This is a genomic window from Thiobacter sp. AK1 (genome assembly GCF_039822265.1).
GTDB classification, from domain to species: domain Bacteria; phylum Pseudomonadota; class Gammaproteobacteria; order Burkholderiales; family Thiobacteraceae; genus Thiobacter; species Thiobacter aerophilum.
The window spans coordinates 1-43,357 of record NZ_JBAJEX010000012.1; the positions used below are offsets into that span (position 1 = coordinate 1).

Below are 43,357 nucleotides of genomic sequence, written 5' to 3' on the forward strand. Positions count from 1 at the left end.
GACCGACCGTCCTGCTAAGCCCAGCGATCCCAGCACCCCGCAGGGCAGCCCATCCGTAGGCCGCGTTTGTCGGAAAACTTGGTTGTATCCGTCAAGTTGTGCAAAGAGGCGGTCATGACCGAGGTTGTCCGTCTCGTAGCGGGCATCCAGGATCAGTTAGGGATAGGCCTTGTCCAGGGGCCGGCTGGCGAAGCGGGCCAGGGATTCGTCCAGTGTCTTGTTGATCTGGCTGATGGTGGAGGCAGAGAAGCTGTGGCCGCACAGCCCCTCGGTGATGGCCTTGACCTTGCGGGTGGACACCCCTGGACGTACATCTCCTCCAGGGCGGCGACCAGGGCCTTCTCGCTGCGATGGTAGCGCTCGAAGAGCGCGGTGGAGAACTCGCCGTTGCAGTCCCTCGGCACGCATCGTTCGAGTTTGCCGATGCGGGTGATGAGGCTGCGGCCGTAGTAGCCCGCCCGGTAGCCGTTGCGGTTGGCGCTCCGCTCCCCGGGCGCGGCACCCATGAATTCAGTCATCTCGCCTTGGAGAACGGTCTGCAGCGCCTCCCGCATCAGACCCTTGAGCAGGTCCCGTTCGCCCGCCACCAGTTCCGCCAGCGACACTTTCGTCTTATGCTTCTTCATGGTCATGGTTTGCTCTCCTTTGGGTTCAAGGTCGTTCTCGCACATCAACCTCTTACCATGACCACCCAACACGTTTCCAGATCGAAACGCTTTTGCACATAAATCGGGACACGCCCTCCGCCCATAATTGAGTTAGCTTATTGGCTACGGGAAGCTGCCATGCCCACACCCCGCGTCGAAATCCGCTACTGCCCGAAATGCCGCTGGCTGCTACGGGCTGCTTGGCTAGCCCAGGAATTGCTCACCACGTTCGAGGGCGCGCTGGGAGAAGTCGCGCTCGTGCCTGCCGGGAATGGCTTATTCCAGGTGTGGCTGGATGGGGAGCTCATCTTTTCCCGCGCCGAGGCGGGGCGCTTTCCCGAGGCCAAGGAGCTCAAGCAGTTGGTGCGCGATCGCATTGCCCCGGACAAGGATCTGGGCCATAGCGACCGCAACTGACCGGCAACCCAGGATCAGGCGGCGTCGCGCTGGCGCTGAATGTTGCTCGCGGCAGGCGGCTGTAGGCGACGCAGGATGCCGCCCAGGAGCGCCACGTCGCGGGCGAGGCGCGTTTCCATGGCGGCGAGTTCTTCGAGGCGTTCTTGCAGGTTGTCGATGTTGTCGTGGATCTTGCGGATGTTCTCGATGCGCCTTTCGATAGCGATCTTGTAGTCGGTGATCTGGCTGGTCAGGGGCCCTAGCGCATTGCGCAGCCAGGCTTCGCTTTCCTGACGTGCCCGCTCGAACAGGGCGCGCGCCTCGGCGGCGATGTTGAGAAAAAAACGCCGCACCAGGAAGTGCTTCTCCGTCAGGATGTTGATTGGATCGCGGCAGAAAGCCTCGGTGCGCCGCCCCAGTTCCTGGAACGCGGCCTGGTAAGCATCCAGGTCCAGCACGGGGGCCTCGCGCCGTTCCAGTCCATGCTGCACGTGAAAGCGGACATAGGCGCTGTCCACCAGCCCCTTGATTTGGCGGCCATGTTTGTGGATATGCTGAAACTGCTGGGCGGTGTGGCGGATCAGGGACTGCATGCCGCGGGTAAGGCCCGCGGTGGTCCAGCTGCCCTTGATGGAGTCGTGGGCCTTCTGCAGGATGCCGTCCAGGCGTTCCAGGCTTAGGTTGTTGAGGAGGATGCGTCCCTGCTGGGTGATCACCGTCCGCGTGACGTTGAAGGCCCGGATGGTCTCCTCGTAGGTCAGCTTGTCCTCGTGCAGTCTGTTGAGCATCTTCTGGATCACTTCCTTGTTCTTGCCGGACAGGGAAGCCAGTTCCTTCTGCTCGTGCCGCACTGCGCAGAGTTGCTGATAGACGCTCTTGTAGGAGGCGAGCACCAGGGCGCCGATCTCCCGGGTGACCGCCTTGCGTAGGATTTCCTGGCGCAGCGGAATCACCTCGCGGGCGAGCATCGTCTCCAATGCGCCGATGCCGCTCTGCAAAAGTAGCGCCTCGTCCCCGCGAATCTTCGCCAGTAGTGCCTTCTGGGCCGACAAGGCGAGCACGTTGGCGGGCGATACACCCAATTGCAAGGCGGTCGCCTGCCTCTGGCGTTCGATCGAGGCCTGCACCTTCTCCCAGGACTTGAGCTCGTCCCACAGGGTATCCACCTTGTTCAATATAACGATGCTGTGGGCGGCGTGGGGCTGGACGTGCTTTTGCCAGATCTCCATGTCGGAGCGTGTCACGCCGGTGTCGGTGGCGAGCAAGAACAGCACCGCATGGGCGCCCGGGATCATGCTCAAAGTGAGTTCGGGTTCGGAACCCAGGGCATTGAGGCCGGGTGTATCTAGAATCGCCAGCCCGCTCTTGAGTAGCGGATGCGGGTAGTTGATCAACGCGTGGCGCCACTTGGGGATTTCCACCCAGCCACTGTCGCGCAGCATGTCCGCCTGCATGGGGTCCTGATCGTCCCATAGACCCATGGTGCGGGCCTCCACTTGGGACACCCGCTTGGTTTCGGTGAGGGTCTGCAACACCTCCACCATTTGCTGGGGGGAATCGAGGTCGAGGCGGCTTTGTACCCATTCCACCGGCTTTTTCTTGAGCTGGCGGATGGTCTCTTCGCGGTAGCGGGTCTCGATCGGCAGCAGGCGCAGATAGGGCGGCTCGGACGGGTCGTAAAAGATTTCCGTGGGGCACATGGTGGTGCGACCGGCGTCTGAGGGCAGCAAGCGCTGTTTGAAGTCGGCGAAGAAGAGGGCGTTGATGAGTTCGGTCTTGCCCCGGGAAAACTCGGCGACGAAGGCGAGCGTGATGTGGTCGTGGCGCAGGCTCTCGATCAGGTCGTACAGGCGCAGGGACTGTTCCGCATCCACCTCGCCGCGCGCTTCCAGCCACGCCTGATAGGCGTCGATGGCGGCCAGGATGTCCTCGCGCCAACGCTGGTAGTGTGCGATCTGTCGTTCCACGAGGGTGTTCATTTCGCTCCCAGCAACGTCTCCGGTGCGACGCGACTGCCGAAAATTTCCACCACCTTGCGCCGCCCCTGGGCGCCGGTCTTCAATCTCACCTCACGCTGCGGCACCTGGAAGACTTCCGCCAGGAAGGCGATGAGGCGCGCATTGGCCTTGTTGTCCACGGCGGGCGCGGCTACGCGCAGCTTGAGTGCTCCGCCATAGAGACCCGCCACCTCCGTGCGCGGGGCATTGGGCTCTACCCGCACGGTCAGGATGAGCGCGCCCCGCGCGTCGTATCGGTACCAGAGTGCCCCGCTCACAAGCCAAAGCCACCCATGCCCGCGTGGATCATCTCCTTCGCCGCCTGCTCTAGCCAAGCCACTGGTAGCATGAGCACTAGCTGGCAGACGATCAGGATTACCATGGGCGACAGGTCCACGTTGGCGATGGGTGGAATGACGCGCCTCACCTGTCGGGTGAACGGCCGGGATAAGGCCTCCAGCACGGCCATGAAGGGGCTGAAGGGATTCACCAGGCTCACCACGAACAACATCACCTGCACCAGCATGAGCAGATACAAGCTCATGCGCAAAAGCTCCACCGCCGCCCACAGGCCAAAGCCCAGGTACATGAGGCCAGAACCCCGCGCGAGGGGCAGGCCGGACAAGGCTTCCACTGCGAGAGCCAACAGCCACTGCATGAACCAGGCCGCCACCAGGGTCGCCAGATCGAGGCCCCACAGCCCCGGGATCACGCGCCGTAACGGCAGCACGAGGAAATTGGTGGCCGTCACCACGAAGGGCGTAAGCGGGTTGCCTTGGGGCACCCGCAGAAGCTGCAGGTAAAACCTGAGCAGCAACAGCGCGATGAACGCGGTGACGACGGTGTCCAGCAAAAAGATAACGGCTTGGCTGAGCATGGCTTTAGGCCCGTGACGAAGATGACCAAACTGTCATGGCGCGGCGCCGTCCCGACCCAGCTCATCGCCCAGCTCCCGGGCGCGCAAAGCCGCGGCGCGCACTGCCTCGACGATGCGCGGCTTGACGCCGGCGGCCTCCAGGGCGGCCAGCGCCCGCTCTGTGGTGCCGCCCTTGGAGGTCACCCGCTCCCGCAGGGTGACCACGTCCTCGCGTGAGGCGCTGGCCAGACGCGCCGCACCCGCGAAGGTGGCGAGGCTTAAGCGGCGGGCCTGGCTTGCTGAAAGCCCCAGGGCGATGGCCGCTTCCTCCAGCGCTTCCATGAAATAGAAGACGTAGGCGGGGCCGCTGCCGGAGACGGCGGTGATGACGTCCATGTCCGCTTCCGCGCCGACCCACACGACTTCGCCCACCGCCGCGAGCACCGCCTCGGCGCGGCGGCGTTCCTCCTCGCTCACCTCCGGCAGGGCATACAGACCCGTGATGCCAGCCTGAACCATGGCGGGGGTATTGGGCATGGCTCGCACCAGGCGCCGGTAGCCGCCTAGCCAGCGCGAGAGATCCGCGGCGCGCACACCGGCGGCGATGGACAGCACGAGCTGTTGTGTGAGATGGGGCGCAAGGCCAGCGGCCACACTACGGAGCTGCTGCGGTTTCACCGCCAAGAGCACCAGATCACACGCGAGGATGTCGGCGTCGGCAGTGGCCTTCACCAGCAGCCCGTAACGTTCGGCGAGGCGCTGTGCCGTTTCTGCATCAGGTTCCACTACACGTAGCGTGCCCGCCGCGAAACCCTTGCTAAGCAGGCCGCCGATGAGGGCATTGGCCATGTTGCCGCCGCCGATGAAGGTAATGTTCATGCTATCGAAACCTCTGGATAGTCTGGGTCAAACCCACGCACAATGCACGAAGCAAATGCTTGCCCCAGCGCCCGCGGGTACTTGTGGGGCGATCAGTGAGTCCGCTTGACCCGCTCCCCGAAAATCGCCGATCCCACACGCACGATAGTAGCCCCCTCCAGGATAGCGGCTTCCAGGTCGCCCGACATGCCCATGGACAGCGTGTCGAGGGGGAGCCCCTCGGCCACCAGCGCCTCCTTAAGCTCCTTTAGCAGGCGAAAGCGGCGCCGTTGCAGGTTGACATTGTCGCTGGGCTCGGGGATGGTCATGAGTCCCCGCAGGCGCAGCCGCGGCAGGCTGGCGACGAGGCGCGCCAGCGGTGCGGCTTCCGCCGGCGCCACGCCACTCTTGCTGGCCTCTCCGCTCACGTTCACCTGCAGGCAGACGTTGAGGGGCGGCATGCTATTGGGACGCTGATCGGACAGGCGCTGCGCGATTCTTTCCCGGTCCACGCTGTGGACCCAGGCGAAGTGTTCGGCGATGGGGCGCGTCTTGTTGCTCTGGATCGGACCGATGAAGTGCCATTCGATGGGCAGGTCAGTCAGCGCGGCCATCTTGTGGAGCGCTTCTTGCACATAGCTTTCGCCAAAGGCACGCTGTCCGCAGCCGAAGGCGGCGCGGATGACGTCCGGCCCGAAGGTCTTGGAAACGGCGAGCAGGGTGATGCTGGCAGGGTCGCGCCCACACTGCGTGGCCGCACGGGCGATGCGCGCCTGCACGGCTTGCAATGCGTTCTGGATTGTCGTCATAATGGTCCGCCGAGCACTCAAGAAACGGCCGAAGCGGCCGTTAATCCTTGGCCGAAGCGCCGCGCCTGCAACCGTTTCGCGCACTTACCCCGCGGGGATTATAAATGGAAATCGCAGATCTGCTTGCCTTCACCGTCAAGAACAAAGCTTCCGACCTCCATCTTTCCGCGGGTCTGCCGCCCTTGATCCGGGTCAATGGTGACATCCGCCGCATCAATGTGGAGCCATTGGACCACAGAGGCGTCCACAGCATGATCTACGACATCATGAACGATGCGCAGCGCAAGTTCTACGAGGAAAACCTGGAGGTCGATTTCTCCTTCGAGGTGCCCAACCTTGCGCGCTTCCGCGTCAATGCCTATGTCCAGCAACGTGGCGCGGCGGCGGCGTTCCGAACCATTCCCTCCAAGGTGCTCACCCTGGAGCAGCTCGCTGCGCCTGCCATCTTCAAGGATCTCTGTCACCACCCCAATGGCATCGTGCTGGTGACGGGGCCCACCGGTTCCGGCAAATCCACCACGCTGGCGGCCATGATCAACGAGATCAACGAGACCGAGTATGGGCACATCCTCACCATCGAGGATCCCATCGAATTCGTGCACGAGTCGAAGAAGTGCCTGATCAACCAGCGCGAGGTGGGACCGCATACGCTCTCCTTCAACAACGCGCTGCGTTCCGCCCTGCGCGAAGACCCGGACGTGATCCTGGTGGGTGAGTTGCGCGATCTGGAGACCATCCGCCTCGCGCTCACCGCCGCGGAAACCGGCCACCTGGTGTTCGGCACCCTGCATACCAGTTCCGCCCCGAAGACCATCGACCGCATCATCGATGTGTTTCCAGCAGCGGAAAAAGACATGGTGCGTGCCATGCTCTCGGAATCGCTGCGCGCGGTGATCGCCCAGACCCTGCTCAAGACCAAGGATGGCAGCGGCCGGGTGGCCGCGCATGAAATCATGATTGGCACGCCCGCCATCCGCAACCTGATCCGGGAAAACAAGGTGGCGCAGATGTATTCCACCATCCAGACCGGTCAGGCAGTGGGCATGCAGACCATGGAGCAATGTCTGACCGACCTGGTGCGCCGCAATATCGTCTCCGAAGCCGAGGCGCAGAAAGCGGCGCGCAAGGACACGAAGTTCTGAGCGAGGCGGCGTAGCGGCATCATTCACCCGGGAGCCTGTCATGGAGCGCGAACAAGCCACCAAGTTCATGCACGACCTATTGCGCCTGATGGTGAGCAAGAAGGCGTCCGACCTGTTCATCACCGCTGGCTTTCCGCCCGCCCTCAAGATCGACGGCCGGGTGACGCCCGTCTCCAACCAGACCCTCACGCCGCAGCATACGGTGGAGCTGGCGCGGGCCATCATGAACGACAAGCAGGCCTACGAATTCGAATCCACCAAGGAATGCAACTTCGCCATTTCACCGCCCGACATCGGTCGCTTCCGGGTCAACGCCTTCGTGCAGCAGGGGCGCACCGGCCTGGTGCTGCGCACCATCAATTCCACGATTCCCACCTTCGAGGAACTGGGCTTGCCCGAGGTGCTCAAGGACATCGCCATGACCAAGCGCGGCCTGGTGATCTTCGTCGGTGGCACGGGCTCCGGCAAGTCCACTTCCCTCGCCGCCATGGTGGGCTACCGCAACGAAAACAGCCAGGGGCACATCATCACCATCGAGGACCCCATCGAGTACGTGCACGACCACAAGAAGTGCATCATTACCCAACGCGAGGTGGGTGTGGACACCGACGACTGGTTCTCGGCCCTGAAGAACACCTTGCGCCAGGCGCCGGATGTGATCCTGATCGGCGAGATCCGGGACCGCGAGACCATGGAGTACGCCATCCAGTTCGCGGAGACCGGCCACCTCTGCCTGTCCACCTTGCACGCCAACAGCGCCAACCAGGCGTTAGACCGCATCATCAACTTCTTCCCCGAGGAGAAGCGCGACCAGCTCTTGATGGATTTGTCGCTCAACCTCAAGGCCTTCGTTTCGCAGCGGCTGATTCCGCGCCGCCAAGGCAAGGGACGCATCGCCGCCGTGGAAATCATGCTCAACTCGCCGCTCATCTCCGACCTCATCTTCAAGGGCCAGGTGCACGAGATCAAGGAAGTCATGGCCAAGTCGCGCGAGATCGGCATGCAGACCTTCGACCAGCATTTGTTCGAGCTGTACGAAGCGGGACTGATCAGCTACGAAGACGCCCTGCGCAATGCCGATTCCGTCAACGATCTGCGCCTGCAGATCAAGCTGCACGGCCAGGAGGCGAAGGATCGCGACATCATGTCCGGCATCGATCACCTGGACATCATTTGAGCCTCACCGCTGCCGCCGGTGGCTGCCTGCCACCATCGGGAATTCGTACAGCCGGCACGCCAGCGGGCCGTTGTAGAGCGGCGTCCGACGTGCGGGCTTGAGCCGCATCAGCCCCGGTAGCCGCGTATCTGCCGTGAAGATGAAGACGCGCCAGCCGGCGAAGCGTTGCTTGAGCACGCTGCCCAGCCGGGGATAGAACTCGGCCAGCGTGGCCAGATCGCCGATGCGTTCGCCATAAGGTGGATTGGTCACCAACACGCCTTCAGCGGCGGGCGCTTCAAGTTCCAGGACGTCCTTTCGTTCGAGCGCCACCACTGGAGCAAGCCCCGCCTCGGCGAAGTTGCGCCGTGCGTGGCGAACGGCAGCGGCGTCGCTGTCCGAGCCCCAGAGGGGGAGCTGCTGTCTCGGCCGACATTCCGCCTCGGCTTCGCGGCGCAGCCTGGCCCAGGCTTGCGCATCGAAATTTTCGAGGCGCTCGAACGCGAAACCGCGACCGAGGCCAGGCGCGATGTGAAGCGCCATCAGGGCCGCCTCCATGAGGAAGGTGCCGCTGCCACACATGGGGTCGAGCAGAGGCACGCCGGGCTGCCAGCCGGTAAGGTGCAGAATGCCGGCCGCCAGGTTTTCCTTGAGGGGCGCCTCGCCCTTGGACTTGCGCCAGCCACGCTTGAAGAGGGCCTCCCCCGAGGTGTCCAGGTAGAGGGTCAGATGCGTGGCATCGAGAAAGGCGGCAAGTCGCACCGCGGGTCGGGCGGTGTCCACGTTGGGTCGCCGACCCCGGGTGTCACGGAACCGATCGCACACCGCGTCCTTGATGCGTAGCGTGACGAAGTTGAGGCTTTTCAACGGACACCGGCGGGCCACCGTGGACACGGCAAAGGTCTGGTCCACGTCGAAGTAAGAGGGCCAGTCCACGGCACGGGCGAGGCGATACACCTCTTCCTCGCTTTGATATGGGCCATGGGCGATGCGCCAGAGCACACGGCTGGCGAGCCGGCTCCAGAGATTCACGCGATAGCACAGGGGCCAGTCGCCCTGAAAGCCGACGCCGCTCTCCACGGGGCTCACCTGGGCGGCACCCAAGCGCGTGAGTTCCGCGGCCAGCGCGCTTTCCAACCCACGCGGGCAGGGCGCGAAGAAATGCTCGCTCAAAATGGTTTCACCACCACTAGGATCACCACCGCGATCAGGATCAGTACTGGAAATTCGTTGAACCAGCGAAACCAGACATGGCTGCGGGTGTTGCGATCGGCGCGGAAATCGGCGAGCAGCTTGCCACACCAGAGATGATAGGCGATCAGCACCGTGACCAGGGCCAGCTTGGCGTACAGCCAGCCACCGCCGATGCCATAACCCAGCCACAGCCACAGCCCCAGAAGCACCGTGATGACGCCGCCCGGCGTCATGATGCCGTAGTAGAGCTTGCGTTCCATGACCTTGAAGCGCTCGATGGAGGGGCGGTCTTCGCTCATGGCGTGATAGACGAACAGCCGCGGCAGGTAGAATAGCCCCGCGAACCAGGTAACCATGAAGATGATGTGGAACGACTTGACCCAGAGCATGTCGGAGTTCCGAGCAAAAACCGGATCATAACCAAGAAGCGGCCATGGATGCGAAAGCCTTTTTGCGGCGCCACAACGGCAAGTTGGTCCCCCTGCTGCTGCTGGGGCTCATCGCCTATCTCTGGTTCCGTCCGCCCGCCTGGGTGCAGGATCTGGACGGCACGCCCGCCCCGGTGCGCTATACGACGCTAGATGGCCGCTCAGTAAGCCTGGAAGACCTACGCGGCAAAGTAGTGCTGGTGAATTTCTGGGCCACCTGGTGTCCCTATTGTCGGCATGAAATGCCGGCGATGGAACGTTTTTACCGCGACTGGCGGGGGCGCGGTTTCGAGATCATCGCCTTCAGCCTGGACGAGGCGCCGGGCGCGGTGAGGGCTTTCATGCGGGAAAACGGCTATAGCTTCCCCGCCGCCATGGCCGATGTTGCCATCCAACAGGCCTTCGGTGGAGTCAGCCGTCTGCCCACCTCGTACATCCTCGACCGGCAGGGCCGATTGCGCCACAAGGTGCATGGCCAGGTGCACTACGCGAGATTGGAAGGGTTGGTGGCGCCCCTGCTCGCAGAGTGAGGCCACATGCTGGCATTGGCCGGCCTGTTTGCCGCTTCGTTCTTTTCCGCCACCCTGCTGCCGGGTCACTCGGAGGCGGCGCTGTTCGTCTATCTGCGTTTTCACCCCGAGGCTTGGGCGACGGCGCTCGCGGTGGCGACCCTGGGCAACACCTTGGGCGGCATGACCTCCTATGTCATCGGCCGCATGCTTCCCGGCCGAATGGAGGGGCGCGCCCTCGCCCAGGTGCGACGCTTTGGCATCGCGGCCCTGCTTCTAGCCTGGCTGCCAGTGCTGGGCGATGCCCTGCCGCTGGCAGCGGGCTGGCTGCGGCTCAATCCTTGGCTTTCCGCCCTGTTCATGGCCGTGGGCAAGCTCGCGCGTTACCTATTCGTGGCCGCGCTCGCCGTAGCCTGACCAGCATGCCGCAGGTCGCTTTGGGGCGGGGTGCTAAAATGCGCTTTTGCCGAACCTCGCCATGACCACCCGCCTGCGGGAAATCCCCTACAACTACACCTCCTTCTCCGACCGGGAGATCGTCATCCGCTTCCTGGGCGAGGAGATGTGGCAGGTGCTCGACGCCCTGCGCAGCGAGCGCCGCACCGGTCGCTCCGCGCGCATGCTGTTCGAGGTGCTGGGTGATCTCTGGGTGGTGTCGCGCAATCCTTATCTCCAGGACGATCTGCTCGCCGATTCCCGGCGCCGGGCGGCGCTCATCGGCGCCTTGCGGCATCGTCTTAACGAAATCGAGGCGCGCCGTCAGGGTAACCCCCAGGTGGCGCGCCTGCTCGCCGCCGCGGCGCGCGCGGTGGATGCCTTCGAGGCGGAGTTCGAGCACACCCGCTTGTTGCGGGCGCGCGTGCTGAAGACCCTGGCGGCGCACACTCGCCGGGACAACATCGCCTTTGATGGCATGAGTCGCGTCTCCCACGTCACGGATGCCACCGACTGGCGCGTGGAATACCCCTTCGTGGTGATCAGCCCGGATAGCGAGGAAGAGATCGCGCCCCTGGTGCGGGCGCTGATCGAACTGGGACTCACCATCATCCCCCGCGGCGGTGGCACCGGCTATACGGGTGGTGCGGTGCCCCTTACCAAGCTGTCGGCGGTGATCAACACGGAAAAGCTCGACACCCTGGGGCCGGTGGAGCAGGCCCGCCTGCCGGGGGTGGACCATCCGGTACCGGTGATCCATTGCGGCGCGGGCGTGGTGACGCGGCGCGTGATGGAGGCGGCGGAGGCGGCAGGGTTGGTGTTCGCGGTGGACCCCACCTCGGCCGATGCGTCCTGCATTGGCGGCAACGTGGCCATGAACGCCGGCGGCAAGAAGGCCGTGCTGTGGGGTACCGCCATCGACAACCTGGTTTCCTGGCGCATGGTGGATCCACGTGGCCAGTGGCTCACCGTAGAACGCCTAGACCACAACCTGGGCAAGATCCACGAGGTGCAACGCGCCCGCTTCCGCATCCTGCGCTACGCCCATGATGGCCGCAGCGTGGAGAGTGAGGAAGTGCTGGAGATTCCGGGCCACGCCTTCCGCAAAAGTGGCCTGGGCAAGGACGTCACGGACAAATTTCTCGCCGGTCTGCCAGGCATCCAAAAGGAAGGCTGCGATGGCATCATCACCTCGGCCACTTTCATCCTGCACCGCATGCCGGCCTTCGGGCGCACCGTGTGTCTCGAATTCTTCGGCCAGGTGCACGAGGCGGTGCCGGCGATCGTCGAGATCAAGGCCTATCTCGACGCCCACGGCAAGGCGCGGCTAGCGGGGCTGGAACATCTCGATGCCCGCTACGTAAAGGCGGTGGGTTATGCCACCAAGGCCAACCGGCCGCAGCGGCCCAACATGGTTCTGCTCGCCGACATTGTCTCCGACGACGAGCAAGCGGTAGGCGAGGCGGCTTCCCACATCGTCCGGCTCGCCAATGCACGGGGTGGCGAGGGCTTCATCGCGGTCACGCCTGAGGCGCGACGCACTTTCTGGCTCGACCGCGCGCGCACGGCGGCGATCGCCGCCCACACCAACGCCTTCAAGATCAACGAAGACGTGGTGATTCCCCTGCCGCGGCTGGCTGATTACAGCGATGGCATCGAACGTATCAACATCGAGCTGTCCATCGGTAACAAACTCATCTTGCTTGACGAACTGGAGCACTTCTTCCGCGGCGAGCTACCCATGAGCCGCGACGAGGATGCCTTCGCCGATCCGGAACTCACCGAGCTGCGGCGCGCCCGGGCGCTGGAATTGCTGGCAGAAGTGCGGCGGCGCTGGGAGTGGCTGCTGGCCCAGCTGGATGCGCCGCTTGCCGCCTACGTGGAAGTCTTCGGGCCGGTGACGAGCCACGCCTCCACGGTCTTCCGCGCGCTGCAGGACCATAGCCTGCGCGTGTCGTGGAAGCGGGAAGTGCGCGCGCCCCTACATGATCTATTCACCGGCCGGGGCTATCGGCTGATCCTGGACCGTTGCGACGAAATCCATCGCCAGGTGCTCAGGCGCCGCGTGTTCGTCGCCTTGCACATGCACGCCGGTGACGGCAACGTCCACACCAACATTCCTGTCAATTCCGACGACTACGAAATGTTGGCCCTCGCCAACCAGGCGGTGGAGCGCATCATGAAGCTGGCCACAAACCTGGGTGGGGTCATTTCGGGTGAGCACGGCATCGGCATCACCAAGCTGCAATTCCTTGATCCCGCAAGCATCGAGGCCTTCGCGGCCTACAAGCGACGCGTCGATCCGGACGGGCATTTCAACCAGGGTAAGCTACTACCAGGCGCGGACCTGCGCAACGCCTACACCCCCAGCTTCAATCTGTTGGAGGTGGAGTCGCTCATCATGGAGCAGTCGGAAATCGGGCGCATCGCCGACTCCATCAAGGATTGCCTGCGCTGCGGCAAGTGTAAGCCGGTGTGCAATACCCACGTCCCGCGCGCCAACCTGCTTTACAGTCCGCGCAACAAGATTCTCGCCACTTCGCTATTGATCGAGGCCTTCCTGTACGAGGAGCAGACGCGTCGCGGCGTGTCGCTGCGTCATTTCGACGAGTTCAACGACGTGGGCGATCACTGCACCATTTGCCACAAGTGCGCCAATCCCTGCCCGGTCGACATCGACTTCGGCGATGTGTCCATCGCCATGCGCAACTTCCTGCGCAATCAGGGACAGAAGCGCTTCAATGCCGGCACCTGGGCGTCGATGCTGTTTCTCAACGCCACCGATCCGGCCACCATCAAGCTTTTGCGCACATTCATGGTGGAATGGGGCTACCGGGCACAGCGCCTCGCAGCACGGCTGGCGCGCAGGCTTGCGCTGGTGAACGCTCGCACCACACCGCCCGTCACCGTGGGACGCCCACCCCTGAAGGCCCAGGTCATTCACTTCGTGAACAAGCCCATGCCAGGGGGGCTGCCAAAGAAAACGGCACGCGCCCTGCTCGGGCTGGAGGATCCCGCCATCGTGCCGGTGATTCGTGACCCGGCGCGCGCGCAGGAGGAGCAGGAGGCGGTATTCTATTTTCCAGGCTGCGGCTCGGAACGGCTGTTTTCCCAGGTGGGCCTCGCCACCCAGGCCATGCTCTGGCACGTGGGTGCCATCACCGTACTGCCGCCGGGCTATCTGTGCTGCGGCTACCCCCAGACTTCCGCCGGTTTCGAGGATCGTGGCCAGGCCATCAGCACGCAGAACCAGGTGCTGTTCCACCGCGTGGCGAACACCCTCAACTATCTGGACATCCGCACGGTCGTCGTGTCCTGTGGCACCTGCATGGACCAGCTGCTCAAGTACCAGTTCGAAAAGATCTTCCCGGGCTGCCGGCTGCTGGACATCCACGAATACCTGATGGAGAAGGGCGTCAAGCTCGACGGTATCGCCGGTCGGCATTACCTCTACCACGATCCTTGCCACACGCCCATGAAGACCCATGCGCCCCTCAAGGTGGCGCAAAATCTCCTCGCCGCCGACGTGCGCCTGTCGGACCGCTGCTGTGGCGAGGCCGGCACGCTGGCGGTGACGCGTCCAGACATCGCCACCCAGGTCCGGTTCCGCAAGCAAGAGGAACTCATTCAGGGCCGCGATGCCATCCGGCGCGAGACGCCCGATGCGCCCATCAAGGTGCTTACCGCCTGCCCTTCCTGTCTCCAGGGCCTGGCCCGCTATGAGGACGACACGGAGCTCAGAGCCGACTACATCGTGGTGGAACTCGCCCGCCATCTCCTGGGCGAGAACTGGCTGCAGGACTACATCGCCCGCGCCAATGCGGGAGGCATCGAACGGGTGCTGTTGTGACTTGTCCCTTCTGCGCCGGTGCCGGGGGCGAGCTGGTCTGGCAGGATGCGTGGGCGCGTGTGGTGCTTGCGCAGGAGGCGGGCTATCCCGGCTTCTGCCGGGTGATCTGGCAGGCCCACGTGAAGGAGATGAGCGATCTCGCAGCCGATGAGCGGCGGCATCTCATGGACGTGGTGTTTGCGGTGGAAACGGTCTTGCGCAGGCTGATCAAGCCGGCCAAGATCAACCTGGCCAGCCTCGGCAACCAGGTGCCCCATCTACACTGGCACGTGATTCCCCGCTTCCTCGACGATCCCCATTACCCGATGGCGGTGTGGGCGCCGCCGCTGCGACCGGCTCCGGTCCGTTTGCCGCCGGCGCCGAGAGCGCTGCGCCAGGCCCTTGAAGACATCCTGCAAAGTTCCTAGGATAGCGTCATTGCCCTCGGGCAGAACCGATCCCATGCTCCATGCAGGCAGCGCCGGCGCCATGCAGGCCACCCGACCTCACATCTCCGATGCCCCAACCTGTCGCCAGTGGTTAGAGGGACTGCCGCTCACCAACGTGCCAGCCGCCCACGCGGAAATGCTGGTGCAGATGGAATTGGTGAACCATTACGCGATGAGCGGGGTGGAGCGGCTGAAGGTGATGGAGATCCTGCGTGAACCCATTCTTTACTTACAGGCCGAGCAGGGCCGCAAATACGCCGGCAAACCCCTGCCCTTCGACAACACCGAGCTTTCCCTGTGGCGCAAGGTGCTTTCTCTCTGGCAGGGCCTGGCTAAAGGTTATCAGCTCTGTCTAGAAAGTCTGCAGGCGGGGGAACCGGAACTTCAGGCCTATCTCGGCTTCGTCTGCCAGCGTCTTGTCCACGCCCACGGCTGCCAGATCTTGGAGCACCACTATGCTTATCAGCCGGTGCCGGAACGGCTGTGGCGCGAGCTCAACCAGACCTACGCCCTCGCGGAAGAGGAAGGTGTGGCGCGTCAGGCGGTGAAAGATACACTCAATCCCTTGATGGATATTTCTTCCGTGGAGGCGGCCTATGTCGCGGTGCTGCTTACTGCCTTGGCCGATCCCTACCACCTCACGGCACGCCAGCTCGCCCAAGTGAGTCGCTGGCTGTCCAAGTGGGCGGCGCGTGTGGCCGTGGTGAAGGAACCGCCCGCGCCCCTGTATCCGGAACTCAAGCTCGCACCGGTGACGGTGGATCTCGCCCGCGCGCAAGGGCCTTCATTGCGCCAGGACGCGGGCCTGGCGGAAACCGGCCGCTATCTGGACACCAATCAGCTCGCTGTCACCCTGCTCAAACGCATTCGCCACCTGCGCAAGGGCGCTAGCCCCGCGGAGCTGGACGTGGGCGAAGACTGTGTGCAGCCGGCCTGCGAAGCCTTCCTAACCCAGCTCTACCAGCAGTGGTGCGAGCCTCTGCCCATCCGGACCTACGAGCGGCGTGCCGGTCAGCTCAAGGCCCAGGTCACTTTCACGGTGCCGGCTATCCACTACTACTGCAACGGCGAGAAACCCCTGCGTCAGCCGGGCGAGGCACCCGAGCTGTCCTGGCAGGCCATGCAGGATTTGCAGGTGTTTGGCCACGTGTCTCACCACAGTGCGCGTCTTCAGGCTTCCCAGCGCGGCTATGCGCTGGAGACCTGGGCCATCGTCGATGAGTCTGCCCTGGGTTTCCGCCTCGCGGCGGAGGGTATGCACGCAGCGCGTATCCACCAGAACCAGCTGGTGGCGGTGCGCCCGCCCGACGCCCGCAGCTTCGTGCTGGGGGAGGTGCGCTGGCTGCGCTACCGTCCGGACGGCACCCTGCAGATGGGCGTGCGCACCTTTCCGGGAATCCCGGTGGCGGTGGGCGTGCGACCGCCGGTGCTCATCTCCACCTTGCCGTCCAAGTATCAGCCGGCCTTCCTGTTGCCGGAGATTCCCACGCTCAAGGTGCCGCCCACGCTGGTGCTGCCCAACGGCTGGTACAGCCCCAACCGCCCGCTGGAAGTGCTGTTCGAGGACAAGCTCACGGTAAAGCTCACCGGCCTCATGAGCCACGGTTCGGACTTCGACCGCGTTACCTTCAGTGTGGCGTGACGGCCGCTGGCAGATTCTTGCGGGCGATCACGCGGCTGGCCGGGAAGCAGGCCGAGAAGGTACTGCCCTTGCCCACTTCGCTCTGGATTTCCAGGCGGCCCTGGTGGCGCGTGAGCACGTGCTTGACGATGGACAGTCCCAACCCGGTGCCCCCCGTCTCCCGTGAACGGCTGCGATCCACCCGGTAGAAACGTTCGGTCAGCCGCGGGATGTGTTGGGGTTCGATGCCGATGCCGGAATCTCGTACCGAAAAGCACACGCCTTCCGCCGCGGTTTCCCAACGCAGCACCACCTCGCCGCCCGTCGGCGTATAGCGCACGGCATTGCTGATCAGATTGCCAAAGGCGCTCTCCAGCTCGGATTCACTGCCCATGAGCCAGGCATCGGTCGTGACCTCGGCACGCACTTGGTGGCGGCCGCGGGAGAGGCTTTGGGCTTCCGCAAGCAGCCGCTTAATGAGGCCTGGGACGTCCACCGGCGCTTCCTGCAAGGGATTGGCGGCGCTCTCCAGGCGCGACAAGGTGAGCAAATCATCCACCAGCCGCTGCATGCGCCGCGTCTGGTCTAGCATGGTCTCCAGATAATGCCGGCGCTGTTCGGCGGACAGATCAGCGTGATCCAGCAGGGTTTCCAGAAAACCGCCGACCACGGTGAGGGGCGTGCGCAGCTCGTGGGAGACATTGGCCACGAAATCTCGGCGCACCGTTTCCAGCTGCTCGACGCGGCTGATGTCCCGGGCAATGAGGAGCTTCTGCTTGGCGCCGAAGGGCACCAGTTGGATGGACAGGGTGAGCTCGGGATTGCGTGTGGATTTGAGGATCAACGGCTCGCTGTAGTTGTGGGCGGCGAGATACTCGTGGAACTGGGTCTGACGCAAGAGATAGGTGATGGGACGCCCGGCATCCGTCTCCAGGTTCAGTCCCAGTTGCCGGGCCGCCACGGGATTGAACCACTCGATCTCGTCAAGCTCGTCTAAGATCACCACACCATCTGGCATTGCCTCGCCGGCCCGGCGGAAGCGGGCCAGGGCCTCCGAGAGCTGATGCCGGCTCTTGGACTGACGGCGCACGATCTGGTAGAGCTGGGCGAACAGATCGCCCCAGCTGCCGCCTGCCTGAGGGACGGTGGCGAGCTGGGGATCCTTCAGCCAGTGTGCCAGCTTATTGAGCTGGACCAGGTGGTAGATGAGCTGGCCGAAGCAGGCCGCCACCAGGAAGAAGGCCGCCGCCGTGCCCCCGACCAACGGCCAGAGCAGCAGCGCGGCCAGGGCGTAAAGCAAGGGTGCCCTTAAGGCACGCGACCAGAAGTCGGACATGGGTGGGTGCGCATAGGTGGCCGTCTGGCCATTATCGCACGCGGGCGCGGGCTTCAGGGCGACTGGGAGAAGCGGTAGCCGGCCCCGCGCACGGTCTGAATGAGGGCATCGTGGCCGGTGGGTTCCAAGGCCCGACGCAGGCGCCTTATGTGCACGTCCACGGTGCGCTCCTCCACGAACACATGACTGCCCCAGACCTGATCCAGAAGCTGGGCTCGGGAGTGCACTCGTTCTGGATGGGTCATCAGGAAATGCAGCAGGCGAAACTCGGTCGGTCCCAGCTCCAGGGGGGTGCCGTTGCCGCTCACGCGGTGGCTAGCGGGGTCCAGGCGCAATCCACCCACTTCCACCGGTTCGTCGGTCATCTGGGGTGCACGCCGGCGCAGCACCGCCTTGATACGGGCCAACAATTCGCGGGGCGAGAAGGGCTTGGTCACGTAATCGTCCGCGCCCGTTTCCAACCCACGCACCCGGTCTGCTTCTTCGCCCCGGGCGGTGAGCATGATCACCGGTATGTCGCGAGTATGGCGCTCGGCCTTCAGGCGACGGGCGAATTCGATACCCGACTGGCCAGGCAGCATCCAATCCAGCAGGATCAGATCCGGCATGGCCGTGCGCATGAGCCGGTTGGCCGTTTCCGCGCTGTCTGCCTGCACCACCGTGTGGCCGGCTTGCCTGAGATTGAAGCTCACCAATTCCTGGATCGCGGGTTCGTCTTCGACGATCAGTATCGTCGCGGGCATGATGTCCTCCTACTTCCGAGCGACGCCATAGTATGACGCCAATGTGACGAAGCCATGACAAGCCCGGTTCTCGTCAAGGTCGGCAGCCATTGCACCACGGCCCAATCCTCAATGCCAAGCTGAGTGCCGCCACTCTTTATCCTGCCAGGGGCCGGCGCTCAAAGCGCTCGCGCCCAGCTCCGCCTCGATCTTCCCTGCTTCCACGAGACGGTGCGACGGCTTGCCCGGCTCGCGCAATTGGCCCGCGGACACACCCCGTCTTTTGACACCACGGCTGCGACCGACTAGGATCGAGGACATGAAACTCCTCTTTATGTGTCTTACCCTGCTGCTGCCGCTTGCCACACGGGCCATGGACGTGTCGTTGTTTGCGCTGCCCAATGGCACGGAAGTGGCGGTACGCCCCTTTCCTGCGACGGGCGACCGGCTTTTGCTTTGGTTCCCCTGCGACGAAGGGCAGAGCACGGCAGAAGCGAAGGCCGCCGCGGCATTGTTGCCCCAGGGCATCGAGACCTGGCTGCCTGACATGCTGGGTGCGCATTTCCTGCCCATGGCCCCGTCCAGCATGGACCAGCTGCCAGCCGAGGAAATCGCTGCCCTAATCGAACTGGCGCAGCAGACGGGCAAACGTGTCTATCTGCTGACGGCCGGGCGGGGGGCGCTTCCCGTGTTACGTGGGCTGGCGCGGTGGCGCAGCACGGCGGCGGGGCGGGAGGTGCAAGGTGTGGTGCTGGTCTATCCGGAACTCTACGCCGGTACACCCGCGCCCGGCACCGAGGCCCGCTATGAACCGGTGGTGCATGAAACCGTGAGCCGCATCGTCATTCTCCAGGGGGCGCGTTCCCCCGGACGCTGGTGGCTTTCCCACCTGGTGCAGGTGCTTCAGGCGGCCGGCAGCCGAGTGAAGGCTACCCTGCTGCCGGGGGTGCGCGGCTATTTCTTCCTGCGCGAGGAACAGACCCCGGAAGAAGCCGCCATGGCTGCGCGCCTGCCGGACCTGGTGCGCGACGCCCTGGATAGGATCGATAGCATGAAACAGGAAAACCAACCATGATGCCCCGTCTCGTGTCGGCGTTCGCGCTGTTCTTGCTGACCTCGTTCTCCGCCGCCTGCGCTCAAGAACTCAAGCCCTACGCGGGCAGCGCTACGCCACCGCTTCGCCTAAAGGACCTGGCGGGTAAGGTGCACGATCTCACTGACTACCGGGGTGAGGTGGTGATGGTGCAGTTCTGGGCTACTTACTGCGCCCCGTGTGTGAAGGAAATGCCTTCCATGCAGCGCCTGGCGGCCAAGCTCGCTGGCAAGCCTTTTCGTATCCTGGCGGTGAACATGGGCGAAAGCGAGGCCGAGGTGCGCGCCTTCCTCACGAAAGTCAACGTGGACTTCACCGTCCTCATGGATGAGGAGGGCCAGGCCATCGCCGCCTGGAAGGTATTCGCCGTGCCTTCCACCTTCATCGTTGACCGCGCCGGGCGCATCCGCCATACGCTCCAAGGCGGCACCGAATGGGACGCTCCCCAATACGTGGAAACGCTCACGGCGCTCATCGGGGCGCAGCCATGACCCCGGTGCCGGGGGAACGCTTCTGTCTCTACGACACGGCGCAACTGACTGCCGTGCTGGATGGCATGGCGTGGCAGGCGGCGGGCCTACTCACCGGCCGCCAGGATGTGATCGTAGTGGGCATCCTGCGCCGCGGCGCGCCCCTGGCCGATCAGCTCTTCGAGCGGCTGGCGCGGGATTTTGGCGTGCCCGGCCTTTCTCGGCTCGATCTCGCTATCAAACGCTATGCCGACGACCTCACCCTGCTACACCCGGAAACTCGCCTCACAGAGAATCCTGCCCACGCCGAGCTCGATCTCGCCGGCCGCAGCCTGATCGTGGTGGACGACGTGATGTACAAGGGCTATTCCATGTTGCGCGCGGTGGAATATCTCGTCGGCAAGGGCGCCGGCGAGATCCGTACCGCCGTGCTGGTGGACCGCGGCGCGGCGAAGCTGCCGGTGCGCACCGACATCGTGGGGGTGACACTCGAAGTGGCGCCCAGCGACATCATCGAGTGCAACGTGCCACCCTACGAGCCGGTGCTCAAGATCGATCTGCTGCGTCCCCGCCGCTGACGCACTTTGGGGGTGATGGACAGGGCCCCCGCACGCAGCCTAGCACGGAGAAACAGCGCGCCCAGATCAGGATCACGATGGGCAGGCTTGCGGCCAGCAGGCGTTCGAAGGGTCTGAGGGGCTCGCCGTGCCACCAACGCACGGCCGCTCCCACCGACTCCAGGAACCAGACCAGAAAGCCGAATGCGGCCAGGTATTTAAGCATGCGTATCAGCATGGTGGCAGCTTTGGGCGTTTTGCCGCTATAGTCAAGATCATGCTGATGCGCCTCATTTTGCTGCTCTCCCTTTTGTTGCCCCTGCCGGCGGCGGCCGCGCCGCGCGTGGTGGTGCTGGGGGTGGATGGGGCCATTTCCCCGGCCAGCGCCGACTATGTCGTGCGGGGCATCAAGCACGCGGAAGAAGTGGGGGCAGAAGCCGTGGTATTGCGTCTGGATACCCCGGGTGGGCTGGATTCGGCCATGCGCGACATCATTCGCAAGATGCTCGCCTCGCGGGTGCCCGTCATTGTCTGGGTGGGGCCGGCAGGGGCGCGCGCCGCGAGTGCCGGAACCTATATTCTCTACGCCGCCCACGTGGCTGCCATGGCGCCCGCCACCAACCTGGGGGCCGCCACGCCGGTGGCCATCGGTGGGGCCCAACCGCCTGGTCAACCAGGTAAGGAGAAAGACGCGAAGCCCGTGGAATCCTCACCCATGGCCAAGAAGCAGGTGCACGATGCCGCCGCCTACATCCGTGGTCTGGCGCAACTGCGGGGACGCAATGCCGAGTGGGCGGAGCGCGCGGTGCGCGAGGCGGTGAGCCTGTCCGCCGAGGAAGCGCTTAAGGAGAAGGTGATTGACCTGATAGCCACTGACCTGCCTGCGCTGCTTGCCGCCGTGGATGGGCGCACGGTCAAGCTGGGGCAAGACGAGCGGCGTCTTGCCATTCGCGGTGCGCTGCTGGATACCCGCGAGCCCGATTGGCGCACCCGGTTTTTGGCCGTGATCACGGATCCGGGGGTGGCCTACATTCTGCTGCTCATCGGCATGTATGGCCTGTTTTTCGAGTTTTCCAATCCGGGCTTGGGCGTGGCGGGCGTGGCCGGCGCCATCTGCCTGCTGCTGGCCCTGTTTGCCTTCCAGCTTCTACCCATCAGCTATGCGGGTCTGGCTCTAATTCTATTGGGTGTGGGTCTAATCATCGCGGAGGTGTTCGTACCCAGTTTCGGCGTGCTCGGGCTGGGGGGCATCGTCGCCTTCGTCGCCGGCTCGGTGATGCTCATGGACCGCGAGGTGACCGGCTCGGCAGTCCCCTTGAGTCTCATCGTCGCCTTCACCGTGGCCACGGCTGCCTTCATCCTGGTCGTTGGGCGCATGGCACTGTCCTCGCGCCGCAAGCCGGTGGTCACTGGTCGGGAGGAACTCGTCGGCGCCGAAGGCGAGGTGGTGGAGGTTGAGGATGGCATTACCTGGGTGCGCGTGCATGGCGAACTATGGCAGGCGCGCAGCGATCGGCCCCTCGCGCCCAGACAGCGGGTGAGGGTGCGTGCGGTGGAAGGCCTCACGCTGCAGGTGCAAAGCATCTGAACACCAATCTGAGGAGACAAACCATGATGGAACTCATCTTCGGCTCTGGCTGGCTTTTGATCCTGGTCATTGCCTTTCTCGTGTCGGCCCTCAAGGTGCTGCGGGAATACGAGCGGGGCGTGGTCTTCATGCTCGGTCGTTTCTGGAAAGTGAAGGGGCCGGGGCTGGTGATTGTGATCCCTGGTATCCAGCAGATGGTGCGCGTGGATCTGCGCACCATCGTCATGGACGTGCCCAGTCAGGACGTGATCTCCCGTGACAACGTGTCGGTGAAGGTGAATGCGGTGGTCTATTTCCGGGTGGTAGACCCGGCCAAGGCCATCATCCAGGTGGAGGACTATCTCTCGGCGACCAGCCAGCTCGCCCAGACCACCCTGCGCGCGGTGTTGGGCAAGCACGAGCTGGACGACATGCTGGCAGAAAGGGAACGCCTCAATTTGGACATTCAGACCGTGCTGGACCAGCAGACCGATGCCTGGGGCATCAAGGTGTCCAACGTGGAGATCAAGCATGTGGACATCGACGAATCCATGGTGCGCGCCATCGCCAAGCAGGCGGAAGCGGAGCGGGAGCGGCGTGCCAAGGTAATCCATGCCGAAGGCGAACTGCAGGCCTCGGAGAAACTCGCCCAGGCGGCGGAAGTGCTGGCGCGGCAGCCGGCCGCCATCCAGCTGCGTTATCTGGAAACCCTCACCACCATCGCCGCGGACAAGAATTCCACCATCGTCTTTCCCCTGCCCATCGAGCTTTTGAATGCGCTCCTGGGTAAAAAACCTTGAAGTTAGGCGACCCAAAATATTTTGATCGCCGCCGTAGCCTCAGGCTGCTATAGGTCAGATCAGGGCGGACTTTTCGCCCCTTGCGGAAAGGAGTTTGCCATGCTGAGCTTCGACGCACCCAACTGGACCGCTACCGATCCCCTCCACCGTGACCAGCAGCCCAGTCGCCGTTTGCACGAGCCGGCGCAAATTCTGTTCGACGTGGATCCCATCACCGGCACCGCACTCACCGATCTCGCGGGACTGCCCTACCTAGTCGATGGCAATGTGGTGATCTACTTCGAAACGGAAGAAAGCCGGCAGCTGTTTTGCGACATGCCCACCGATCACCCCCTCAAGCTCGTTGACAATCCTCTCGAGGAAGGGGAGGCCGAGGGCTGATCAGCGCGTCTCGAACACCCAGCGCAGCAGGGCGTCCTGGAAAGGACGAGCGCGCGCCGCGTCCGGGTAGTTGACGAGGCATACCACGATCACATCGCGCCCGGCAGCGGTGCGTAGGTAGCCGGCCAGGGCGCGCACATCGTGGAGGGAGCCGGATTTCAGGCGTGCTTGACCGGCAAGGGGCTCGCCTACATGGCGTCGTCGCAGGGTGCCGTCCAGGCCCACCAGAGGAAGCGAGGCGGCGAATTCCGGATACCAGAGCGAGCGCTGGGCACGTTCGAGGAGAAGCGCCAGGTGGCGGGCGCTGATGCGGGTGCTGCGGTCAAGCCCGGACCCATTGCCCAGCGCGAGTTCCAGGAAATCCAAACCGCGGCTCGCAAGCACCGCGAGGCTTGCCTGCTCGGCTTTTTTAAGGGTCGCCGGCGGGCCCAAAAGCTCCGCGCCCAGGCTGAGATAGAGCTGGCGCGCCATCACGTTGTTGCTGAACTTGTTGATGTCCCGCACCACCTCCGTAAGCGGCGGCGACTCGAAGCGCGCAATGAGGTGCGCAGCCCCGGGTACCGTGCCTTCCGTGACCTTGCCGCGCCAGCGTCCACCCAGCTCGCTCCATAGGGCGCGGAACAGGGTTTCCCACTGAGTGTTGCCATCGAACAGAGCCAGGTGCCACGCTTGCTCGCCGCAGGCCAGGGGATAGGGGCCTTCGATGCTGACCGTGATCCTGCCGCGGCCACGCTCCACCCGGGTGGCCAGCCCGTTTTCCCAGTCACCGCAGGGACCGGCCACTGGCGTGAGTCGGTTGACCAGTTTCACGCCGGGGGCGTCCACGTCGAGCGCGAGGCGCAGCGTGTCCCCTTGGGGCAGCACGGTCAGCCGCCGGCTGCGGAAATCGATTAGCAGGGCGTCCGGGCCTGCGTTATAGGGCTTGAGGGGCTGGCCGTCGAAGGCGCCGGGGTCATCCGGCGCAAGATCGAAAAAGCTGCGATCGAGGACGAGATCACCGTCCACTTCCCGCAGACCTCGCCCCCGTAGTTCCCGCAGCCACAGCCAGAGGGTCTCCAGGGTGATGCGGGGATCGCCGTAACCCTTGATATACAGGTTGCCCCTGAGGCGTCCGTCGATGGGCGGGCGATCGCCATAAATTTCCGTGTGCCAGCGGTAGGCGGGGGTGAGAGCTTCCAGGGCGGTGAAGGTGGTCACCAGTTTGATCACCGAGGCCGGATTCATGGGGCGGTCGCCGTTGAGGGCGAGCAGGGGCGTGGTTTCGGCAGGGTCTTGCACCCACACGGCCACGGCATTCTCGGGAATGCGTGCCTCCTCGAGAGCGGCGGCGAGGGGGGCGGGTAGCTGGGCGGCCGCCTCCCCGATGCAGGCAAGCAGGCAGAGGGCAGCCAAACCCTGGACATAGAGCGCGCGCAGCAAGGGGGCGTAACCCTGCAGGTTGACGCTGCGTGAAGTAAGCCGCCTCGCTGCCAGCAGGACGGCGCTAACGATGCCCCGTGAGATCGCGGACATACCAGTCCATGGCGATGCGCAGGCCGTCGTGGATGGTGTGGGTGGGTTGATAGTGGAGCAGGGTGCGGGCCTTGGAAATGTCGGCCAGGGAATGGCGGACATCGCCGGGGCGGAAGTCCCGGTAGACGGGCCGCGCCTCGCGCAGGTGGGGGAAGCGTGGCGCGAGCTCGTCGCGCACAGCCGCGTAGAGCTGATTGAGGCTGGTGCGCTCGCCCACCGCGACGTTGTACACCTGGTTGATGGCCGCCGCTTCTTCCGTGGTGGCGGCGAGGAGATTGGCCTGGATGGTGTTCTCGATGTAGCAGAAGTCACGGCTGGTCTCGCCATCGCCGTTGATGTACACCGGTTCGTTTTTGATCATCGAGGCGATCCATTTGGGAATTACCGCAGCGTAGGCGCCTTCTGGATCCTGGCGCGGGCCGAAGATGTTGAAGTAGCGCAGACCAATGCTGGGCAGACCATAGCAGCGGGCGAACACATCGGCATAGAGTTCGTTTACATACTTGGTCACCGCGTAGGGCGACAGGGGCTTGCCGATCTGGTCCTCTACCTTGGGTAGGCCCGGGTGGTCGCCGTAGGTGGAGCTGGAAGCGGCATAGACGAAGCGCTTGACGCCGGCATCGCGCGCCGCCACCAGCATGTTTACGAAGCCGTCGATGTTGGCGGCATGGGTGAGCAGCGGATCCTCGATGGAACGCGGCACCGATCCCAGCGCCGCCTGGTGCAGCACGTAGTCCACGCCCCGGCAGGCGTTGCGGCAGGTATCCAGATCGCGGATGTCGCCCTCGATGAAATGGAAGCGCTGCCACTGTTCCGGCGTGACCAGCGCCTGAACCTGCGTGAGATTGCGCCGGTGGCCGGTGGCGAAATTGTCCAGTCCCACCACGCGCTGCTCGAGCTTCAGCAGGGCTTCCAGCAGGTTGGAGCCGATGAAGCCCGCCACGCCGGTGACGAGCCACACACGGGGCTTGCGCGCCAGCCGGGCGCGCACGGCTTGGTAGTGCGGCGCGTCCATCATCACAGCCGCCAGAAGCGTGCAAAGTTGGCGCGCGCCGCCTCGGGGTCGAATACGCCCTTGACGTCGATCAGGGCGCCCCGGCCGTTCACCTTGACCCGATAGTCGGCCAGCGGACGTTCGCCGAACTCTTTGTGCGCCACGGCCACTACGATGGCATCGGCGATGGGGAGCGCTTCCCAGGGCTTAAGGGTCACACCGTATTCGTGCACCGCGTCCTTGGGATCGGCAATGGGGTCGTGCACGTGGACCTCCACGCCATAGCTTTCCAGCTCGCGAATCACGTCGATCACGCGCGAGTTGCGCAGATCGGGACAGTTTTCCTTGAAGGTCAGTCCCAGCACCAGCACTTTGGCTCCCTTGATCTGGCTGCCGGCAGCGATCATTTCTTTCACCGTCTGCTCGGCCACATACTTGCCCATGCCGTCGTTGATGCGCCGGCCGGCGAGGATCACCTGCGGGTGGTAGCCCAGCATGTCCGCCTTGTAGGTGAGGTAGTAGGGATCAACGCCGATGCAGTGGCCACCCACCAAACCCGGGCGGAAAGGCAGAAAGTTCCACTTGGTGCCGGCGGCATGCAGTACTTCCAAGGTGTCGATGCCGAGCTTGTGGAAAATCAGGGCCAGCTCGTTCATCAGCGCGATGTTGAGGTCGCGCTGGGTGTTCTCGATCACCTTGGCTGCCTCCGCCACCTTGATGCTGGAGGCGCGATAGACGCCCGCGGTGATGATGGATTCGTAGAGCGCCGCCACCTTGTCCAGGGTCTGCGGCATGTCACCGGAGACCACCTTCAGGATGCGCGTCAGGGTGTGCTCCTTATCGCCGGGATTGATTCGCTCCGGCGAATAACCCACGAAGAAATCCTGCTTCCACCTCATGCCGGATTCCCGCTCCAGGATGGGAATGCACACCTCCTCCGTGGCGCCGGGATAGACCGTGGATTCATAGATCACGATGGCGCCCTTCTTCATGTGTCGCCCCACCGAGGTGGACGAGCCAATGAGGGGGCCGAAATCGGGCTGATGGGCGGCATCCACCGGGGTGGGCACGGCGACGATGATGTAGTCGCATACCGCAAGCTGCGAGGCATCCGTGGTGCAGGTCAAGTGCACCGCTGCCTTAAGGTCTTCGCTGGAGACTTCGCCGGTGGGATCGCAATGGCGACGGTAGTTGGCGACTTTTTCTTCCGACAGGTCCACGCCGATGGTCTGATATTTCTTGCCGAATTCCACGGCCAGAGGCAGGCCCACGTAACCCAGACCCACCACACCCACGATGCTCATGACGAGAATTCCCCTTGTTGGACGATTTTTCCACCCATTCTAACCAAGCTCCCTTTGCGATGATAGGCGCATGGCGAGGCGCCTATAATGAGCGTCCGCCATGACGCTTGGGCGATTTGGGGGGAGCCGATGAGAGGCTTGCTAGTGTACGCGCTGCTGGGGTTTGCAGCTTTCGTGCCCGCGAAGGCGGACCTGGTGGACACGGTGGCGCGCGTGAAACCCGCGGTGGTGGCGGTGGGCAGCTTTCAGCCCATGCGCTCGCCCCAGTACGTCTTCCAGGGCACGGGCTTCGTGGTGGGACAGGGACTGTCCGTGGTGACCAATGCCCACGTGGCGCCCAAGACATTGGATACGGTACGCCAGGAACGCCTGATCGTGCTGGCGGAAGTGGAAGGGCGCCCCCAGGTGCGTGGCGCGCGCATCGCGCGTGTGGATTGGGAGCACGACCTTTTGCTGCTTGCCATCGACGGGCCGCCTCTGCCCGCCCTCGAGCTGGGCGATGCCACACGGGTGCGTGAAGGCATGGACGTGGCTTTCACGGGCTTTCCCTTGGGCATGGCGCTGGGCTTGCGTCCCGTCACCCACCGCGGCATCGTCTCGGCAATCACGCCGGTGGCGACCCGCATGGCCAATGCGCGCGACCTTAGCCCCCAGGCTATCGAGCGTCTAAAGAAGCCTTTCTTCGTTTTCCAGCTGGACGCCACTGCCTATCCCGGCAACAGCGGCAGCCCGCTCTACGATCCCCACACCGGTGAGGTGCTGGGGGTGCTCAACAGCGCCTTTATCAAGCAATCCAAGGAAGCGGCTATCAAGGAGCCCTCCGGCATCAGCTATGTGATCCCAGCAACCTTTGTGCGCGCGCTAATGGAACAGGAACGGCCTTGAGAGCTCAGAGCTGGTCGAGCACGGCCACGGTTCCTTTCACCAGGTGGGCGATCTCACCCTCCCCTATCACATAGGGCGGCATGAAATAGACCGTCGTCCCCAGCGGGCGCAAGAGCAGTTCCTGCGCCAGGGCGCGCTCGAAGAAGCGCCGGGAAAAGTCCGGGCCCGCGTCGTCCACCTCGAACGCCCAGATCATGCCCAAACGGCGGAAGTCGCGCACCCGCGGATGACGTATGATGGGTTCGGCGGCTCCGGTGAGCCGCTCGCCTAATTTTTGGTTCGCCTCGATCACCCGTCCTTCCTCGAAGATCTCCAATACCGCCAACGCCGCGCGACAGGCCAGTGGGTTACCGGTGTAAGAATGGGAGTGCAAAAAGCCGCGCGCGGTTAAATCGTCATAGAAAGCCGCATAGACCTCGTCGGTGGTGAGTACCACCGAGAGGGGCAGATAGCCACCCGTGAGGCCCTTGGATAGACACAGGAAATCGGGCGCGATGCCTGCTTGCTCGCAGGCAAACAGGGTGCCGGTGCGACCGAAACCCACGGCGATTTCGTCGGCGATTAGGTGTACCTGGTAGCGGTCACACAGAGCGCGCGCCCGGCGCAGGTATTCCGCATCGTACATGCCCATGCCGCCGGCACACTGCACCAGCGGCTCCAGGATCAGCGCGGCGGTCGTGGCATGGTGCGCGGCGAGCCAGGCTTCCAGCGCCTGGGCCGCGGTGATGGCATGATCCCGTGCGCTGATGCCGGGCGCGGCGCGGCGGAAGTCCGGTGTGGGCACCTGGTGGGTGGGGCGCAGCAGGGGCGCGTAGGTGGTCTTGAACAAAGGCACGTCGGTCACTGAAAGGGCCCCCAGCGTCTCGCCGTGGTAACCGTTTTCCAGGCTCACGAATCCGGTCTTTTCCGGTCGACCTCGGTTGGCCCAGTAGTGGAAACTCATCTTGAGGGCGATCTCCACTGCCGAGGCGCCGTCCGAACCGTAGAAGGCATGGCCTAGCCGTCCCGGCGCCAGGCGCGCCAGGCGCTCGGACAGTTCCACCACGGGCCGGTGGCTGAAGCCGGCCAGGATCACATGTTCCAGGCGAGCCAGCTGATCCGTGATGGCGGCATTGATGCGTGGGTTGGCGTGGCCGAACAGGTTCACCCACCAGGAGCTGATGGCGTCCAGATAGCGCCGGCCGTCGAAGTCGTAGAGCCATGGTCCCTCGCCCCGGGCGATGGGGATGAGAGGCAGCGTCTCGTGTACCTTCATCTGGGTGCAGGGATGCCAGACGGCGTGGCGGCTGCGGGCGAGCCATTGGGCGTTGGACATGGATCTTCCTCGGGTTGGGATGAACCGATTCTAAACCGGGCGGGATTGTCTGCCGCTATCCACTTGGCGTAGATTTTTCGCACTTGGCACAAAGAGGACCGTGCATGGAAATCTTTCAGCGCATCGCCGCCCAGATGGCGGCCGTGGCCCTGCCGTTGTACGCGGTGAGCCTCACCGCCGTGCCCCGGGCCGACACGCCGGTGCTCCTGTTTCTGCACTGGCATGGCTTCCGTCGCGCGGGTGCGCGTGCTGCCCTGCGGCCCGTGCCGGGCTCGGCGCTGCAGCTCAACGACCGCTGGCAAGCCTTGGAGGAGATCGACGCGGCCATGCTGGAGGCGGGCTGGCGCCTGGGCGCCTGGGACGTGGAGCGGGAAGAGCACCGCGCTTGCACCCGCGTGGGCGCCAGTAGCCGCGAAGCCCTGGAATGTTTACAGGCCTTCGGCGAACACACGGATCGCCAGGCGGCGGAGGCCCTGCTCTTGGCCGAGGCGCCGGACCGGGAAGCCCTGCTCCAAGTGGGCGCGGAGAAAGGCTTCGTGCGCTGGCAATTCCGGCCCGTGCGCGGGGGCCTGTGGGCGGGGACCCCGGGCGATGAGACCCTGTGCGCCGACGGCAGCCGCACGCCCCCCTGCCCGGTGGCGCCGCGCCCTGCAAGCCACGGCGGGCGTGGGGAGCGGCCGGTGCGACGCACCGTTTACCGCCTGGGGCGCATCACCCGCTTGATCCTGCCCTGACCCCCTCTTGAAATCCGGGGGCATGCCCTCACATTCCGCCCCGCCGGCCGTGGCGCACCGGCATGGCTTCCGCGCTTGGCGGAGTGCCTCCTGCTGGTCGGCTGCGGCCTAGGTCTATCCGAAGGTAATCTGCAATCGCATAGGAGATTCGAGATGCACATTCGTCCCCTTTACGACCGGATTATCGTCAAGCGGATCGAGCAGCAGCGTCAGACCGCCTCCGGCATCGTCATCCCGGACACCGCCGGCGAGAAGCCGGAGCAGGGCGAGGTCCTGGCCGTGGGGCCCGGGAAGCTGCTGGACAACGGCACGGTGAGGCCCCTGGAAGTCAAGGTCGGCGACCGGGTCCTGTTCAGCAAGTACGGCGGTCAGACCGTCAAGGTGGAAGGCGAGGAACTGCTGGTGCTGCGTGAGGAAGACGTGCTCGGCATCATCGAGCAGGATGCCGCCGGCGCCAAGAAGGCTGCGTGATCCGTCTGGTTTGTCGCAAGGAGTAGAAGCACATGAGCGCGAAAGAAGTCAAATTCCATGATTCCGCCCGAGCCCGCATCTTCAAGGGCGTCAACATTCTGGCCGATGCGGTCAAGGTCACCCTGGGGCCCAAGGGCCGCAACGTGGTGATCGAGCGCTCCTTCGGCGCCCCGGTCATCACCAAGGACGGCGTGTCCGTGGCCAAGGAAATCGAACTGAAGGACAAGTTCGAGAACATGGGCGCGCAGATGGTGAAGGAAGTGGCGTCCAAGACCGCCGACGTGGCGGGTGATGGCACCACCACCGCCACCGTGCTGGCCCAGGCCATCGTCCAGGAAGGCATGAAATACGTGGCCGCTGGCATGAACCCCATGGACCTTAAGCGCGGCATCGACAAGGCCGTGCACACCGTGGTGGAAGAGCTCAAGAAAATCTCCAAGCCGGTGACCACCAGCAAGGAAATCGCCCAGGTGGGCGCCATTTCCGCCAACGCCGACGAATCCATCGGCAAGATCATCGCCGATGCCATGGATAAAGTGGGCAAGGAAGGTGTGATCACCGTCGAGGATGGCAAGTCCCTGGAGAACGAACTGGAAGTGGTGGAGGGCATGCAGTTCGACCGGGGTTACCTCTCCCCCTATTTCATCAACAACCCGGACAAGCAGACCTGCGTCCTCGATGATGCCCTGATCCTGATCCACGACAAGAAGATTTCCAGCATCCGCGACCTGCTGCCGGTGCTGGAGGAAGTGGCCAAGGCGGGCAAGCCCCTGCTCATCATCGCCGAAGACGTAGAAGGCGAAGCACTCGCCACCCTGGTGGTGAACGCCATGCGTGGGGTGCTCAAGGTGGCCGCGGTCAAGGCCCCGGGCTTTGGTGACCGGCGCAAGGCCATGCTCCAGGACATCGCCATCCTCACCGGTGGCACCGTCATCTCCGATGAGGTCGGTCTGTCCCTGGAGAAAGCCAAGCTGGCTGACCTGGGCCGCGCCAAGCGGGTCGAGGTGCACAAGGAGAACACCATCATCATCGATGGCGCGGGCGAGAAGGACAAGATCGAGGCGCGGGTCAAACAGATCCGCACCCAGATCGAAGAGGCCACCTCCGACTACGACAAAGAGAAGCTGCAGGAGCGGGTGGCCAAGCTCGCTGGGGGTGTGGCGGTGATCAAGGTGGGGGCCGCCACCGAAGTCGAGATGAAGGAGAAGAAGGCGCGCGTGGAAGACGCCCTGCACGCCACCCGTGCCGCGGTGGAAGAGGGTATCGTCCCGGGTGGTGGTGTGGCCCTGCTGCGCGCGTCCAAGGCCGTGGCGGCCCTCAAGGGCGACAACCACGACCAGGATTGCGGCATTAAGATCGTGTTGCGCGCCCTGCAGGAGCCCCTGCGCCAGATTGTGGCCAACTGCGGCGAGGAGCCCTCGGTGGTCGTCAACCGGGTCATGGAAGGCACGGGCAACTTCGGCTACAACGCCCAGACCGGTCAGTATGGCGACATGATGGAGATGGGCGTGCTGGATCCCACCAAGGTGACCCGTTCCGCGCTGCAGAATGCCGCTTCTGTGGCCGGCCTGATCCTCACCACCGACGCCACCATCGCCGAGGCGCCGAAAGAGGAGAAGGCGAACACCCCGGCCATGCCCGAGATGGAATACTGATCGGGCCAAAGTCGGCGAAAACCCTCCCCCAGTGGGAGGGTTTTTTGTGCCGCAACCGCCAGCAACCGGGCGGTGTGCACCGAATGGCTCGTGGCGGCGGCTCGGACTGTGGGGGCGGCTTTAGCGGCCATTGCAGCGTCAGCGCTTGAACTTTCGGATGCTGGCCCCTATCATTAGCACTCCTCGCGGCAGAGTGCTAACACGCCTGCGCCGTGCAAGCGGTGTCTTGCCGACCGATACGGCGGCGGCACGTCAGGCCAGGGCAGTTTGGGACTGGCCGATCTGGATTCCCCGTTTCAACGCAAAACCTCAGGAGACCAAAGCATGAAAATCCGACCCCTCCATGACCGTGTCATCGTCAAGCGTGTCGAGGAAGAGCGCAAAACCGCCTCCGGTATCGTCATTCCCGATACCGCCGCGGAGAAGCCGGACCAGGGCGAAGTCATCGCCGTGGGTCCCGGCAAGCGCGATGATGCGGGCAAACTCATTCCCATGGACGTGAAGGTGGGCGACCGGGTCCTGTTTGGCAAATATGCCGGCCAGACCGTGAAAGTGGAAGGCGAAGAGCTGCTCGTGATGCGTGAAGAAGACATCATGGGCGTGATCGAAAAATAAATCCCCATGCAACGCGAAGGCGCCGGATGAGTGAAGACTTTTTGCCGGGCGTCGTTCGTGCTCGATGATTTTCAATTCAGGAGAACCAAATGGCTGCTAAAGACGTGAAATTCGGCGATGTCGCCCGCCACAAGATGGTCGCCGGCGTGAACATTCTGGCGGACGCGGTAAAGGTCACCCTGGGGCCCAAGGGTCGCAACGTGGTGCTGGAGCGTTCCTTTGGCGCGCCCACCATCACCAAGGACGGTGTGTCCGTGGCCAAGGAAATCGAACTGAAGGACAAGTTCGAGAACATGGGCGCGCAGATGGTGAAGGAAGTGGCGTCCAAGACCAGTGATGTGGCGGGTGATGGCACCACCACCGCCACCGTGCTGGCTCAGGCCATCCTCAAGGAAGGCATGAAATACGTGGCCGCCGGCATGAACCCCATGGACCTTAAGCGCGGCATCGACAAGGCCGTCGCCGCCACCGTGGAAGAGCTCAAGAAAATCTCCAAGCCCTGCACCACCAGCAAGGAAATCGCCCAGGTGGGATCCATCTCCGCCAACTCCGACGAATCCATCGGCAAGATCATCGCCGACGCCATGGAGAAGGTGGGCAAGGAAGGCGTGATTACGGTGGAAGATGGCTCGGGCCTGGAGAACGAACTGGAAGTAGTGGAGGGCATGCAGTTCGACCGGGGCTATCTCTCCCCTTACTTCATCAACAATGCGGACCGACAGCTCGCCGTGCTGGAAAACCCATTCGTGCTCTTGCACGACAAGAAAATTTCCAGCATCCGCGACCTGCTGCCCATCCTGGAGCAGGTGGCCAAGGCCGGTCGTCCTTTGCTCATCATCGCCGAAGATGTGGAAGGCGAAGCACTCGCCACCCTGGTGGTGAACAACATCCGCGGCATCCTCAAGACCTGCGCGGTGAAGGCGCCTGGCTTCGGTGACCGCCGCAAGGCCATGCTGGAAGACATCGCCATCCTCACTGGCGGCACCGTAATCGCCGAGGAAGTGGGGCTGTCCCTGGAGAAGGCCACCCTTGCCGATCTGGGTCAGGCCAAGCGCATCGAGGTGGCGAAGGAACACACCACCATCATCGACGGCGCTGGCAAGCCCGATGCCATTCAGGCCCGCGTCAAGCAAATCCGCACCCAGATCGAAGAGGCCACCTCCGACTACGACAAAGAGAAGCTGCAGGAGCGGGTGGCCAAGCTCGCTGGGGGTGTGGCGGTGATCAAGGTGGGGGCCGCCACCGAAGTCGAGATGAAGGAGAAGAAGGCGCGCGTGGAAGACGCCCTGCACGCCACCCGTGCCGCGGTGGAAGAGGGTATCGTTCCGGGTGGTGGTGTCGCCCTGCTGCGCTGTGTGAACGCGGTATCCAAGCTCAAGGGTGACAACCACGACCAGGATGCCGGCATCAAGATCGTGCTGCGCGCCATGCAAGAGCCCCTGCGCCAGATCGTCGCCAATTGCGGGGACGAGCCCTCGGTCGTGGTCAACAAGGTGGTCGAAGGCAAAGGCAACTTCGGCTACAACGCCCAAACCGGCGAGTATGGCGACATGATGGAGATGGGCGTGCTGGATCCCACCAAGGTGACCCGCACCGCGCTGCAGAATGCCGCCTCGGTGGCCGGTCTGATGCTCACCACTGATTGCATGGTGGCCGAGCTGCCGGAAGATAAGCCGGCACCGGCAGGCGGCGGCATGGGCGGCATGGGCGGCATGGACATGATGTAACGCCCCCGGCGCCACGCTGGCTTGCATCGGACGAACCCCGCCTTGCGCGGGGTTCATTTCTTTTGAGCGCCGGGACTCAAGCCGCCACCTGGCCTGCCGCTATCCACGGGGACTGGCGGCGTTATCATTTCCCCCGACGCGCTCCATGACTTCCGACCGTTCTTCTCCTTCCCGCTCTGGACCGGCCCTGATCCTGGGCTTTGGCCTCGTTTGTCTGCTCCTCGCCGCGACTGCCACCACTGCCCTGTGGCAGATGCGCGCCGCGAACGGCCGCCTGGAGCGCATCGTGGTCGAGGCCAACGTCAAGGTGGCGCATCTCAACGCCATGCAATCGGCCTCACGGGAGCGGGCGCTGGTGGTGCAATCGATGTTGCTCACCCGCGATCCCTTCGAGCGCGACCGGCTCATGCTGCGTTTTCGTGAACTGGCGCGCGAGTACGTGATCCACCGCGACGCATTGCGTGGCATGCCCTTGACGCCCGCCGAGCAGGCCGCGCTGGAGGCTGCCCGCCGCAAGACTCGCGCCTCCACCGCCCTCATGGAGCAGGTGGTAAGCCTGCTGGAGGAGGAGCGCGACGCGGTCGCAGAACGCGTGCTCATGGACCAAGCGCTGCCGGCCCAGCAGGCGGTATATGTCCATTTCAAGGACTTGCTGGCACTGCAGCAAGCAGCCAATGCCCGCGCCCTGGAAGAAGCCCGGCGCGATTATCGACGCGCCTTCGCGGGGGTGGCGGCGCTCGGGGTGGCGGCGGTATTACTTGCCATCTTCATCGCGGTACGGGTCATCAGGCGGGCGCTGACGGCGGAGCGGGCGCTGGCGGAGGAACGGGACCGCGCCGAGATTACCCTCCATTCCATCGGCGATGCTGTCATCACTACCGATGCCGAGGGACGCGTGCGTCACCTCAATGCGATGGCGGAACGTCTCACCGGCTGGACGTTGGCGGAAGCCGTCGGCCGTCCTGTTGAAGACATCTACCGCGTGGTGGACGAGCGCGATCGCCGCCCTCTACGGGGGGTCATCGCCAGCGCGCTGGCCGACGCGCCCGCTACCCTCACGCCGTTGGTACCCGTGCTGCTGGACCGCCAGGGCAAGGAGTGCGCCATCGAGCAGACGGTCTCTCCCATCCGCGCCAGGGATGGCCGCATCCTGGGTGCCGTGGTCGTGTTCCGCGACGTCACCACCGAGCGTGTGTTGGCCCAGGAGCTCGCCTGGCAGGCGAGCCACGACCCTTTGACGGGGCTTCTCAACCGCCACGAGTTCGAGCGGCGGCTCGCCCATCTCGCCGACCGGGGACGCATACGGGGCGAAAGCCACGTGCTGCTCTACCTGGACCTGGACCAATTCAAGCTGGTCAACGACACCTGCGGTCACCTCGCGGGCGACGAATTGTTGCGTCAGCTTGCCGCCGTGCTGCCGGCGCGGCTGCGGCCTCAGGATACGCTGGCCCGCCTGGGCGGGGATGAGTTCGGTGTGTTGCTGCCTGGTGCCACCGTGACGCAGGGTGAGGCCGTGGCCGAAGCGTTGCGTCAGGCGATCGCGGAATTCCGTTTCGTCTGGAGGGACAAGACCTTCACCGTAGGGGCGTCCATGGGGCTGGTGGAACTGGGCGCGGACTGTGGCGATCTGCCGGCCCTGTTGGCCGCCGCTGACACCGCCTGCTACATGGCCAAGGAACGCGGCCGCAACCGCGTGTTCGTGCACCGGGCGAGCGACGCCGAAGTGCGCCGCCGCTATGGCGAGATCGAGTGGGTGAATCAGCTCACGCGCGCCTTCGAAGAGAACCGCTTCCTGCTCTATTTTCAGGAAATCCATCCCCTGCCTCTGGGCCAGACCTGCCGCCGCCGGGAAATCCTCCTGCGCATGCTGGACGAGGAAGGCCGCTTGGTTCCGCCCATGGCCTTCATCCCGGCGGCGGAGCGCTACAACCTGATGCCCACCCTGGACCGCTGGGTGGTGCGCAACACCTTTGCTTGGCTTGCGCAAAACCGGGAGGCGCTCTGTCCCGAGGCCGTGCTCAGCATCAATCTCTCGGGCCAATCCTTGGGGGACGAAGACTTCGCCGACTTCGTGTTGGACCAGCTCAAGCAGCAGTACATCGAGGCACGCCACGTCTGTTTCGAGATCACGGAGACTGCGGCTATTACCAACCTGAGCCGGGCGCTACGTCTCATGAACACGCTGCGCGCCGTGGGTTGCGCCTTCTCCCTGGACGATTTCGGCAGCGGCATGTCCTCCTTTGCCTATCTCAAGAACCTGCCCGTGGATTCCCTCAAGATCGATGGTGCCTTCGTGCGCGACATGCTCACCGACCCGGTGGACTTCGCCATGGTGGAGGCGATCGCCCGCATTGGCCACGTGATGGGATTGGCCACCATCGCCGAATACGTGGAGAACGACGAGACCGTGCGTCACCTCACGGCCCTGGGTGTGGACTATGCCCAGGGCTATGGCGTGCACCGGCCCGAGCCGCTCTCTCTGGAGGCGCCGGCCAACCAGCGACAAGCGGACTAAGGTGATGGCATGAGTGAAGCCGCTGCCCTGCCTGCCAGTCTGCTCAACGCCACCATCGCCCATCTGTCTCGCTTCGCGCCCTTTTCCGAGATGCACCGCGAGGACTTGGCATGGATGGTGGCCCGCCTATCTGTGGTTTATACGCCCAAGGGTGGCGTGCTGCTCGATCCTGCCCAGGGCCGGGTGACCCATTTCTACGTGGTCAAGCAGGGCGCGGTGGTAGGCGAGGCCAGCGCCGGCAGTGGCGATGCGCACACGCAATTGGTGGAGGGCGAGTGTTTCCCCCTGGGCGCATTGCTCGCCCACCGGCCCGTGAGCAACGTCTATCGTGCCGCCGAGGACACCTTCTGCTACCGTCTGGCGGCCGCTGATTTCGATGCCTTACTCACGCGCTCGCCACCCTTTCAGGATTTTTGCACGCGGCGGCTGGCCCATCTGCTGGAGCGCTCGCGCCAATTGATCCAGGCGCAATACACCCAGGCGAGCGCCGCCCAGCAACCGTTGTCGAGCCCGCTGTCAGCCCTCCTGCGCCGGCCTCCCGTGACCTGCGCGCCCCAGCTATCCATCCGCGAGGCCCTGGCGCGCATGCAGCAGCAAAACGTGGGTTCCATCATCGTGGTCGAAGGGGAAGCGCCGGTAGGCATCTTCACCCTGCACGACCTGCTGGCGCGCGTGGCGTTAGCGGGCCAGGATCTTGCCGCGCCCATTGCCAGCGTGATGACGCGCGCGCCTCTTGGGCTTCCCGAGAGGGCCACGGCCCATGAGGCCGCGCTGCTGATGGCGCGTCATGGTATCCGTCATGTACTGGTGGTGGACGACGGGCGACTCAAAGGCGTGATTTCGGAGCGGGATTTGTTCTCCCTGCAGCGGGTGGGGCTGACCCAGATCAGCACCAGCGTGCGCACCGCAGCCAGCGTCGAGGAACTGGCTTCGCTTGCCGCGGACATTCGTGCCCTGGCGCATGCGATGCTCGCCCAAGGGGTGGGTGCCGAGCAGCTCACCCAGCTCATCTCCACCCTAAACGATCTGCTCACCGACCGCATCATAGAACTGACGCGCGCCCCCTTTGGTGTGCAGGACATCCGTTTCTGCTGGCTGGCGTTGGGCTCGGAGGGACGACTGGAGCAGACCCTGGCCACCGACCAGGACAACGGTATCGTGTTCGCCGCCAGCGAAGCGGAGGCCAAGGTCATCCGCGAGCGGCTCATACCCTTTGCGCGGGCAGTGAACGAGGCGCTGGATAGCTGCGGTTTCCCTCTGTGCAAGGGTGGGGTGATGGCCGCCAATCCCCAGTGGTGCCTCACCCTCGCCGGCTGGCAGAAGCTGTTTGCCAACTGGATCGACCAGGGAGACCCCGAGGCTTTGCTCAATGCCTCGATCTTTTTCGACTTTCGCGCGCTGAGCGGCGATGCGACGCTGGCCGAAGCGTTGCGCGGCTGGCTTGCCCGCGAGGCCCGCGCCAATCCCCGTTTCCTGCACCAGATGGCGGCCAATGCCCTGCGCAACTGTCCGCCTCTAGGGGTGGTGCGCGACTTCGTGCTGGAATCCAAGGGCGAGTATGCGCATACCATCGACCTCAAGCTGAATGGCACCACGCCCTTCGTCGATGCGGCACGCATCTACAGTTTGGCGGCGGGCGATACGCATACCAACACGGTACAGCGCTTGCGGGCAGCCGCCGCCGCAAGACTTTTGCCGGAGGATGAGGTTGAAGCCTGGAGCGAGGCCTTCCTGTTCATCCAGCTCCTCAAGCTGCGTCACCAGCACTGGCAGGAACGGGAAGGTCAACCTCTGCACAATCACGTGAATCCCAACGATCTCAACGAGCTGGAACGGCGCATCCTCAAGGAAGCCTTCCGCCAGGCGCGCAAGTTGCAAACCCGGCTCGCGCTCGATTACGGCCTCTGAAGCGGGCGAAAGGCATGGATCTTTTTGGCTGGCTGCGGCGCTTGACTGCGCCTGCCCTCGATCCGATCCATCGGGCGCGGCTGGCGGCCTGGCAGCGGCGCCCTGCTGTCGATAGACACCGCCCATTTGCGGCATTGCGCTGGGTGGTGGTGGATGTGGAATCCAGCGGGCTCGATGTCTGGCACGATCGGCTCATCTCCATCGGCGCGGTGGCCCTTGCCGGGGAAGTCCTTGCGCTGGGCGACAGCCTGGAGGTCGTGCTCCAGCAAGAGGAGGTCAGTGGCACGGCCAACATCCTGGTGCACGGCATCGGCGGCACCGCCCAACGAGCTGGCCTTCCGCCGCCGGAGGCATTGCTGCGTTTTCTGGAATACACCGGGCGCGATCCTCTGGTGGCTTTCCATGCTGCCTTCGACGTCATCATGATTTGGCGCGCCCTGCGCGACACGCTGGGTCTGCGCTGGAAGCCGGTAGTACTCGACCTTGCCGACCTCCTGCCGGCGCTGTTTCCCGCTCTGGGGTTGCGTACCCTGGACGAGTGGCTGGCTTACTTCAGCATCGACCATTATGCCCGCCACCAGGCCCTCTCGGATGCCTATGCCACGGCCCAGCTCATGCAGGTGGCCTTGGCCCGCGCGCGTGAGCAGGGCTATGGCGATCTCGCCACCCTGCTGCGGCTGGCGCGGGACCAGCGTGCCCTGGCGCGGTTCGGCCGCGCTGGAATTTTCGTATCGTGAAACCGCGTAGCACGTTTCTTTACAGCCGGGAAATGGCGCATTTATACTCTCACTGCTGACGCGATAAAGAGAATTTATGCAGGAAGCATAAAGCGTCGGCCCGGTTCATATCGGGTTCATGTCCGTCCCCAACCTGCTCGAGGAGGCATCGTGGAAATCACCGAAAAACATCGCGAGTATTGGCGCAGGAACCTGGCTCTCACGGCCGTTCTGCTCGCCATTTGGTTCGTCGTTACCTACGTGGTGGGTTATTTCGCTCGGGAGCTCAACCAGATCACTTTTCTTGGCTTTCCCCTCGCCTTCTACATGGGTGCCCAGGGGTCGCTGATCATCTATGTGATCATGATCTTCTATTACGCCAAACGCATGAACCGCCTCGACCAGGAATACGGCGTGGCGGAAGGGGAGGAGAAATAACATGGCTGCCACCACCCAAGCCCAGTTCGCCCAGTCCCTCAAGAAGTACTACAGCTTCTATACGGGCGGCTTCATCCTGTTCATCGTCGCGCTGGCCACTGCCGAGCAGATGGGGCTGCCACCCAAATGGATCGGTTACGTCTTCTTGTTTGCGACGGTGGCCTTGTATGCCGGTATCGGCATCATGAGCCGCACGGCAGACGTGGCGGAATACTACGTCGCGGGCCGGCGCGTGCCGGCCGTGTTCAACGGCATGGCCACCGGCGCCGACTGGATGAGTGCTGCGTCGTTCATCGGGATGGCTGGCGGCCTTTATCTGCAGGGCTATGACGGCTTGGCCTTCATCATGGGCTGGACGGGTGGCTACGTGCTGGTGGCTCTGCTCCTCGCACCGTACCTGCGCAAGTTCGGTCAGTTCACCATTCCCGACTTTTTGGGTGCGCGATACGGCGGCCACACGGTGCGTATGATCGGCGTGTTGGCGGCCATTCTGTGTTCCTTCACCTACGTGGTGGCGCAGGTCATGGGTGTGGGCTTGATCACGTCGCGCCTGTCCGGCATCGAATTCCAGATTGGCGTCTTCGTGGGCCTGGCCGGCATTCTGGTGTGTTCCTTCCTGGGAGGGATGCGGGCGGTGACCTGGACCCAGGTGGCCCAGTACATCATCCTGATCATCGCCTATCTGCTCCCGGTGGTGTGGCTGTCGGTGCAGCAGACTGGCAACCCGGTGGCCCAGATTGCCTATGGTCAGCAGCTGGCCAGGCTTGCCGAGCTGGAGCAGAGAATCAAGAACGATCCCAAAGAGATCGAGGTGCGCCAAATCCACAAAGACAAGCAACTCGCCCTGGAGGCGCGCATCAAGGACCTGGAGGCTAATCCAGAAGCCGTCTATGCGGAAGAGAAGGCCAAGGTGCAGGCTAAGCTCGCCGAGCTAAAGGCTGCGCCCATGGTGGATCCGAAGGCGCTTGCCGCGGCGGAGAAGGCGCTCAAAGAGTTTCCGCCCACCCCGGCCAAGCTCAAGGAGCAGCTCAAAAAGGACGCCGATGCGGCCAAGGCCAAGGCTGCGCCGCCGCGCCCCCATGCGGAAGCCTTCCCGGGCAAGGACGACAAGGAGCGCGACATCAAGCGGCGCAACTTCCTGGCTTTAATCTTCTGTCTGATGCTGGGCACCGCGGCGCTGCCCCACATCCTCATGCGCTACTACACCACGCCGTCGGTGCGTGAGGCACGCGAGTCCGTCGGTTGGTCGCTATTCTTCATCTTTTTGCTCTATTTCACTGCGCCCGCGCTAGCAGTGCTGGTGAAGTTCGATGTCTATAGCAACCTGGTGGGTTCCAGCTTCGCGAGCCTGCCGGCCTGGGTGGCGAAATGGGCGGCGGTGGATGCGAGCCTGGTGTCGGTGAAGGACCTCAACGGCGATGGCATCGTTCAGCTCGCCGAACTCAGCCTGCACCAGGACATGATCGTCCTGGCTACCCCCGAGATCGCCGGCCTGCCCTACGTGGTGTCCGGTCTGGTGGCGGCGGGGGGTCTCGCTGCGGCGCTGTCCACCGCGGACGGCCTGTTGCTCACCATCGCCAATGCCCTGTCCCACGACGTGTACTACAAGATGGTGAACCCCAACGCCTCCACCACGACCCGCCTCACCGTGGCCAAGACCCTGCTTTTGTTGGTGGCCGCGGCGGCAGCGGCGGTGGCAGCCCAAAAACCTGCGGACATCCTGTTCCTGGTGAGCGCGGCCTTCAGCTTCGCGGCGGCAAGCTTCTTTCCCGCCCTGGTGCTGGGCATTTTCTGGAAGCGCACCACCAAGTTGGGCGCGATCTTGGGCATGCTCTCGGGGCTGGGCGTGACCTTCTACTACATGGCGACCACCCAGCCCTGGTTGCGCGGTGTGTTTGGTGTCACCACGCCCATCGCCGATGCCAAGTGGTGGGATATCGAGCCCATCTCCGCAGGCCTGTTCGGCGTGCCAGTGGGCTTCGTGGTGATGGTGATCGTCAGCCTGCTCACGCCTGAGCCCGACAAGGCCACCCAAGAGCTGGTGGAGCACGTGCGCTATCCCAATCTGGTGGGCGATATCCGCACCGAAGCCACCTGAAGGCCGACAGTATGAGGCGGCGAGGCCCGCTCACGCAGCGGGCCTGGTTTTTGGAATCATTCCAACTCGCGCACCAAATGGCGTAGGTCGGCTCGCCCGGTATCCTGGATCAACTTGCCACAAACCAGAGGGTGGAAACGCAGCAGGTGGCGCGCCACTGCCTCCACCTTGTCCGGCGCGTGGGCATGGTGCTGCGCCATACCCAGGGCGTACCAGATGTGGGGATTGCGTGGCTGCAACTGACCGGCCTTCTCCAGCGCCGCCACGGCTTCCTGATGCTGGCCGAGGGCGGCGTGGGCAAGCCCGAGGCCATACCACGCCCGATCGAGTTTGGAATCGAGTCTAACGGCTTCGCGAAAGGCGGCGATGGCCTGCTCGCGGCGACCCGACTGGTCCAGCAGGTAGCCCAAATTGAACCAGGTCACGGCGTCCGGGGCGAGGGCCAGCGCACGCCGCAGATAGCTTTCCGCCGTTTGCCAAGCCCCCCGCTCCCCGTGCAGATAACCCAGGGATCGCAGCACGCGCAAGTCGTTTGGCGAGATGGCGAGCGCGGCTTCAAAGGCGGCGAGGGCCTGGTTGAGCCGTTTCAAACGGGTGAACAAGCGGCCACGCCAGTAGTGACGCACGAAATCGAAATTCATGGGAGAAGAATGGATGAACGAGCGGACATTGTCTCCGCGGGGTGGCCGCCCGGCAAGCGCTAGCGTAACGCCATGAATGCCGCGCAACAGATCTTTCTGATCAGCGTGGTGCGCACTCTGGTGGAAGTGGCGGGTTGGGCGCTCCTGGGGCAGGGCCTGCTGGCCTTGCTCGTGGGGTCCCGTCGGCACGAGAACCTCTTCTACCAGATCTTCGAGATCATCACCCGCCCTGTGCTGCGCCTTACCCGGCTGATCACGCCGCGTGTGATCCTCGACGCCCACATTCCTTTCGTCGCGTTCTTCCTGCTGTTCTGGTTGTGGTTGGGGCTCGCCTGGCTCAGGCACCAGATTTGCCTCAGCCACCAGCTTGCCTGCTGAGCTGCATAAGTTCAGAAACCTTTGGCACGCCTTCGATGACGGAGGAATGCCATGCAAGTGCAGCACATTGGATACAGGATCAGGGGGTTTTACCGGGTAGCCGGATTGGGGCATCTTTGGGAGATGACACCGAAAGATGCCCAGGAACGACTCGAGATTCTCCAATTCTTCGACAAACACGGCTTGGCCGCCACGATGG

General features: G+C 64.0%; 40 protein-coding genes and 1 pseudogene. 26 read left to right on the forward strand and 15 right to left on the reverse strand.

What is annotated here, in order from left to right; genetic code table 11:
- Positions 1-159: 159 nt before the first annotated feature.
- Positions 160-632, reverse strand: a pseudogene (locus tag V6E02_RS11675) (transposase); the annotation flags it as partial.
- Between the two features lie 153 nt (positions 633-785).
- On the opposite strand from V6E02_RS11675, the gene V6E02_RS11680 reads away from it, so the two are divergent.
- Complete coding sequence (locus tag V6E02_RS11680) at positions 786-1,064, forward strand: Rdx family protein (RefSeq protein ID WP_347308982.1); 279 nt, start codon at positions 786-788, stop codon at positions 1,062-1,064.
- Between the two features lie 14 nt (positions 1,065-1,078).
- Here V6E02_RS11680 and V6E02_RS11685 read toward each other — a convergent pair whose 3' ends face one another.
- The 5 genes from V6E02_RS11685 to V6E02_RS11705 form a co-directional block, all read right to left on the reverse strand.
- Positions 1,079-3,022, reverse strand: a complete 1,944-nt coding sequence (locus V6E02_RS11685; protein WP_347308983.1) for a dynamin family protein — start codon at positions 3,020-3,022, stop codon at positions 1,079-1,081.
- The gene (locus tag V6E02_RS11690) at positions 3,019-3,318 is read right to left on the reverse strand and encodes a DUF167 domain-containing protein (protein ID WP_347308984.1); all 300 of its coding nucleotides are present in this window, start codon (positions 3,316-3,318) and stop codon (positions 3,019-3,021) included. The genes V6E02_RS11685 and V6E02_RS11690 overlap by 4 nt, the downstream gene beginning before the upstream one ends.
- On the reverse strand, positions 3,315-3,917 hold the full coding sequence (locus V6E02_RS11695; RefSeq protein WP_347308985.1) for a YggT family protein: 603 nt from the start codon (positions 3,915-3,917) through the stop codon (positions 3,315-3,317). The genes V6E02_RS11690 and V6E02_RS11695 overlap by 4 nt, the downstream gene beginning before the upstream one ends.
- Positions 3,918-3,950: 33 nt before the next feature.
- Positions 3,951-4,775, reverse strand: a complete 825-nt coding sequence (gene proC / locus V6E02_RS11700; RefSeq protein WP_347308986.1) for a pyrroline-5-carboxylate reductase — start codon at positions 4,773-4,775, stop codon at positions 3,951-3,953.
- A gap of 92 nt (positions 4,776-4,867) precedes the next feature.
- A complete protein-coding gene (locus V6E02_RS11705; RefSeq protein ID WP_347308987.1) occupies positions 4,868-5,563 on the reverse strand; it encodes a YggS family pyridoxal phosphate-dependent enzyme in 696 nt (231 codons plus the stop codon).
- Between the two features lie 104 nt (positions 5,564-5,667).
- Between V6E02_RS11705 and V6E02_RS11710 the strand changes: the two genes are divergently transcribed.
- A complete protein-coding gene (locus V6E02_RS11710) occupies positions 5,668-6,705 on the forward strand; it encodes a type IV pilus twitching motility protein PilT (protein WP_347308988.1) in 1,038 nt (345 codons plus the stop codon).
- A 40-nt stretch (positions 6,706-6,745) separates the two neighbouring features.
- A complete protein-coding gene (locus V6E02_RS11715; RefSeq protein ID WP_347308989.1) occupies positions 6,746-7,882 on the forward strand; it encodes a PilT/PilU family type 4a pilus ATPase in 1,137 nt (378 codons plus the stop codon).
- A 3-nt stretch (positions 7,883-7,885) separates the two neighbouring features.
- Here V6E02_RS11715 and V6E02_RS11720 read toward each other — a convergent pair whose 3' ends face one another.
- On the reverse strand, positions 7,886-9,034 hold the full coding sequence (locus V6E02_RS11720) for a THUMP domain-containing class I SAM-dependent RNA methyltransferase (RefSeq protein ID WP_347308990.1): 1,149 nt from the start codon (positions 9,032-9,034) through the stop codon (positions 7,886-7,888).
- Complete coding sequence (gene hemJ / locus V6E02_RS11725; RefSeq protein ID WP_347308991.1) at positions 9,031-9,444, reverse strand: protoporphyrinogen oxidase HemJ; 414 nt, start codon at positions 9,442-9,444, stop codon at positions 9,031-9,033. Before hemJ ends, V6E02_RS11720 begins: the two co-directional genes overlap by 4 nt.
- A 44-nt stretch (positions 9,445-9,488) precedes the next feature.
- Here hemJ and V6E02_RS11730 point away from each other — a divergent pair, with 44 nt between their 5' ends.
- The 5 genes from V6E02_RS11730 (at position 9,489) to V6E02_RS11750 (ending at position 16,347) form a co-directional block, all read left to right on the forward strand.
- On the forward strand, positions 9,489-10,013 hold the full coding sequence (locus tag V6E02_RS11730; RefSeq protein ID WP_347308992.1) for a TlpA family protein disulfide reductase: 525 nt from the start codon (positions 9,489-9,491) through the stop codon (positions 10,011-10,013).
- 6 nt (positions 10,014-10,019) lie between these two features.
- A complete protein-coding gene (locus V6E02_RS11735; protein ID WP_347308993.1) occupies positions 10,020-10,409 on the forward strand; it encodes a YqaA family protein in 390 nt (129 codons plus the stop codon).
- A 61-nt stretch (positions 10,410-10,470) separates the two neighbouring features.
- Positions 10,471-14,277, forward strand: coding sequence for a DUF3683 domain-containing protein (locus V6E02_RS11740; RefSeq protein ID WP_347308994.1), 3,807 nt, complete (start codon positions 10,471-10,473; stop codon positions 14,275-14,277).
- A complete protein-coding gene (locus V6E02_RS11745) occupies positions 14,274-14,684 on the forward strand; it encodes an HIT family protein (protein WP_347308995.1) in 411 nt (136 codons plus the stop codon). The genes V6E02_RS11740 and V6E02_RS11745 overlap by 4 nt, the downstream gene beginning before the upstream one ends.
- 34 nt (positions 14,685-14,718) lie before the next feature.
- Positions 14,719-16,347, forward strand: coding sequence for a cyclic-di-GMP receptor FimW-related protein (locus V6E02_RS11750; protein WP_347308996.1), 1,629 nt, complete (start codon positions 14,719-14,721; stop codon positions 16,345-16,347).
- Here V6E02_RS11750 and phoR read toward each other — a convergent pair.
- Both phoR and phoB read right to left on the reverse strand, forming a co-directional pair.
- On the reverse strand, positions 16,334-17,662 hold the full coding sequence (gene phoR, locus V6E02_RS11755) for a phosphate regulon sensor histidine kinase PhoR (protein WP_347308997.1): 1,329 nt from the start codon (positions 17,660-17,662) through the stop codon (positions 16,334-16,336). The two genes, V6E02_RS11750 and phoR, sit on opposite strands and share 14 nt — an antisense overlap.
- Before the next feature lie 53 nt (positions 17,663-17,715).
- Positions 17,716-18,405 carry a phosphate regulon transcriptional regulator PhoB gene (gene phoB, locus V6E02_RS11760; RefSeq protein ID WP_347308998.1) on the reverse strand — a complete coding sequence of 230 codons (690 nt, stop codon included), beginning with the start codon at positions 18,403-18,405 and terminating at the stop codon, positions 17,716-17,718.
- 298 nt (positions 18,406-18,703) lie between these two features.
- Between phoB and V6E02_RS11765 the strand changes: the two genes are divergently transcribed.
- From V6E02_RS11765 to V6E02_RS11790, 6 genes are all read left to right on the forward strand, one after another.
- The gene (locus V6E02_RS11765) at positions 18,704-19,459 is read left to right on the forward strand and encodes a hypothetical protein (protein WP_347308999.1); all 756 of its coding nucleotides are present in this window, start codon (positions 18,704-18,706) and stop codon (positions 19,457-19,459) included.
- Positions 19,456-19,968, forward strand: a complete 513-nt coding sequence (locus V6E02_RS11770; RefSeq protein ID WP_347309000.1) for a TlpA disulfide reductase family protein — start codon at positions 19,456-19,458, stop codon at positions 19,966-19,968. The genes V6E02_RS11765 and V6E02_RS11770 overlap by 4 nt, the downstream gene beginning before the upstream one ends.
- Positions 19,965-20,525 carry a phosphoribosyltransferase family protein gene (locus V6E02_RS11775; protein WP_347309001.1) on the forward strand — a complete coding sequence of 187 codons (561 nt, stop codon included), beginning with the start codon at positions 19,965-19,967 and terminating at the stop codon, positions 20,523-20,525. Before V6E02_RS11770 ends, V6E02_RS11775 begins: the two co-directional genes overlap by 4 nt.
- A gap of 262 nt (positions 20,526-20,787) precedes the next feature.
- Positions 20,788-22,092: an NfeD family protein gene (locus tag V6E02_RS11780; RefSeq protein ID WP_347309002.1), complete on the forward strand. Its 1,305-nt coding sequence runs from the start codon at positions 20,788-20,790 to the stop codon at positions 22,090-22,092.
- A 23-nt stretch (positions 22,093-22,115) separates the two neighbouring features.
- Positions 22,116-22,871, forward strand: coding sequence for a slipin family protein (locus tag V6E02_RS11785; RefSeq protein ID WP_347309003.1), 756 nt, complete (start codon positions 22,116-22,118; stop codon positions 22,869-22,871).
- 99 nt (positions 22,872-22,970) lie between these two features.
- Positions 22,971-23,252, forward strand: a complete 282-nt coding sequence (locus V6E02_RS11790) for a hypothetical protein (RefSeq protein ID WP_347309004.1) — start codon at positions 22,971-22,973, stop codon at positions 23,250-23,252.
- On the opposite strand, the gene dacB is transcribed toward V6E02_RS11790, so the two are convergent.
- From dacB to V6E02_RS11805, 3 genes are read right to left on the reverse strand one after another with little or no spacing between them, the layout of a single operon-like run.
- Positions 23,253-24,764 carry a D-alanyl-D-alanine carboxypeptidase/D-alanyl-D-alanine endopeptidase gene (dacB, locus tag V6E02_RS11795; protein ID WP_347309005.1) on the reverse strand — a complete coding sequence of 504 codons (1,512 nt, stop codon included), beginning with the start codon at positions 24,762-24,764 and terminating at the stop codon, positions 23,253-23,255.
- Complete coding sequence (locus tag V6E02_RS11800) at positions 24,736-25,779, reverse strand: SDR family oxidoreductase (protein ID WP_347309021.1); 1,044 nt, start codon at positions 25,777-25,779, stop codon at positions 24,736-24,738. The genes dacB and V6E02_RS11800 overlap by 29 nt, the downstream gene beginning before the upstream one ends.
- Before the next feature lie 2 nt (positions 25,780-25,781).
- Positions 25,782-27,062, reverse strand: a complete 1,281-nt coding sequence (locus tag V6E02_RS11805; protein ID WP_347309006.1) for a nucleotide sugar dehydrogenase — start codon at positions 27,060-27,062, stop codon at positions 25,782-25,784.
- A gap of 129 nt (positions 27,063-27,191) precedes the next feature.
- Here V6E02_RS11805 and V6E02_RS11810 point away from each other — a divergent pair, with 129 nt between their 5' ends.
- The gene (locus V6E02_RS11810; protein WP_347309007.1) at positions 27,192-27,947 is read left to right on the forward strand and encodes a S1 family peptidase; all 756 of its coding nucleotides are present in this window, start codon (positions 27,192-27,194) and stop codon (positions 27,945-27,947) included.
- A gap of 4 nt (positions 27,948-27,951) precedes the next feature.
- Here V6E02_RS11810 and V6E02_RS11815 read toward each other — a convergent pair whose 3' ends face one another.
- Positions 27,952-29,262 carry an adenosylmethionine--8-amino-7-oxononanoate transaminase gene (locus V6E02_RS11815; RefSeq protein WP_347309008.1) on the reverse strand — a complete coding sequence of 437 codons (1,311 nt, stop codon included), beginning with the start codon at positions 29,260-29,262 and terminating at the stop codon, positions 27,952-27,954.
- Positions 29,263-29,366: 104 nt separating this feature from the next.
- On the opposite strand from V6E02_RS11815, the gene V6E02_RS11820 reads away from it, so the two are divergent.
- The 10 genes from V6E02_RS11820 to V6E02_RS11865 all read left to right on the forward strand — a co-directional run bounded on the left by V6E02_RS11820 (position 29,367) and on the right by V6E02_RS11865 (position 42,139).
- Positions 29,367-29,996 carry a diguanylate cyclase gene (locus V6E02_RS11820; RefSeq protein WP_347309009.1) on the forward strand — a complete coding sequence of 210 codons (630 nt, stop codon included), beginning with the start codon at positions 29,367-29,369 and terminating at the stop codon, positions 29,994-29,996.
- A gap of 153 nt (positions 29,997-30,149) precedes the next feature.
- Entirely contained in the window at positions 30,150-30,467 is a 318-nt protein-coding gene (gene groES, locus V6E02_RS11825; protein WP_347309010.1) for a co-chaperone GroES, read from the forward strand.
- Between the two features lie 32 nt (positions 30,468-30,499).
- On the forward strand, positions 30,500-32,122 hold the full coding sequence (groL, locus tag V6E02_RS11830; RefSeq protein WP_347309011.1) for a chaperonin GroEL: 1,623 nt from the start codon (positions 30,500-30,502) through the stop codon (positions 32,120-32,122).
- Between the two features lie 324 nt (positions 32,123-32,446).
- Positions 32,447-32,737: a co-chaperone GroES gene (gene groES, locus V6E02_RS11835; RefSeq protein WP_347309012.1), complete on the forward strand. Its 291-nt coding sequence runs from the start codon at positions 32,447-32,449 to the stop codon at positions 32,735-32,737.
- Positions 32,738-32,826: 89 nt separating this feature from the next.
- Positions 32,827-34,464 (forward strand): chaperonin GroEL, encoded by a 1,638-nt coding sequence (gene groL / locus V6E02_RS11840; protein ID WP_347309013.1) that lies wholly within the window; start codon positions 32,827-32,829, stop codon positions 34,462-34,464.
- Positions 34,465-34,609: 145 nt separating this feature from the next.
- On the forward strand, positions 34,610-36,979 hold the full coding sequence (locus V6E02_RS11845; protein WP_347309014.1) for an EAL domain-containing protein: 2,370 nt from the start codon (positions 34,610-34,612) through the stop codon (positions 36,977-36,979).
- A gap of 9 nt (positions 36,980-36,988) precedes the next feature.
- Positions 36,989-38,887 (forward strand): DUF294 nucleotidyltransferase-like domain-containing protein, encoded by a 1,899-nt coding sequence (locus V6E02_RS11850; protein WP_347309015.1) that lies wholly within the window; start codon positions 36,989-36,991, stop codon positions 38,885-38,887.
- Positions 38,888-38,901: 14 nt separating this feature from the next.
- The gene (locus V6E02_RS11855) at positions 38,902-39,624 is read left to right on the forward strand and encodes a 3'-5' exonuclease (protein WP_347309016.1); all 723 of its coding nucleotides are present in this window, start codon (positions 38,902-38,904) and stop codon (positions 39,622-39,624) included.
- A 150-nt stretch (positions 39,625-39,774) separates the two neighbouring features.
- On the forward strand, positions 39,775-40,041 hold the full coding sequence (locus V6E02_RS11860; protein WP_347309017.1) for a DUF4212 domain-containing protein: 267 nt from the start codon (positions 39,775-39,777) through the stop codon (positions 40,039-40,041).
- A 1-nt stretch (position 40,042) separates the two neighbouring features.
- Positions 40,043-42,139, forward strand: a complete 2,097-nt coding sequence (locus tag V6E02_RS11865; protein WP_347309018.1) for a sodium:solute symporter family protein — start codon at positions 40,043-40,045, stop codon at positions 42,137-42,139.
- A gap of 56 nt (positions 42,140-42,195) precedes the next feature.
- On the opposite strand, the gene V6E02_RS11870 is transcribed toward V6E02_RS11865, so the two are convergent.
- Entirely contained in the window at positions 42,196-42,780 is a 585-nt protein-coding gene (locus V6E02_RS11870; protein ID WP_347309019.1) for a tetratricopeptide repeat protein, read from the reverse strand.
- A 72-nt stretch (positions 42,781-42,852) separates the two neighbouring features.
- On the opposite strand from V6E02_RS11870, the gene V6E02_RS11875 reads away from it, so the two are divergent.
- Positions 42,853-43,158: a hypothetical protein gene (locus tag V6E02_RS11875; RefSeq protein WP_347309020.1), complete on the forward strand. Its 306-nt coding sequence runs from the start codon at positions 42,853-42,855 to the stop codon at positions 43,156-43,158.
- Positions 43,159-43,357: the final 199 nt, after the last annotated feature.

Coding starts and splice junctions, on each gene's coding strand:
- V6E02_RS11680 (WP_347308982.1), top strand. CDS start 786: ATGCCCACACCCCGCGTCGAAATCCGCTACTGCCCGAAATGCCGCTGG.
- V6E02_RS11685 (WP_347308983.1), bottom strand. CDS start 3,022: ATGAACACCCTCGTGGAACGACAGATCGCACACTACCAGCGTTGGCGC.
- V6E02_RS11695 (WP_347308985.1), bottom strand. CDS start 3,917: ATGCTCAGCCAAGCCGTTATCTTTTTGCTGGACACCGTCGTCACCGCG.
- proC (WP_347308986.1), bottom strand. CDS start 4,775: ATGAACATTACCTTCATCGGCGGCGGCAACATGGCCAATGCCCTCATC.
- V6E02_RS11705 (WP_347308987.1), bottom strand. CDS start 5,563: ATGACGACAATCCAGAACGCATTGCAAGCCGTGCAGGCGCGCATCGCC.
- V6E02_RS11710 (WP_347308988.1), top strand. CDS start 5,668: ATGGAAATCGCAGATCTGCTTGCCTTCACCGTCAAGAACAAAGCTTCC.
- V6E02_RS11715 (WP_347308989.1), top strand. CDS start 6,746: ATGGAGCGCGAACAAGCCACCAAGTTCATGCACGACCTATTGCGCCTG.
- hemJ (WP_347308991.1), bottom strand. CDS start 9,444: ATGCTCTGGGTCAAGTCGTTCCACATCATCTTCATGGTTACCTGGTTC.
- V6E02_RS11730 (WP_347308992.1), top strand. CDS start 9,489: ATGGATGCGAAAGCCTTTTTGCGGCGCCACAACGGCAAGTTGGTCCCC.
- V6E02_RS11735 (WP_347308993.1), top strand. CDS start 10,020: ATGCTGGCATTGGCCGGCCTGTTTGCCGCTTCGTTCTTTTCCGCCACC.
- V6E02_RS11740 (WP_347308994.1), top strand. CDS start 10,471: ATGACCACCCGCCTGCGGGAAATCCCCTACAACTACACCTCCTTCTCC.
- V6E02_RS11750 (WP_347308996.1), top strand. CDS start 14,719: ATGCTCCATGCAGGCAGCGCCGGCGCCATGCAGGCCACCCGACCTCAC.
- phoR (WP_347308997.1), bottom strand. CDS start 17,662: ATGTCCGACTTCTGGTCGCGTGCCTTAAGGGCACCCTTGCTTTACGCC.
- phoB (WP_347308998.1), bottom strand. CDS start 18,405: ATGCCCGCGACGATACTGATCGTCGAAGACGAACCCGCGATCCAGGAA.
- V6E02_RS11765 (WP_347308999.1), top strand. CDS start 18,704: ATGAAACTCCTCTTTATGTGTCTTACCCTGCTGCTGCCGCTTGCCACA.
- V6E02_RS11770 (WP_347309000.1), top strand. CDS start 19,456: ATGATGCCCCGTCTCGTGTCGGCGTTCGCGCTGTTCTTGCTGACCTCG.
- V6E02_RS11775 (WP_347309001.1), top strand. CDS start 19,965: ATGACCCCGGTGCCGGGGGAACGCTTCTGTCTCTACGACACGGCGCAA.
- V6E02_RS11780 (WP_347309002.1), top strand. CDS start 20,788: ATGCGCCTCATTTTGCTGCTCTCCCTTTTGTTGCCCCTGCCGGCGGCG.
- V6E02_RS11785 (WP_347309003.1), top strand. CDS start 22,116: ATGATGGAACTCATCTTCGGCTCTGGCTGGCTTTTGATCCTGGTCATT.
- V6E02_RS11790 (WP_347309004.1), top strand. CDS start 22,971: ATGCTGAGCTTCGACGCACCCAACTGGACCGCTACCGATCCCCTCCAC.
- dacB (WP_347309005.1), bottom strand. CDS start 24,764: ATGTCCGCGATCTCACGGGGCATCGTTAGCGCCGTCCTGCTGGCAGCG.
- V6E02_RS11800 (WP_347309021.1), bottom strand. CDS start 25,779: ATGGACGCGCCGCACTACCAAGCCGTGCGCGCCCGGCTGGCGCGCAAG.
- V6E02_RS11805 (WP_347309006.1), bottom strand. CDS start 27,062: ATGAGCATCGTGGGTGTGGTGGGTCTGGGTTACGTGGGCCTGCCTCTG.
- V6E02_RS11810 (WP_347309007.1), top strand. CDS start 27,192: ATGAGAGGCTTGCTAGTGTACGCGCTGCTGGGGTTTGCAGCTTTCGTG.
- V6E02_RS11815 (WP_347309008.1), bottom strand. CDS start 29,262: ATGTCCAACGCCCAATGGCTCGCCCGCAGCCGCCACGCCGTCTGGCAT.
- V6E02_RS11820 (WP_347309009.1), top strand. CDS start 29,367: ATGGAAATCTTTCAGCGCATCGCCGCCCAGATGGCGGCCGTGGCCCTG.
- groES (WP_347309010.1), top strand. CDS start 30,150: ATGCACATTCGTCCCCTTTACGACCGGATTATCGTCAAGCGGATCGAG.
- groL (WP_347309011.1), top strand. CDS start 30,500: ATGAGCGCGAAAGAAGTCAAATTCCATGATTCCGCCCGAGCCCGCATC.
- groES (WP_347309012.1), top strand. CDS start 32,447: ATGAAAATCCGACCCCTCCATGACCGTGTCATCGTCAAGCGTGTCGAG.
- groL (WP_347309013.1), top strand. CDS start 32,827: ATGGCTGCTAAAGACGTGAAATTCGGCGATGTCGCCCGCCACAAGATG.
- V6E02_RS11845 (WP_347309014.1), top strand. CDS start 34,610: ATGACTTCCGACCGTTCTTCTCCTTCCCGCTCTGGACCGGCCCTGATC.
- V6E02_RS11850 (WP_347309015.1), top strand. CDS start 36,989: ATGAGTGAAGCCGCTGCCCTGCCTGCCAGTCTGCTCAACGCCACCATC.
- V6E02_RS11855 (WP_347309016.1), top strand. CDS start 38,902: ATGGATCTTTTTGGCTGGCTGCGGCGCTTGACTGCGCCTGCCCTCGAT.
- V6E02_RS11865 (WP_347309018.1), top strand. CDS start 40,043: ATGGCTGCCACCACCCAAGCCCAGTTCGCCCAGTCCCTCAAGAAGTAC.
- V6E02_RS11870 (WP_347309019.1), bottom strand. CDS start 42,780: ATGAATTTCGATTTCGTGCGTCACTACTGGCGTGGCCGCTTGTTCACC.
- V6E02_RS11875 (WP_347309020.1), top strand. CDS start 42,853: ATGAATGCCGCGCAACAGATCTTTCTGATCAGCGTGGTGCGCACTCTG.